The organism is Caballeronia sp. GAWG1-5s-s (assembly GCF_023631445.1).
In the GTDB taxonomy this organism is placed as follows: Bacteria; Pseudomonadota; Gammaproteobacteria; order Burkholderiales; family Burkholderiaceae; genus Caballeronia.
In genome coordinates this window covers 223412-281082 of sequence record NZ_JALQDC010000004.1, presented here as the reverse complement: position 1 = coordinate 281082, position 57671 = coordinate 223412, and the positions used below count along the sequence as shown (strand labels likewise).

46 protein-coding genes, 3 tRNA genes and 1 pseudogene (1 of these 50 cut by a window edge) are annotated in these 57671 nt (G+C 64.4%); 25 read left to right on the top strand and 25 right to left on the bottom strand.

What is annotated here, in order from left to right:
• Positions 1-72 precede the first annotated feature (72 nt).
• From NCR34_RS07185 to tig, 8 genes are all read right to left on the bottom strand, one after another.
• Entirely contained in the window at positions 73-1998 is a 1926-nt protein-coding gene (locus NCR34_RS07185) for a SurA N-terminal domain-containing protein (RefSeq protein ID WP_250499519.1), read from the bottom strand.
• Between the two features lie 243 nt (positions 1999-2241).
• A tRNA-Asp gene (locus NCR34_RS07180) sits at positions 2242-2318 on the bottom strand.
• 42 nt (positions 2319-2360) lie between these two features.
• A tRNA-Val gene (locus tag NCR34_RS07175) sits at positions 2361-2436 on the bottom strand.
• Between the two features lie 59 nt (positions 2437-2495).
• Positions 2496-2768: an HU family DNA-binding protein gene (locus NCR34_RS07170; protein WP_175940280.1), complete on the bottom strand. Its 273-nt coding sequence runs from the start codon at positions 2766-2768 to the stop codon at positions 2496-2498.
• A 225-nt stretch (positions 2769-2993) separates the two neighbouring features.
• Entirely contained in the window at positions 2994-5417 is a 2424-nt protein-coding gene (gene lon / locus NCR34_RS07165) for an endopeptidase La (RefSeq protein WP_175940279.1), read from the bottom strand.
• A gap of 187 nt (positions 5418-5604) precedes the next feature.
• A complete protein-coding gene (gene clpX / locus NCR34_RS07160; RefSeq protein ID WP_106855990.1) occupies positions 5605-6876 on the bottom strand; it encodes an ATP-dependent Clp protease ATP-binding subunit ClpX in 1272 nt (423 codons plus the stop codon).
• Between the two features lie 170 nt (positions 6877-7046).
• Positions 7047-7700 (bottom strand): ATP-dependent Clp endopeptidase proteolytic subunit ClpP, encoded by a 654-nt coding sequence (clpP, locus tag NCR34_RS07155; protein ID WP_014191278.1) that lies wholly within the window; start codon positions 7698-7700, stop codon positions 7047-7049.
• Positions 7701-7837: 137 nt separating this feature from the next.
• Positions 7838-9184, bottom strand: a complete 1347-nt coding sequence (gene tig / locus NCR34_RS07150; RefSeq protein ID WP_248322202.1) for a trigger factor — start codon at positions 9182-9184, stop codon at positions 7838-7840.
• 441 nt (positions 9185-9625) lie between these two features.
• Between tig and NCR34_RS07145 the strand changes: the two genes are divergently transcribed.
• Positions 9626-10777 (top strand): glycerate kinase, encoded by a 1152-nt coding sequence (locus NCR34_RS07145; RefSeq protein WP_250499462.1) that lies wholly within the window; start codon positions 9626-9628, stop codon positions 10775-10777.
• A 288-nt stretch (positions 10778-11065) separates the two neighbouring features.
• Here the strand turns inward: NCR34_RS07145 and NCR34_RS07140 are convergent, their stop codons facing one another.
• From NCR34_RS07140 to NCR34_RS07130, 3 genes are all read right to left on the bottom strand, one after another.
• Positions 11066-12481, bottom strand: a complete 1416-nt coding sequence (locus NCR34_RS07140) for a PepSY-associated TM helix domain-containing protein (protein WP_250499461.1) — start codon at positions 12479-12481, stop codon at positions 11066-11068.
• Between the two features lie 42 nt (positions 12482-12523).
• On the bottom strand, positions 12524-14866 hold the full coding sequence (locus tag NCR34_RS07135; RefSeq protein WP_250499460.1) for a TonB-dependent receptor: 2343 nt from the start codon (positions 14864-14866) through the stop codon (positions 12524-12526).
• A gap of 93 nt (positions 14867-14959) precedes the next feature.
• Positions 14960-15385 (bottom strand): DUF2946 domain-containing protein, encoded by a 426-nt coding sequence (locus NCR34_RS07130; RefSeq protein ID WP_250499459.1) that lies wholly within the window; start codon positions 15383-15385, stop codon positions 14960-14962.
• Between the two features lie 242 nt (positions 15386-15627).
• On the opposite strand from NCR34_RS07130, the gene NCR34_RS07125 reads away from it, so the two are divergent.
• Positions 15628-15714 (top strand) — tRNA-Leu (locus NCR34_RS07125).
• Positions 15715-15740: 26 nt separating this feature from the next.
• Here NCR34_RS07125 and NCR34_RS07120 read toward each other — a convergent pair.
• Entirely contained in the window at positions 15741-16127 is a 387-nt protein-coding gene (locus NCR34_RS07120; RefSeq protein ID WP_175940273.1) for a hypothetical protein, read from the bottom strand.
• A 218-nt stretch (positions 16128-16345) separates the two neighbouring features.
• Here NCR34_RS07120 and NCR34_RS07115 point away from each other — a divergent pair, with 218 nt between their 5' ends.
• Entirely contained in the window at positions 16346-17188 is an 843-nt protein-coding gene (locus tag NCR34_RS07115) for a squalene/phytoene synthase family protein (RefSeq protein WP_250499458.1), read from the top strand.
• Between the two features lie 149 nt (positions 17189-17337).
• Here the strand turns inward: NCR34_RS07115 and NCR34_RS07110 are convergent, their stop codons facing one another.
• Positions 17338-18288, bottom strand: coding sequence for a DUF1501 domain-containing protein (locus NCR34_RS07110; protein ID WP_250499457.1), 951 nt, complete (start codon positions 18286-18288; stop codon positions 17338-17340).
• A 20-nt stretch (positions 18289-18308) separates the two neighbouring features.
• Entirely contained in the window at positions 18309-18692 is a 384-nt protein-coding gene (locus NCR34_RS07105) for a hypothetical protein (RefSeq protein WP_250499456.1), read from the bottom strand.
• Positions 18693-18961: 269 nt separating this feature from the next.
• Here NCR34_RS07105 and ompR point away from each other — a divergent pair, with 269 nt between their 5' ends.
• The 4 genes from ompR to NCR34_RS07085 all read left to right on the top strand — a co-directional run bounded on the left by ompR (position 18962) and on the right by NCR34_RS07085 (position 22529).
• Positions 18962-19687, top strand: a complete 726-nt coding sequence (gene ompR, locus NCR34_RS07100; RefSeq protein ID WP_008349770.1) for an osmolarity response regulator transcription factor OmpR — start codon at positions 18962-18964, stop codon at positions 19685-19687.
• 84 nt (positions 19688-19771) lie between these two features.
• Positions 19772-21142: an ATP-binding protein gene (locus NCR34_RS07095; protein ID WP_175940270.1), complete on the top strand. Its 1371-nt coding sequence runs from the start codon at positions 19772-19774 to the stop codon at positions 21140-21142.
• Between the two features lie 215 nt (positions 21143-21357).
• Positions 21358-21906: a peroxiredoxin gene (locus NCR34_RS07090; RefSeq protein WP_175940269.1), complete on the top strand. Its 549-nt coding sequence runs from the start codon at positions 21358-21360 to the stop codon at positions 21904-21906.
• Between the two features lie 98 nt (positions 21907-22004).
• Positions 22005-22529 (top strand): carboxymuconolactone decarboxylase family protein, encoded by a 525-nt coding sequence (locus NCR34_RS07085; RefSeq protein WP_159836112.1) that lies wholly within the window; start codon positions 22005-22007, stop codon positions 22527-22529.
• A gap of 43 nt (positions 22530-22572) precedes the next feature.
• Here the strand turns inward: NCR34_RS07085 and ispF are convergent, their stop codons facing one another.
• Positions 22573-23064 carry a 2-C-methyl-D-erythritol 2,4-cyclodiphosphate synthase gene (ispF, locus tag NCR34_RS07080; RefSeq protein WP_206468103.1) on the bottom strand — a complete coding sequence of 164 codons (492 nt, stop codon included), beginning with the start codon at positions 23062-23064 and terminating at the stop codon, positions 22573-22575.
• A gap of 34 nt (positions 23065-23098) precedes the next feature.
• A complete protein-coding gene (ispD, locus tag NCR34_RS07075; RefSeq protein WP_250499455.1) occupies positions 23099-23758 on the bottom strand; it encodes a 2-C-methyl-D-erythritol 4-phosphate cytidylyltransferase in 660 nt (219 codons plus the stop codon).
• A 203-nt stretch (positions 23759-23961) separates the two neighbouring features.
• Here ispD and mfd point away from each other — a divergent pair, with 203 nt between their 5' ends.
• From mfd to NCR34_RS07060, 3 genes are all read left to right on the top strand, one after another.
• Positions 23962-27438 carry a transcription-repair coupling factor gene (gene mfd, locus NCR34_RS07070; protein ID WP_250499454.1) on the top strand — a complete coding sequence of 1159 codons (3477 nt, stop codon included), beginning with the start codon at positions 23962-23964 and terminating at the stop codon, positions 27436-27438.
• Positions 27439-27575: 137 nt separating this feature from the next.
• A complete protein-coding gene (gene argE, locus NCR34_RS07065; protein WP_175940264.1) occupies positions 27576-28817 on the top strand; it encodes an acetylornithine deacetylase in 1242 nt (413 codons plus the stop codon).
• Between the two features lie 29 nt (positions 28818-28846).
• A complete protein-coding gene (locus NCR34_RS07060; protein ID WP_250499453.1) occupies positions 28847-29851 on the top strand; it encodes a threonine ammonia-lyase in 1005 nt (334 codons plus the stop codon).
• A 52-nt stretch (positions 29852-29903) separates the two neighbouring features.
• Here the strand turns inward: NCR34_RS07060 and NCR34_RS07055 are convergent, their stop codons facing one another.
• The 4 genes from NCR34_RS07055 to NCR34_RS07040 all read right to left on the bottom strand — a co-directional run bounded on the left by NCR34_RS07055 (position 29904) and on the right by NCR34_RS07040 (position 33976).
• Complete coding sequence (locus NCR34_RS07055) at positions 29904-30722, bottom strand: ABC transporter permease subunit (protein WP_250499518.1); 819 nt, start codon at positions 30720-30722, stop codon at positions 29904-29906.
• Positions 30722-31630 (bottom strand): ABC transporter permease subunit, encoded by a 909-nt coding sequence (locus tag NCR34_RS07050; protein WP_250499452.1) that lies wholly within the window; start codon positions 31628-31630, stop codon positions 30722-30724. The genes NCR34_RS07055 and NCR34_RS07050 overlap by 1 nt, the downstream gene beginning before the upstream one ends.
• The gene (locus NCR34_RS07045) at positions 31627-32799 is read right to left on the bottom strand and encodes an ABC transporter ATP-binding protein (protein ID WP_250499451.1); all 1173 of its coding nucleotides are present in this window, start codon (positions 32797-32799) and stop codon (positions 31627-31629) included. The genes NCR34_RS07050 and NCR34_RS07045 overlap by 4 nt, the downstream gene beginning before the upstream one ends.
• A 121-nt stretch (positions 32800-32920) precedes the next feature.
• A complete protein-coding gene (locus NCR34_RS07040) occupies positions 32921-33976 on the bottom strand; it encodes a polyamine ABC transporter substrate-binding protein (protein WP_175940646.1) in 1056 nt (351 codons plus the stop codon).
• Between the two features lie 575 nt (positions 33977-34551).
• Between NCR34_RS07040 and NCR34_RS07035 the strand changes: the two genes are divergently transcribed.
• The 3 genes from NCR34_RS07035 (at position 34552) to NCR34_RS07025 (ending at position 37544) form a co-directional block, all read left to right on the top strand.
• Entirely contained in the window at positions 34552-35883 is a 1332-nt protein-coding gene (locus tag NCR34_RS07035; RefSeq protein ID WP_250499449.1) for an Nramp family divalent metal transporter, read from the top strand.
• Positions 35884-36106: 223 nt separating this feature from the next.
• Positions 36107-37318, top strand: a complete 1212-nt coding sequence (locus tag NCR34_RS07030) for a phospholipase A (protein WP_250499517.1) — start codon at positions 36107-36109, stop codon at positions 37316-37318.
• A 22-nt stretch (positions 37319-37340) separates the two neighbouring features.
• The gene (locus tag NCR34_RS07025) at positions 37341-37544 is read left to right on the top strand and encodes a DUF1289 domain-containing protein (RefSeq protein WP_159836099.1); all 204 of its coding nucleotides are present in this window, start codon (positions 37341-37343) and stop codon (positions 37542-37544) included.
• Positions 37545-37640: 96 nt separating this feature from the next.
• On the opposite strand, the gene NCR34_RS07020 is transcribed toward NCR34_RS07025, so the two are convergent.
• The 4 genes from NCR34_RS07020 to NCR34_RS07005 all read right to left on the bottom strand — a co-directional run bounded on the left by NCR34_RS07020 (position 37641) and on the right by NCR34_RS07005 (position 43498).
• Positions 37641-39233: an ABC-F family ATPase gene (locus NCR34_RS07020; RefSeq protein WP_206468099.1), complete on the bottom strand. Its 1593-nt coding sequence runs from the start codon at positions 39231-39233 to the stop codon at positions 37641-37643.
• 222 nt (positions 39234-39455) lie between these two features.
• Positions 39456-40901 (bottom strand): threonine synthase, encoded by a 1446-nt coding sequence (thrC, locus tag NCR34_RS07015; protein WP_250499447.1) that lies wholly within the window; start codon positions 40899-40901, stop codon positions 39456-39458.
• A gap of 15 nt (positions 40902-40916) precedes the next feature.
• Positions 40917-42233 (bottom strand): homoserine dehydrogenase, encoded by a 1317-nt coding sequence (locus tag NCR34_RS07010; protein ID WP_250499446.1) that lies wholly within the window; start codon positions 42231-42233, stop codon positions 40917-40919.
• A gap of 26 nt (positions 42234-42259) precedes the next feature.
• Positions 42260-43498 carry a pyridoxal phosphate-dependent aminotransferase gene (locus NCR34_RS07005; RefSeq protein WP_206468098.1) on the bottom strand — a complete coding sequence of 413 codons (1239 nt, stop codon included), beginning with the start codon at positions 43496-43498 and terminating at the stop codon, positions 42260-42262.
• Between the two features lie 492 nt (positions 43499-43990).
• Between NCR34_RS07005 and NCR34_RS07000 the strand changes: the two genes are divergently transcribed.
• From NCR34_RS07000 to NCR34_RS06945, 12 genes and pseudogenes are all read left to right on the top strand, one after another.
• On the top strand, positions 43991-44365 hold the full coding sequence (locus NCR34_RS07000) for an Mth938-like domain-containing protein (RefSeq protein ID WP_250499445.1): 375 nt from the start codon (positions 43991-43993) through the stop codon (positions 44363-44365).
• A 314-nt stretch (positions 44366-44679) separates the two neighbouring features.
• Complete coding sequence (locus tag NCR34_RS06995; RefSeq protein WP_250499443.1) at positions 44680-46353, top strand: glycosyltransferase family 39 protein; 1674 nt, start codon at positions 44680-44682, stop codon at positions 46351-46353.
• Between the two features lie 85 nt (positions 46354-46438).
• Positions 46439-46810: an SMR family transporter gene (locus NCR34_RS06990; RefSeq protein ID WP_175940252.1), complete on the top strand. Its 372-nt coding sequence runs from the start codon at positions 46439-46441 to the stop codon at positions 46808-46810.
• Between the two features lie 37 nt (positions 46811-46847).
• Entirely contained in the window at positions 46848-48005 is a 1158-nt protein-coding gene (locus NCR34_RS06985; RefSeq protein ID WP_250499442.1) for a DegT/DnrJ/EryC1/StrS family aminotransferase, read from the top strand.
• Between the two features lie 16 nt (positions 48006-48021).
• A complete protein-coding gene (locus NCR34_RS06980; protein ID WP_250499441.1) occupies positions 48022-49065 on the top strand; it encodes a glycosyltransferase in 1044 nt (347 codons plus the stop codon).
• Positions 49062-50048, top strand: coding sequence for a formyltransferase (locus NCR34_RS06975; RefSeq protein ID WP_250499439.1), 987 nt, complete (start codon positions 49062-49064; stop codon positions 50046-50048). Before NCR34_RS06980 ends, NCR34_RS06975 begins: the two co-directional genes overlap by 4 nt.
• Positions 50045-51091 carry a bifunctional UDP-4-keto-pentose/UDP-xylose synthase gene (locus NCR34_RS06970; RefSeq protein ID WP_175940248.1) on the top strand — a complete coding sequence of 349 codons (1047 nt, stop codon included), beginning with the start codon at positions 50045-50047 and terminating at the stop codon, positions 51089-51091. The genes NCR34_RS06975 and NCR34_RS06970 overlap by 4 nt, the downstream gene beginning before the upstream one ends.
• 9 nt (positions 51092-51100) lie before the next feature.
• Positions 51101-51997: a polysaccharide deacetylase family protein gene (locus NCR34_RS06965; RefSeq protein WP_250499437.1), complete on the top strand. Its 897-nt coding sequence runs from the start codon at positions 51101-51103 to the stop codon at positions 51995-51997.
• Positions 51998-52056: 59 nt separating this feature from the next.
• Positions 52057-52518, top strand: a complete 462-nt coding sequence (locus NCR34_RS06960; RefSeq protein WP_175940246.1) for a peroxiredoxin — start codon at positions 52057-52059, stop codon at positions 52516-52518.
• Between the two features lie 381 nt (positions 52519-52899).
• Positions 52900-54774 carry a PhoH family protein gene (locus NCR34_RS06955; protein WP_250499436.1) on the top strand — a complete coding sequence of 625 codons (1875 nt, stop codon included), beginning with the start codon at positions 52900-52902 and terminating at the stop codon, positions 54772-54774.
• A 189-nt stretch (positions 54775-54963) separates the two neighbouring features.
• Positions 54964-56025: pseudogene (locus NCR34_RS06950) on the top strand (C40 family peptidase); the annotation flags it as partial.
• Positions 56026-56790: 765 nt separating this feature from the next.
• Positions 56791-57597 (top strand): SDR family oxidoreductase, encoded by an 807-nt coding sequence (locus tag NCR34_RS06945; RefSeq protein WP_250499435.1) that lies wholly within the window; start codon positions 56791-56793, stop codon positions 57595-57597.
• Between the two features lie 48 nt (positions 57598-57645).
• On the opposite strand, the gene NCR34_RS06940 is transcribed toward NCR34_RS06945, so the two are convergent.
• Positions 57646-57671: the end of an inorganic phosphate transporter gene (locus tag NCR34_RS06940; RefSeq protein ID WP_175940243.1), read on the bottom strand. 985 nt of this gene lie beyond the right edge of the window; only the last 26 of its 1011 coding nucleotides appear in the window; the start codon falls outside the window, past its right edge; its stop codon occupies positions 57646-57648.

Below are 57671 nucleotides of genomic sequence, written 5' to 3'. Positions count from 1 at the left end.
GGATGACGGCCAAGACAAAGCCCCCGCTCCTTTCGGACGCGGGGGCTTTTTCGTGAGCGACGCTTGAGATGCTTACTCGTTCGCGGACGGCGCCGGCGCCGCGCTGAGCTTGACCTTCGAGCGCGCCTTCAGCGAGTCGATATAGGCTTCCATTTCGGCCTGCCCGTACACTTGCGCGATCTGCTGCTGCGCGCCCGCGAGTCGGTCCGCTGCGACCGGAGCGGCCTTCTCGATCCCGTTCACGCGATAAATGGCGTAGCCGTCCGCGCCCAGATCGACGCCCACATACGCCGGCAGCTTCGATGCGTCTGCCTTGAAGATCGCGGCGAGCGCGGCAGGCGGCAAGCCTTGCGCGTCGTTGCGCGAGACCGTGACGGCCGACGTGAAGCCGTCCGCCGACTTCGACTTCTGCAATTCAGCCAGCTTCGCCTCGCCTTCCTTGTGCGCGAGCGCCGCAGCCTGTTCCGCGACGACCTTGGTGCGCACGGCATCCTTGACGGCGTCGAACGCCGGCACCGTCGGCGCCTTATAGTCGGTCACGCGAGCCGCGATGAGCGTGTTGTTGCCCACGTCGATCGCCTGCGTGTTGTAGTGCTGCTTCACCGAATCCGGCGCGAATACGGCCGCGAGGAACTTCGCGTTATTGAGCGGATTGTCCGGCGGCAACTGGGGATTCGGCTTCGGTCCGACCGTGGCGGTCTGGATCGTCAGCTTGTACTTGTCGGCGGCGGGCTGAAGCGACTTCTCTTTCTCGTAGACGAGGTCCGTGAAGCCCTGCGCACTGTCGGCGAAGCCCTTCGAGCCCTGCTGCGCGGCGTAGTCCTTCGCGACGGCGTCCTTCACTTCGTCGAACGGCTTCGTCACGGCGGGCTTTACGTCCGTCGCCTGAATAATGTGATAGCCGAAGTCCGATTCGACGATGTTGCTGACCTCGCCCTTCTTCAGGCTGAACGCAGCGTCGTCGAATGCCTTGCCGCCTGCGATCTGGCCGGGCGCGAAGTAACCGAGATCGCCGCCCTTTTTGGCCGAGCCCTGGTCATCCGAATTCTTCTTGGCGATATCCGCGAACTGGTCCGGATGCGCCTTCACTTGCGCGAGCAGCGCTTCGGCCTTCTGCTTCGCCTTGGCCTTGTCGGCGGCGCTGGCGTCCTTCGGCGCATTGATCAGAATGTGGCTCGCGCGCACTTCGCCCTGCGTGCGGTAACGCTGAATGTTGTCGTCGTAGAACTTCTTGAGGTCGGCGTCGCTCGGCTTCGATGCCGCCGCGAGCGTGGCCGGTGACAGCACGAGATACTGGATCGTCGCGGTCTCGGGCGTCGCGAATGCGTTGCGATGCGCGTCGTAGTAAGCGTGCAGTTGCGCGTCGGTCGGCTGGGCCTTCGCGGTATAGTCCGCGCTGCGCAGCGACAGGCCCTGCACCGATCGGCGCTGCTCGGCCAGTTCCGTCAGGTTCTGCGCGAGCGACTTCGACGTGAACGCGCTCTGCTGAATGCTCGACGGAATCTGGTCGTTCGCAATCGTGTAGCGCATGCGTTCGTCGTATTGCGCGGGCGTCATGCCCTGCATCGCGAGAAGCTGCTTGTAGCGGTCGAGGTCGATGGTGCCGTCCGGCTTGCGCAGCGACGCAATGCCCGGATCGGACAGCAGCGCGCGGCGCACGGCGTCGTCCGAAGCCGTGAGATGCAGGCGCTGCGTTTCGTCGGCCATGACGCGTTGCTGCACGAGGCTGTTCACCATCGCGCTGCGCGTCTCGGGCGAATCGAACATTTTGGGATCGAACTGCGCGCCGAGCATGGCGCGGGCGCGGTCGACCTGCTGCCGGAAGGCGCTTTCATATTCGGCGCGCGTGATCTTGTGACCGTTCACGCTGGCGACGTAGGCGCTTTCGTCGAAGAAGTTGCTGAAGCCCTGAATCCCGACGATACCCAGTCCGGGCACGATGATGAGAATCAGCAGGGCCATCATCAGGCGCTGGTGGTTGCGGAAGAAGTCGAGCATGCGTTGCGCTGCGAGGTTAGACAAAACGCTCGATATTACAACAGCGGGAGGCGAAAAGGCGAAAGCCGGCGGCGTTTTGCGCTTTTTGATGCTGCGATCTTTCCTGCGCTCGACGCGCGATGTCTCATCCTCGCTCGAATCGTTGCGCGAACTGCAACTCCAGAATCCTTAGGACACTTAACCAAAGGTGTCGAAAATAAAAATCCCGCAAGCCGTGAAGCTTGCGGGATTTCCAGTCGTTCTTGGCGGAGCGGACGGGACTCGAACCCGCGACCCCCGGCGTGACAGGCCGGTATTCTAACCGACTGAACTACCGCTCCTGGGTGCTGCTACTGCATCGATGTACTGCGTGCCGCTGGAAGTGGTGGGTGCTGAGAGGCTCGAACTCCCGACCTACGCCTTGTAAGGGCGCCGCTCTACCAACTGAGCTAAGCACCCGGATTTCTGTTCGCCTGGAACAGAAGAACCGGTGAATTGCACCGTTCCCAGCGAGTCAGCTAGTTTAGCGCATCCTTCAGGGCTTTACCAGCGCGGAACTTGGGAATTTTTGCCGCTTCGATGGTGATCGCCGCGCCGGTGCGCGGATCGCGGCCAGTGCGGGCGACGCGCTCGCCTACCGCGAAGGTGCCGAAGCCGACGAGCGTCACTGAGTCGCCCTTCTCCAGCGTCGCGCGCACGCCGTCGATGACCGCTTCGAGCGCTCGCCCGGCCGTTGCCTTCGATATATCGGCTTGCTGCGCGATATGGTCGATCAGTTCCGTCTTGTTCATTGTTTCCCCAAATCTGTAATGGCACGTTGTAATCGATTTTTCGGCCCGCCGTCGTGAGCGGACCGCATCGCGCCTGAGCCGATGCGCGGCCATTAGACGCAGCCGAAACTGTCGTGTCAACGAGGGTTGCGCCCGATTGGAACGCGTGCTCGGGCGACTTAGAAGCGGCTGGCGAAAAAAAACCCGCGGACGAAGCCGCGGGTTTTGATCGATGCCTTGAGACGCTCAGTGTTTCACGACGTCGCCCGTAGCGGGTTGGTCTTTCTGCGCTTCCGCTGCCACCGGGGTCGCTTTCGCTTCCTCTTCCGGCAGCGGTTCGGGCAGACGCTCCAGCGCCAGTTCCAGCACGCGGTCGATCCAGCGAACCGGCACGATCTCGATGGCGTTCTTCACGTTGTCGGGAATGTCGGCCAGATCCTTCGTGTTCTCTTCCGGGATCAGCACGAGCTTGATGCCGCCGCGATGCGCCGCCAGCAGCTTCTCCTTCAACCCGCCGATCGGCAGCACTTCGCCGCGCAGCGTGATCTCGCCGGTCATCGCCACGTCCGCGCGCACCGGAATGCCGGTCAACACGGACACGAGCGCCGTCGTCATCGCGATACCGGCGGACGGACCGTCCTTCGGCGTCGCGCCTTCGGGCACGTGGATGTGGATGTCCTTCTTCTCGAACGACTCATCCGTGATGCCGAGACGCCGCGAGCGCGAGCGCACGACCGAGCGTGCCGCCTCGACGGATTCCTTCATCACGTCGCCGAGCGAACCGGTGCGGATCACGCCGCCCTTGCCAGGCATGACCGCCGCTTCGATCGTGAGCAGATCGCCGCCCACTTCCGTCCACGCGAGACCCGTCACCTGACCGATCTGGTTCTCCTTCGCGGCCAGACCGAAGTCGTACTTGCGCACGCCGAGGAACGTGTCGAGGTTCGAACCGTCCACCTTCACCGCGCCTTCCGCCTTCTTCAGGAGCAGCATCTTCACGACCTTGCGGCAGATCTTCGACACTTCGCGCTCGAGCGAACGCACGCCCGCTTCACGCGTGTAGTAGCGAATGATGTCGCGGATGGCTTGTTCCGCCACCTCGATCTCGCCTTCCTTCAGGCCGTTGTTGCGCTTTTGCTTCGGCAGCAGGTAACGCTGCGCGATGCTGACCTTCTCGTCCTCGGTGTAACCCGAGAGGCGAATCACTTCCATCCGGTCGAGCAGCGGCGGCGGAATGTTCAGCGAGTTCGACGTCGCGACGAACATCACGTCCGACAGGTCGAAGTCCACTTCGATGTAGTGGTCCGCGAACGTATGGTTCTGTTCCGGATCCAGCACTTCGAGCAGCGCGGAAGCCGGATCGCCGCGGAAATCCATGCCCATCTTGTCGACTTCGTCGAGCAGGAAAAGCGGATTGCGCACGCCGACCTTCGCCAGGCTTTGCAAGATCTTGCCCGGCATCGAGCCGATGTACGTGCGACGGTGGCCGCGAATCTCGGACTCGTCATGCACGCCGCCGAGCGCCATGCGCACGAACTTGCGATTCGTCGCGCGGGCGATGGACTGCCCGAGCGAAGTCTTGCCGACGCCCGGAGGCCCGACGAGGCACAGGATCGGCGCTTTCACCTTCTCGACACGTTGCTGAACCGCGAGATATTCGAGAATGCGTTCCTTGACCTTTTCGAGGCCGAAGTGGTCTTCGTCGAGCACGCGTTCGGCGTTCGAGAGGTCGTTGTTGACCTTGCTCTTCTTGCGCCAAGGCAGGCCGATCAGCGTGTCGATGTAGTTGCGCACGACGGTCGCTTCCGCGGACATCGGCGACATCAGCTTCAGCTTCTTGAGCTCGGCGTCGGCCTTCTTCTTGGCTTCCTTCGGCATGCGCGCGGCGGCGATGCGCTTCTCGAGTTCTTCGAGATCCGCGCCCTCTTCGCCTTCGCCCAGTTCCTTCTGGATGGCCTTGACCTGTTCGTTCAGGTAGTACTCGCGCTGGCTCTTTTCCATCTGACGCTTCACGCGCCCACGGATGCGCTTCTCGACCTGCAGAATGTCGATTTCCGCTTCGAGTTGCGCAAGCAGGTGCTCCAGCCGTTCGATGACCGGGAACATCTCGAGGATGTGCTGCTTCTGGTCGAGCTTGAGCGGCAGATGCGCGGCGATGGTGTCAGCGAGACGACCCGCCTCGTCGATACCCGACAGCGATGTTAGGATTTCCGGCGGAATCTTCTTGTTGAGCTTCACGTACTGATCGAACTGCGAGACGATCGCGCGGCGCAGGGCTTCAGTCTCGGCGCTGTCGGCGTGGTCCGGTTCGAGCGGCATCACGTCGCAGGAGAACTGCGTTTCCTGCTCTTCGATCGAGAGCGTTTTCGCGCGCTGCAAGCCTTCGACGAGCACTTTCACGGTGCCGTCCGGCAGCTTCAGCATTTGCAGGATGTTGGCGACACATCCCACTTCGTACATGTCTTTTTCGGTCGGCTCATCTTTCGCCGCCGTTTTCTGGGCGACGAGCATGATGTGCTTGCCGCCTTCCATCGCGGCTTCGAGTGCCTTGATCGACTTGGGCCGCCCAACGAAGAGCGGAATCACCATGTGCGGGAACACGACTACGTCGCGCAGCGGGAGCAGCGGCAACGTGATGCGTTCCTGCGGGAGGAGTTGGGTTCCTGACATTTCATTTCCCCATTAATGGAATCGGTTCGTTCGTAAGTAAGGCCGTTAAGAGCTATTGCAAGCCTTTATCGGAAGGGAAAAGTCGGTAGTCCAAGTTCGTCAGTAACGTCCACAAGATAAACCGAAAAATAAAAACAAAGGCCGTTCACGTCGCCATGAACGGCCTCTCGCCGACACACAGCCCGATTTAGTTCGACCCTGCTACTTTCGGTGCGTCTTCATAGATGAGCAACGGTTTGCCGTCGCCGTCGATGGTGTTGTCATCGACGATCACCTTCGACACGCCCTTCATCGTCGGCAGTTCGTACATCACGTCGAGCAACGCCTGTTCCAGAATCGAGCGCAGCCCGCGCGCGCCGGTCTTGCGGCGAATCGCCTTTTGCGCGATGGCCTGCAGCGCGGCCGGACGAATCTCCAGTTCCACGCGTTCCATGGCGAACAGCTTGTGATACTGCTTCACCAGCGCGTTCTTCGGCTCGATCAGAATCTTCACGAGCGCGGCTTCGTCCAGCTTGCCGAGCGTCGCCACGACGGGCAGACGGCCGATCAGCTCCGGAATCAAACCGAACTTGATCAGATCTTCCGGCTCGACTTCGCGCAGCACTTCGCCGGCGTCGCGATCCTGCTTGCTCTTCACGCTCGCGCCGAAACCGATGCCGGTCTTTTCCGTGCGGTCCGTGATGACCTTCTCCAGACCGTCGAACGCGCCGCCGCAGATGAACAGGATGTTCGTCGTATCGACCTGGATGAAGTCCTGATTCGGGTGCTTGCGCCCGCCTTGCGGCGGCACCGATGCCATGGTGCCTTCGACCAGCTTCAGCAGCGCCTGCTGCACGCCCTCGCCCGACACGTCGCGCGTGATGGACGGGTTGTCCGACTTGCGGCTGATCTTGTCGATTTCATCGATATAGACGATGCCGCGCTGCGCCTTGTCGACTTCGTAGTTGCAGTTCTGCAGCAGCTTCTGAATGATGTTCTCGACGTCTTCGCCGACGTAACCCGCTTCGGTGAGCGTGGTGGCGTCGGCGATCACGAACGGCACGTTCAGCATGCGCGCGAGCGTCTGCGCGAGCAGCGTCTTGCCGGAGCCGGTCGGCCCGATCAGCAGGATGTTGCTCTTCGACAACTCGATGTCGTCCTTCTTGTCGAGGTGCTTGAGCCGCTTGTAATGGTTGTACACGGCCACCGCGAGAATCTTCTTCGCGCGTTCCTGGCCGATCACGTACTGATTCAGGATGTCGCTGATTTCCTGCGGGCTCGGCAGGTCGGACTTGGTCAGCCCGGCCTCTTCCGCCGCGCCGGCCGCTTCATCGCGAATGATCTCGTTGCACAGGTCGATACATTCATCGCAGATGAACACCGACGGGCCGGCAATGAGCTTCTTCACCTCATGCTGGCTCTTTCCGCAGAACGAGCAGTACAGCAGCTTTTCGCTGCTGGAACCTTTTTTGTCCGCCATAAATGTGTAAGCCTCCGGACACTCTTGTTACATGATACGCCCTTCGCTCCGGCCACGCAGATTCGACTCCGCGCGCCTGCCACGAAGGGCGTTTTGGCGTTGCGCCGCATGCGCCATCCGCATTGCCCGGCCCTGTTTAGGGGGCCGGCGCGGCGCCGCTCCGGACGCCTTCAGGGACGCTTGTGCAGCACCTGGTCGACGATGCCGTAGGCTTGCGCGTCGTCGCCGGACATGAAGTTGTCGCGATCCGTGTCGCGCGCGATGCGCTCGACCGGCTGACCCGTGTGATGCGACAGCAACTGGTTCAGACGTTCCTTCAGGTACAGGATTTCCCGCGCCTGAATTTCGATGTCCGACGCCTGGCCGCGTGCGCCGCCGAGCGGCTGGTGAATCATCACGCGTGCGTTGGGCAGCGCGACGCGCTTACCCTTCGCGCCCGACGCCAGCAGGAACGCGCCCATGCTGGCAGCAAGCCCCATGCACAGCGTGGAGACGTCCGGCTTCACGAACTGCATGGTGTCGTAGATCGCCATGCCGGCCGACACCGAGCCGCCCGGGCTGTTGATGTACAGGCTGATGTCCTTGTCGGGATTCTCGCTTTCCAGGAACAGCAACTGGGCGACGACGAGATTCGCCGACTGGTCGTTGACCTCGCCGACGAGGAACACCACGCGCTCCTTCAGGAGCCGGGAATAGATGTCATAGGCACGTTCGCCACGGCCGCTCGTTTCCACGACCATCGGGACGAGGCCGAGCGCCTGGGCTTCGAAGTCCCGCGGAGCGTGGGACGCCAACGTATCGAGCAATTCAGCGCGAAAGGTCATGCAATTTCCTTGTTCGGAATAGGGATACTGATCGACGAAGGAACATCAAAAGAACGGCACGTGCATGCACAACTTTAATGCAAAAAAGGCGTGCGGGCCGCCCTCCGACGACCCCGCACGCCCCTTGGCTTTCCGCGTCAGGCTTGCGCCGTTGCGCTGGCCAGTTCCTCGAAGCTGACTTCCTTGTCGGTCACCTTGGCCTTGCCGAGCACGAATTCGACGACGTTGCTTTCCACGACGTACGCTTCCATTTCGGCGAGGCGCTGCTGGTTCGAATAATACCAGCGGACGACTTCCTTCGGGTCTTCGTAGCTTTTCGCGAATTCGTCCACTTCAGCGCGGATCTGTTCGGGCTTCGCCTGCAGGTCGTTCGCCTTCACCAGCTCGGCCAGCACGAGGCCCAGCTTGACGCGGCGCTCGGCTTGCTCGGCGAACATTTCCGCCGGAATCGGCGCGTCCGCTGCGTTCGGCACGCCGCGCTGCTGCAGGTCCTGACGGGCCATTTCCACCAGGCGCTGCTGATCCTGCTCGATCAGCGCCTTCGGCACGTCCAGCTCCGAAATCTTCAGGAGCGCGTCCATGACCTGGTTCTTCACGATCTGCTGCGTGCGGCGCTTGGCTTCGCGTTCCAGGTTGTCCTTGATCTCGGCGCGCATCTTCGTGAGATCGCCGTCTTCGATGCCCAGCGACTTCGCGAATTCCGCGTCCACTGCCGGCATATGGGGCCATTCGACCTTTTTCACAGTGATCGTGAATTGCGCCGTCTTGCCCGCCACTTCCTTTCCGTGGTAGTCCTCGGGGAACTTCAGGTCGAATTCGCGCGTTTCGCCGACCTTCAGGCCGGTCGCGGCTTGTTCGAACTCCGGCAGCATGCGGCCTTCGCCGAGCACGAACGCGAAATCCTGCGCGCTGCCGCCTTCGAATTCCACGCCGTCGAGCTTGCCGACGAAGTCGAGCGTCACGCGATCGCCGTTCTGCGCCGCGGTGTCCGCGCCGCCGTCGCCGTGCTCGCCGCCTTCGCCGCGCGGGTGGAAATGCACGCGCTGCTTGCGCAGGATTTCGAGCGTGCGGTCGACTTCGGCTTCCGAAATGGTGGTGACGGTGCGCTCGATTTCAGCGGTGGCGACATCGCCCAGCTTCACTTCCGGATAGACCTCGAAGGTCGCGTCGAACGCGTACGCGTCGGCGGCCGGCTCGGCCTTCGGCGCGAAGCTCGGCTGGCCCGCGACGCGCAGGTTTTCCGCGCGCGTGACATCGAAGAACTCCTTGCCGACCTTGTCGCTCAGCACTTCGGCCTCGACCTGGCCGCCGTACTGCTGCGTCACCATCTTGAGCGGCACCTTGCCCGGGCGGAAGCCCGGCATGCGCACGTTCTTGGCCAACTGACGGATGCGCGAATCCACTTCCTTCTGCACCGAGTCTTTCGGCAGGGAAATGGTCAGGCGGCGTTCGAGCTTGCCGAGGTTTTCAACTACGTTAGCCATGGCTTCAATCGTCCTAGAGTAATTCGGTGTTCGTTCGGTGGTCGGTTCTTCCGCGGTTCTAAAGGCGCGGGTCCGGTGAGCTTGCCGGCGCTCGCCACTTCGACGCCCGATTCGCGAAAGCGCGCGTCATGCGCGTTTCGAAGACGCCCGGACCGTCGCCGAGCGAGTCAGCCAACAGAGCCCAGCATTTTAGCAAACAAATCAGGCCGGCCTGCTTGCGTGAACGCGCGTGAAGCGTTTCTCGGGCGTTTTTGGCGGATTTAGGGCGCGGATACGGCGTAAATCCCCGTTTTCCGGACGGTCGCGGCCGCGCACAATTCCCGCTATCGCAGCCGCGCTATTTTGCCGGACACGGCGCGCTGCTAAGCTTGCCGCGCGTCGTTGACCCAATCTGCGCGCAGTTGTCCGACGCCGCGCTTCAAACAGAACATTCGAGACACCATGCCTACTACGTCCGCCACGCCCGCTCCCGTTGTCGTCATCGCGCCCGATTCGTTCAAGGGATCGCTCTCTGCGCAAGGCGTCGCGGACGCGATCGCGGAAGGCTTCAGGCGGGCGCGGCCCGACGCGGAAATCCGCATTCGCCCGATGGCCGATGGCGGCGAAGGCACCCTCGACGCGATGCTCGCGGCCGGCGGCGAGCGCCGCATGCTCAACGTGCGCGGCGCGGCGGCGGCACGTCGCGACGCCGCGACGGGACTGCTCGCCGACGGCAGCGCGATGATTGAGACGGCGGAAGTCGTCGGCATCACGGACCCGGACGGCATGGCCGTGCCCGTCACGGAACGCAGCACGCTCGGCATGGGCGAGGCGATTCGCGCGCTGTTCGACTCCGGCGCGCGCCGGTTCTTCGTCGCGCTCGGCGGCAGCAGCACGAACGACGGCGGCGCCGGGCTGCTCGTCGGCCTCGGCGTGAAGCTCTTCGACGCCGACGGCAACGAACTCGCGCCGGTGCCGTCGTCGCTCAGCAAGATCGCGCGGGTCGACGCATCGGGGCTCGATCCGCGCGTGAAGGAAGCGGAGTTCGTCGGCATGTCGGATGTCGATAATCCGCTCACCGGCGAGCACGGCGCGACCGCCGTCTTCGGGCCGCAAAAAGGCGTGACGCCCGAGCAGATCGCCACCATCGACGCCGCCCTCGCCCATTTCGCGGACCGGCTCGAACCGGCGATGGGTCTCGTGAAACGAAACGAGCCGGGCGCGGGCGCGGCGGGCGGTCTCGGCTTCGCGCTTCACATGCTGGGCGCGCGCTTCGAGACCGGCGCGGAAGTCGTCGCGCGCGAGATCGGTCTGGACGCGGCGCTGGAAGGCGCGAACTGGCTGATCACGGGCGAAGGCCGCTCCGACGTGCAGACGCTGCACGGCAAGGCGCCCTTCATCGCGTGCAAGCATGCGCGGGCGTCGGGCGTGCCGGCGTCGCTGCTCTCCGGCGCGATCGATCCGGCCGCGCTGCCGCGCCTCTCGGAATTTTTCAGCGGATGCTTCTCGCCCGCGCCCGGCCCGATCACGCTGGATGTCGCGATTCGCGACGCCGCGCGTCTGCTCGCCAACGAAGCGGAGCAATTGACGCGCTTTAAGTTCGGCGTCGCATAAGAGAAGGCCGCCATCAGGTTTGCGCTGACCCCGCCCCGACTCTCGTTCGATGTCGCCATTCGCGACGCCGCGCGCCTGTTCGCCAACGAAGCGGTGCAACTGACGCGCTTGAGATTCGGCGTCGCATGAGGAAGAGGCGGCGCTAGATTCGCGCCTGTGCCCGCGCCCCGATTCTCGCCCGCGCCGGGCTCCATCACGCTCGACGTCGCGATTCGCGACGCCGCGCGTCTGCTCGCCAAACGAAGCGGAGCAACTGACGCGCTTGAAGTTCGGTGCCGCGCAATAGCGTCAGCCTTGCGCTCGTGCCCGCGCGCCGAACGCGAGGCGGTCGAGGCACCAGACCGCTAGCATCGTCAGCCCCATCAACGGGAAAACCGCGCCGACGAGCGCGAGGCCGGCGCGCCACGCGCGCATCGGCGGGCGTGTTGCGGGCCGCGACGGCGCGCCGAGCGTGCGCGACGGACGGCGCTTGAACCACATCACGAAGCCGGTCACCGAAAGCGCGGCCAGCCCGAGCGAGATCGCCGAACACGCGATCTGATTCGCGAGGCCGAAATAGCGCCCCATGTGCAAGGACGTGCCATACGAGATGAAGCGCGCGACCGTGCCGTAGGTGCCGTACGAGATGTCGGAGAGCACGCGGCCGCTGTACTGGTCGATGTGCAGCGTGCGTTCCGAGCGGGGATCGGCGGGGAAATACGACACCGTGTAGACGCCCTTCCGCGACGTGGGCAGCGCGATCCCGTAGTCGCTCGTCACGCCCTGTTTCGCGGCGAGCGCAATCACATCGTCGAGCGAAAGCCTCGCCGCCGCCGACGCCTTCGCGGTCTGCGGCACGTCCGTCGCGCCGACGGCCCACGGCGTCTGATGCAGCGGGAGATCGTCCATTTTCATCGGCATGGCGTGCATCGCGTGATCGGCCGGCACGCTCGAATGGACGTGCGCCTCGCCCCACGCCCCTTTCGGATAGCCGAGCGATGCGGACGTCGCCAGCGCCTTGAACTGCTTGCCCCACGATCCGGACCACGGCAGTCCGCTCAACACGAAGAAAAGCGCGCCGATAGCGAGCCACACGCCGCCTACCGCGTGCAGATCGCGCCACCACGCGCGGCCTTCGAGCGTAAGACGCGGCAGCCACACGCCGCCCGCGCGACGGCCCGCGCCGCTCCACGGCCACCATAGCGCGACGCCCGTGCCGATCATCACGAGCGTCCAACATCCCGCGAGTTCCATTGCGAGTTCGCCGGTCTTGCCGAGCATGAGCCCGCGATGCAGATTGCGGATCTGCTTCATCAGCCGATGCTCGACGGAGAGCGTGCCGAGCACCGCGCCGTCGTACGGATTCACGTACACGCTCTCGCTCTCGCCCGACGGCAGGCGGAACACGAATTCGGCGCTGCGCGTGCGACGCGTGTCGATCTGGGCGAGCGTCGGCACCGCGCCGCGCGGCTCGTGAGCGACGGCTTTGGCGAGCAGCGCATCGGTGGAAAGACGCGGACCGTGCGTATCGGCGACAACCATGCGGTCGCGGTACAGCATCGGCTCGATCTGCGGCTGAAAGCAATACAGCGTGCCCGTGATGGCGAGCACGACGAGAAGCGGCATCACGAAGAGGCCGGCATAGAAGTGCCAGCGCCACAGCGTGCGGCGCTCGGCAATGGCGTCGCCCTGCGTCGAAGCGGGCGTGAAGGGTTGTGCTTGCATGACGTGTCCTTTTGGAATCGAACGAATGCGAATGAATGAAGATCAGATGCCGATGCGTCCTTCGACATAGAACGTGCGTCCCGCATACGGGTGGAACACGTAGTAGCGGCGATCGAACAGGTTGTCGACGCCGATGCCCAGTTCCGTGCGCTTGGTCGGCTTGTAGGAGAACTTGGCATCGACGACGGCGTAGGTGCTCGTGCCGCCATACGTGTCCGGATTGACGTCCGTGTTGGTGAGCGTGTTGTACTGGCGTCCCGAATAACGCACCGCGAGCGTCGCGGCGGTTTTCGCGTTCGCGCGATAGGTCGCCACCGCGTTCGCCCGCCACAGCGGAATGCGATAGAAGTACTTGCCCACGGACGCCGGATTGCCGCTGTTCGCGAGAATCTTCGACTGCGTGTACGCGACGTTGGCGGCGAGATCGAGTCCGCGCAACCACACGTCCTGCCCTTCGTAGCTCGCTTCGGCGCCGCGCGAACGCACCTTGTCGATGTTCTGAAAGTTGGTGACGTTCGGGATGACGGTCGTGTTCGTCTGACTCAGGATGGTGTTCTTTACGTCGTCCTGAAAGAGCGTGAAGCGGTACATACCGTTGCCGTGCGCCCATTCCGCGGTCAGTTCTTTCGAAAGATCGTCTTCGGGCTGCACGTTCGGATTGCTGTTGACGATCGACACGCCGTTGATTTGCCCCTGGAACAGCTCGCCGACAGTCGGAAAGCGGTACGCCCGCCCGATGGATGCCCGCAACGTCAAATCGTTGGTGGCGTCGAAAGAAAGCGACGCCTTCGGCGACCAGTGGCTCTGGCTCGCATTGCCGTAATCGAGCGATGTCGCGCCGACGGCCCGCGTGCCGTCATAGGCGTTCCAGTCCTCGTAACGCACGCCGTAGGTGAACGCCCAGCGCGGCAGGAAGCGAAACGCGTCCTGCGCATAGACCGCTTGCGTGCGCGTGCGCCCGCCGAACGCGTTGGCGAACGAGATGCCCGCGCCATCGCGCCATGCGGCCGTGTTCGAGCTCACGTTGTCGAGAAAGTAGTTGTCGTAGTGATAGCCGAAAGACAGCGCATGCGCGGCCATTCCCGAGCGCACGGTCGGCGTCCAGCTCGTGCGCAAGTCCAGCGATTTCCAACCCGATCCGGAGCCGTCCGTGAGCGTGCCGGGGCCGTCGCCGGGCACGCCGGAACTCGCCGTACGCGCGATGCTCTGCGTGATGTCGAAGTACGACGCGATTGCTTCCGCGTTCCAGCCGGTGTCGTGGTGCGTGCGCAGCGTGAGGCCGTAGAGAAAGTTTTCGCTCGATCCCATGCTCGGCGCGAACGTCGCGGCGGGAATCGTGTATTCGAACCCGCCGATGTTCACGCGCCCGCTATACACCGGGTTGCCGGCCGCGTCGCGCAGGAAGGTCGTCGTATCGCTGTTGTATTTCTGATGCCAGTAACCGAGCGTGAAGCCGGCTTGCAGCGTGTTCGTGATGTCGTAGGCGAGCTTCACGCGCAACTGGTCCTGAAACGTGCGCTCGATGCCTTCCGACGACGTGCCGAGCACCGCCGTGCGCGCGCCGTTCTGATCGGTGTAGAACGTCGCGCCGGTCACGGGCCGGTCGGCGGCGGTGGCGGGCGTCTTCGACTGCGCGAGCGTCGCGAATTGCAGCGGCTGCCCGGTGTTTTCCAGATGATCGACGCCGATCAGAAACGACAGCTTGCCGATGCGGTCGCCGACGGTCGCGGTCGTGTTCGTGCCGTTGAAGCTGCGGTTGATGCCGAAGAGGTCGAAGTGCTGCGTGAAGGCCTGCACTTTCGCGTCGGCTTCGAACTGCGTCGGCATGCGCGTCGTGATCGCGACGGTAGCGCCGATCGAGTTGCCCGGATAGAGCGCCGAGTAAGGACCGTAGACGACGTCCGTGCGCGCGATGTCGTCGGCGAAGACCATCGACCAGCGCGGCGCGAACGTGAACGTGTTACCGAGGAAATTGCTGAGCAGAAGGCCGTCGGCATACACGAGGCCGCGCGCCGTTTGCGCGTTGCTCGTGCCGCGCACGGCGATCGGCGCGTTCACGTCGCCGATGAAGCGCTTGCGCACGGCCATGTCCGGCGCGTACTTGAGCACGTCTTCTGGCGTGACGACGTTCCAGTACTGTGACTCGTCTGCCGTGACGGTCGCGACGCTCGCGGGCAGGTTCGGATCGAGCGGCGATTTCAGGGACGCTGACTGCGCGGTCACCATTACCGGCGCGAGCGTGGTCTCGGTATCGGAAGCGGCCGGGGCTGCCGGCGTGGCCGGCCATGCAGCATGAGCGAAGAAGGATAGCGGCAATGCGGCGTGCAAGGACGCGACGGCGCGACGGCGCGCGTGTCGGCGCGCTCGCGGGAGGAGCGTGAACATAGGGAGTTCCTGAATGAGCTGACGAGCGAGCGCGCGCGTCGCCGGGCGCTCAGGCGCCTGACGAACAACGAAGCGATCGAACGGAGAACGGCTTCAGGAAACGACGGGCGGCGCGCGCGCAGACGCGGCGTTGAACGACTTCGAGCGGGCGGCGTCGACCGCCGCGACGGGCGCCGCGCGCGTGACGCGCTCGACAGGCGTGACTGCATCCGCCGCCGCCGAAGCGACCGGCAGATGATGCGCGAGCAGCCCGCAATACGCGCAGGCGTCGAAGTGGCTTGCGGCGTCGTGATGGCCGGCGTGCTCGTCGGCGTCTACATGCGCGGCATGGTGATCAGCGTGCTCGCCGCCTTGCGCGAAGAAGCTCGCTAGCGTACTGACGGTACAGAGCGGCGCCTCGGGATCGAGTGCCGCGTTGCGCGCGGCGATGCTCTGACTGATGACCGGCGCGACAATGGCGAGCCACATGGCGGCGATGCCGAGCCATGCGACGAAGCGATTGCGCGCGTTGCGGGTCATTGGGAGCGAGAAAGCGAAACGGAAAGATTGAGCGAGATTCTAGGCAGACGCCTGCCTCGCCGCAATGCTGAAGCCCCTATCGCCACCATGGCGCGGCGACCCATGCAGTCGTCACGCAAATTCCCAGACATCGCCTGACGAATGCGTTAGAATGCCCGGCTTGGCACAGTGGACCGGTGCCGGACACGGGGGGTGTCAAGTGCGGCAGGATTCAATCCGCTGCCTCGCACAGCCCCCGTGCTGCGAGGATGGCGAAATTGGTAGACGCACCAGGTTTAGGTCCTGACGCCCGCAAGGGTGTGGGGGTTCGAGTCCCCCTCCTCGCACCACTCCCCTCACCGCTCGTTCAGAGCGGCTACAGCGCGATGTCGCTCAGTTCGACCATCATCACTTCGCCCTTCTCTTGCGATCGTCCCGCGAAGTCCACGCCCGTCTGATTCATCAGCTTCCTGATTTCTTCCGGCACGCGCTCGCTGGCACGCGCGGCGGCAATCGGCCGGTCCAGGTTCGATAGAAACTGGCGCACGCTCGACGGCGGCAAGTACACGAAAACGTTGAGCGGATACGACGCTTTCGCGTCCGCCCGACGCGCCGCCGTGATATGCAGCCCGGGCGTCGGCGAGACGCTCATCTGACGCGGGCATACCCGAAAATCGAAGCCGAGGCCCGTGGCCACGCTCCTCACGATGAGCGGCAGGCACTTGTCGCCGAATTGTTTGGTTTCCGTTTTGCTGAGCGGCATGGCGGCTGTCTCCGTTGGTCTCGCGCGTGTGCGTGTTTCGCGCAGTGTTGCGCGGGCCGTTCGGCGCGTCGGTGGGTCGGCGCACACGCGCAGGCAGCGCGGCGCGGGCGGCTGCGAAAGCCGCGCCGGGATAAAATGAGCGCCCGTCTCGCTCGACGCGCGGCGAACCGCGAGCCCAGAACAACCTATTCGCCTTCCCCACCACAAGCTTCCCGTCCGTGAATTTCGACGACTATTGCCAGCAAAAGGCCGCTCCCGAAGGCTCAGGCACGTACTACGCGCTGCGCCGGGCTCCGGCCGCGCGTCAGCCGCTTCTCACCGCCCTCTATGCGCTGTATCGCGAACTGGAGGAAACGGTGAAGGAGACGAGCGATCCGACCATCGGCCGCACCAAGCACGTGTGGTGGCAGAGCGAACTCGAGCGCCTCTATCTCGGCGAGCCGACGCATCCGGTCACGAAGGCGCTGCAGGCTCACGCCGACGGAAGCGGCCTGCTCGACGAAGAAGGCCGCGCGTCGCTGTCGATGCTCGTCGACGGCTTCTCGATGGACCTCGACCAGGCGCGCTATCTGGACTGGCCCGGCCTGCGGCGCTATCTGGACCAGACGGGCGGCGCGTTCGCGACCGCCGTCGCGTGTGCCACCGCGAGTCCGCCCGCGCGCGGGGACGTGTCGTCGTGGGCCGCGCCGGTCGGCTCGGCGCTGCTGCTCGCCGAACGCGTGCAGGAAATCGGCGACGATGCGCGCAACGGCCGCGTCTACGTGCCCATCGACGAATTGCAGCGGTTCAATGTCACGGCGGCGGATATCATCAACCGCAAGTACAGCGACGCTTTCACAGAACTCATGCGCTTTCAGACCGAGCGCGCGCGCCGCTCGCTCGACGAAGCGGTTGCCGCCATTCCGCCCGCCGAGCGTGCCTCGCAGCGCGTGTTGCGGGCACAGGCGGCGTTGTCGCTGGCCCGCTTCGATGAAATCGAGCGCGAAGGCTTCAAGGTGTTGCACCAGCGCATTACGCTCACGCCGATCCGCAAGCTCTGGATCACGTGGCGCACGCGGTAAGCGCGAGGCTCATGCGCGCGTGATCGGCAACTGCACCGACAGCCGCCCGACAACCATGGCGCACATAGTGAGCATGGATCTAACACGCGGATAATCGGCAGCGGCGCGAACAGCCGCTCAAAAACTAGCGCACGCGCTAAGCCCGAACCTCACGCGCGCATGACCGGCAGCGGCGCGAACGGCCGCCCGAGCACATCGGCGGCGTTCGCGTTCCAGCATGCATCGAGCGCGGTGGCGCACAGCCGTCTGAAGTCGACAGCGGCCGTCAGCCCGCCGTCCGCGTCGAGAGCGTCGAGTCGCGGCGCTTCGCCGAAAACCCCGCCGCGCACGGCGCCGCCCAGCACGAACTGCGGCGCGGCCGCGCCATGATCGGTGCCGCGCGTGTCGTTCTCGCGCGCCGATCGTCCGAACTCCGAACGAGTCATCACGAGCGTGTTGCGCCAGTCGCCTGTCGCGAGCAACGCGGCCCGCAGCGAAGCGACGCCGTCCGCGAACTGCGCGAGCAGCGCCGCATGTCGCGCCGCCTGATGCTGGTGCGTGTCGAAGCCATCGAGCGTGAGTCGGATCAGGGTGACGCAGCTCTGCGCGCGATTCGCCGCGATGACGCGCGCAGCCGCCTCGCAGGATGTGGTGAAGGATTGCGGATCGAACGGCGCGCTTGCCGGATGAACCATCGCGGTTTGCGGCGCTTGCACGCGCGCGAGCCACGCATCGCGGCGATATTCGTCCGCCTCGGATGCCGTGTGCCAGATCTGCTGCGCGCGATAGTGCGAGCGGTTCGGCCGCGCATAACCGACACCCTGCACGATGGCGCATTCGCCCGCATGCCACGCGGGCATCAGAGCACGCAGCGACGGATGCAGACCGGTGCGCTCGTCGATGCGCAACGCGTGATCCCGCGAAATGGCGAGCGTCGGCCGCAGCGCGTAGTAGCGCGGATCGGCGATCGGAATGACCGTGTTGAGTCCGTCGTTGCCGCCGTTGAAGTCGACGACAACGAGCGCTCTCGTCAACGAGCGACGCGCTTCGGATGCGCGGCAGAGCGCGACCGGTTGTACTGCGGCGACGCTTGCGATCGACAGGAACTCACGTCGGTTCATCGCGTTCGTCCCTGTGTGAATCAGCGTTTGTACAGATCCCGCACGGCCTCTTCGATGTGCTGACGCAAGAGGCGCCGCTCGTCGGCCGTCATGACGGTGTGGCGCGGCGGCCGCGCGGGCGGAGTGTCTTCGACTTGCTGCACGGGTTGCAGCGCGGCGGGCTTGCCGTCGCGCTCGCGCTTGTTCGAGCCTTTGCCGGTGCGATCCTGGGCGCGGATCATGCGGCCGTCGTAGCGACCGGCGGGCATGTGCACGGAGCGGTCGAACTCGTTCGAGGATTGCGAGGGAGACGAAGACGACGACGCAGCGAAGCGGGAAGATTGCGCATAGGCATGCTGTGCGCTCAGTACAGCGTACAGCGCACTAGCCACTAACGTCTTTCTGAAAATGCGCTCGGTGCGCACAGGTCCGCGCCGCCGCGCTCCCTTCATGTTGTTCCCTTCGTTGCTCGACAACCGGACAGCCTCATTCTTTTCATGCGTCTCACGCGGCCTGGTCGCGCCGCACGGGGCCGCTGGTCTAATGGAGTATCTACCGAATGGCGGGCTTAGGTAAAGCAGTGTACGCAGAGAAGTCAGGGGCCGTGCCACAGGTCCCGTAAATTTTGTAACTAACTGTTACACTCGCTTTTGTTACAAACTCGGCGTTTGAACAAACGCGCTAAGATGCCGCCATGGAAACCAAAAATCCTTCGAAAATTCTGGTAGTCGATGACGATCCGCGCCTGCGTGATCTGCTTCGGCGTTATCTCGGCGAGCAGGGCTTCAACGTGTATGTCGCGGAAAACGCCCCGTCGATGAATAAGCTATGGGTGCGCGAGCGTTTCGACCTGCTCGTGCTGGACCTCATGCTGCCCGGCGAAGACGGCCTTTCCATCTGCCGCCGTCTGCGCGGCAGCAACGACCGCACGCCCATCATCATGCTCACGGCGAAGGGCGAAGACGTGGACCGCATCGTCGGTCTGGAAATGGGCGCGGACGACTATCTGCCGAAGCCCTTCAATCCGCGTGAACTCGTCGCGCGCATTCATGCCGTACTGCGGCGTCAGACGCCCTCGGAGTTGCCCGGCGCGCCGTCCGAGACGACGGAAGTATTCGAGTTCGGCGAATTCGCGCTGAATCTTGCCACGCGCACGCTGACCAAGAACGGCCAGGAAATTCCGCTGACCACCGGCGAATTCTCAGTGCTCAAGGTATTCGCGCGTCATCCGCGCCAGCCGCTGTCGCGCGAAAAGCTGATGGAACTCGCGCGCGGCCGTGAATACGAAGTGTTCGATCGCAGCCTCGACGTGCAGATTTCGCGTCTGCGCAAGCTGATCGAGCCGGATCCGAGCAGCCCGCGCTTCATTCAGACGGTGTGGGGTCTCGGCTACGTCTTCATTCCTGACGGCGCAGCCTAAAGCACGTCGCGCCGCCTAGTCCCACGCACTTCAAGCGAGTCCGATACGCTTTATCCCCTTCACCGAGCGGAACCCGATAGACCCATGCGCATCGACAGGCGGCTACTGGCGCTTGCGTTCGGCGGCCTGTTCTGGCGAACTTTCGCGCTGATCGCGCTGCTCATCGCGGTCAGCCTCACCGCCTGGTTTCAGAGCTTTCGCGTGATCGAACGCGAGCCGCGCGCGCAGCGCGTGGCGCTTCAGCTCGTCGCTGTCGTGAAGCTCACGCGCACCGCCCTTCTCTATTCCGATCCCGATCTGCGCCGCGCGCTGCTGCAGGACCTGGAAAGCAACGAAGGCGTGCGCGTGTATCCGCGCGAGACCACGGACAAGTACAAGCTCCAGCCGGACGAATCGCTCAACCGGCTGATCGAGCGCGACGTGCGCGGGCGGCTCGGCAACGACACCATCATCGCGCAGTCGGTCAACGACATTCCGGGCGTCTGGATCAGCTTCAAGATCGACGACGACGACTACTGGGTGGCGCTCGACCGCGATCAACTCGACACCGTGACGGGCCTGCAATGGGCCGGCTGGGGCGTGTTCGCGCTCGCGCTGTCGCTCTTCGGCGCGGCGTTCATCACGAGTCTCGTGAACCGGCCGTTCGCGCGGCTCGCGCTCGCGGCGCGCAAGGTCGGTTCCGGACAGTCGCCCGAGCCGTTGCCGGAACGCGGCATGGGCGTCGCGGCCGAGACCAACCGCAGCTTCAACCAGATGGTGCAGGACCTCGAACAGCTCGAAGCGGACCGCGCGCTGATGCTCGCCGGCATCTCGCACGACCTGCGCACGCCGCTCGCGCGCCTGCGGCTCGAAACGGAAATGAGTCCGTCGGACGAAGCGACCAAGCTCGCGATGATCGACGACATCGAGCAGATGGACATGATCATCGGGCGCTTCCTGGACTACGCGCGGCCGATGCAGCGCATGCCCGAAGCCGTCGATCTCTCGATGATCGCGAGCGAACTCGCCGCGCGCTTCCAGGCGGACGAAGGCGTCGTGATGCGCACGGACCTCGCGCCGGGCGCGGTCATCGAGGGCGATCCGACGGATGCGCGGCGCGTCGTCGGCAATCTGCTCGAAAACGCGCGGAAGTATGGCCGCAGCGAACGCGACGATATTGCGCGCATCACGCTGCAAACGCGCGTGGCGCACGGGCGCGTCGAGCTGTCCGTGATGGACGAAGGTCTCGGCATCCCCGACGATCAGGTGGCGCTCATCACGCGGCCCTTCTATCGCGTCGATGCGGCGCGCACGCAGGCCAACGGCACGGGCCTCGGCATGGCGATCGTGCAGCGGCTCGTCACGCGCCAGCGCGGCGCGCTCAGGCTGCGCAATCGCACGCCGCTGCCGGGCTTTGAAGTGACCATCGACTTTCCGCAGATGAAGGGCGCGCGCTTCGACGGCCCGCGCGACTAGCCCACGTATTCACCTGCGCGTTCAACCCCGCGACTCGCTCGCACGTTCGAAAAAAGCTATCTGCGTCATTGGGCAAACCTTTTGAAGCGGTTCTGCCGTGGGGTTATGATGATCCGGTTCGACGCGCGGCATTCGTGGCCATGCTGTCATGCGCGCGTTACCGCTTTCCGGTAGTTTGGCTTGAGTTGTCCTTTCAACGAACACAGGAGCGTTGCATGAAGACCGTTGGCGATAAAGTCGAAGCATTCACCGTCACCGCTGCAAAACCCGGCTTCAACAACCACGAGGAAAACGGCCAGTCCGCCTTCGAGGAAATCACCGAGCAGTCGTTTCCGGGCAAGTGGAAGATCATCTACTTCTATCCGAAGGACTTCACGTTCGTGTGCCCGACCGAAATCGTCGAGTTCGGCAAGCTCGCGAAGGACTTCGAAGACCGCGACGCCGTGCTGATGGGCGGCAGCGTCGACAACGAATTCGTCAAGCTCGCATGGCGCCGCGAGCACAAGGACCTGAACAAGCTGAACCACTACTCGTTCGGCGACGTAAAGGGCGAACTGATCGATCAGCTCGGCGTGCGCGACAAGGAAGCGGGCGTCGCGTTGCGCGCCACGTTCATCGTCGATCCGGACAACGTCATTCAGCACGTGTCGGTCAATAACCTGAACGTGGGCCGCAATCCGGAAGAAGTGCTACGCATTCTGGACGGCCTGCAAACCGACGAGCTCTGTCCGTGCAACCGCGCGGTCGGCGGCGCGACGCTCTGACCCTGCTGGCGCTCGAGCGCATGCGTGAGCCCGCCTTCTTTCGAGTGCAAGCTCGGGAGCCGGCGGGCTTTTTCAACGCCATCGAATAGGAGAAATCAATGGAATTCCTGTCGTCGATCAAGGAGCTGGTTCCCGATTATGCGAAAGACATTCGCCTGAACGTCGACGGCACGATCGCCCGTTCGTCGCTGGAAGGCAATGACGCGGTGGGCGTCGCGCTCGCTGCGGCCTACGCGGCCAAGGCGACGAAGCTCGTATCGATCATCCGCAATGCCGGCGTGCTCTCGCCCGAAGAGACGAATGCGGCCCTCACCGCCGCGGCGCTGATGGGCATGAACAACGTCTGGTATCCGTATCTGGAGATGGCCGACAACGCCGACCTGAAGACGCAGCCCGCCGGGCTACGCATGAACGCGTACGCGTCGCACGGCGGCGTGGACAAGCGGCGCTTCGAGATGTACGCGCTTGCGGCGTCGATCATCGGCAAGTGCCACTTCTGCGTGAAGTCGCACTACGAGAACCTCGTGACCGAGGGCATGTCGACGACGCAACTGCGCGATGTCGGCCGCATCGCCGCAGTGATCGGCGCGGTGGCGCTTACGATCGAAGCCGAGGGAAAGTAACGCGCTGAGAGACGCCACGTCGTTCGAACGTGGCGTCGCTCGCTCAATGATCGATCGACGTGCGCCGCAGCAGCACGGCCGCCTGCGCCTCGATGCCTTCCTTGCGGCCGAGATAGCCGAGCTTCTCGTTGGTCTTCGCCTTCACGTTGACGCGATCGACCGGAAGATCGAGGTCGGCGGCGATGTTCTCGCGCATCGCCTCGATATGCGGACTCAGCTTCGGCGCTTGAGCGATCACCGTGCTGTCCACGTTCGCAATCGCGAAGCCCGCCTCCGACACGCGCTTGGCCGCCTCGCGCAGCAGCACGCGGCTGTTCGCGCCGGCAAATTCGGTGGCCGTATCCGGAAAATGCCGGCCGATATCGCCGAGCGCCGCTGCGCCGAACAACGCGTCGGTGATCGCGTGCAGCAGCACGTCGGCATCCGAATGGCCGAGCAGCCCGCGTTCATACGGGATCGTCACGCCGCCGATGATGAGCTCGCGCCCTTCGACGAGCTGATGCACGTCGTACCCCTGTCCGATTCTGAAATCCATCGATGCCACCTAGCAGTAGAGAGTGAGCGGTCCGTCAGGCGCGCGCCGAGAGGATCGCGCTGGCGAGACCGAAGTCTTCCGGATAAGTCACCTTGAAGTTGCGCAGGCTGCCCTGCACGAGCTTCGGCGAGTGGCCGAGCCATTCGATGGCGCTGGCTTCGTCCGTCAGATCGTGGCCGTCGCGGCGCGCACGATCGATCGCTTCGCGCAACATGCCGAGCCGGAACATCTGCGGCGTCTGCGCCTGCCACAAGCCGTCGCGCGACTCGGTCCGCGCGATGCGCGCGCCGCCTGCCGGCGCATCGGGCATGGTCGGTGCGACGCGCTTCAACGTATCCGCGACCGGCAGCGCGAGAATGCCGCCGACGGGATCGTCGCGCACTTCGGTGACGAGCTTGCGAATCAGCTCGGGCGTGATGCCGGGGCGCGCGGCGTCGTGCACGAGCACCCAGTCGTCGTCGCGCGCGCCGAAATCCGCGAGCGCGACGAGGCCGTTATAAACGGACGCCTGCCGCGACGCCCCGCCCCGCCGCTGCACCACGAAGCGCAGGCCGGCGAAGCGGCGCGCGTCGAAATGATGATCGTCCGGTGCGAGCACGACGAGTGTCTGCGAGAATTCGGGGCACGCGTCGAATGCGGCGAGCGTGTAGCCGAGCATCGGCCGTCCCGCGACCGTCTGGTATTGCTTGGGCATCGGCGCGCCGGAGCGGCTGCCGGTTCCGGCGCAGGGAATGAGCGCGAAAAGACGCGCAGTGGTAGACAGGGCGGCGGGCGAAGTCACGAGAAAATCATGTGGCCAAGTCAAAGTGAAGCCCGGATTTTATAATAGGTCCTCCGCGACCACGTCCGGCGCGCGCCTTTTAAGTGGCAGCGCGCGGGCGGTTCAATGCACACCTTATGTCTTCGAAAGCCGTCAACGCGCAGTCCACTTCCCCCATCGCGCTCGTCAAGGCAGGTCAGCGTTTCGTCTTCGACGGCGCTTCCGGCTCCGCCGATGCGCTCGCCATCGCGCGTTACCTCGCGGCGCATCGCGAGGCGGTGCCGCTTCTGACGGTGGTCTGCGCGAGCGCCGTCGACGCCCAGCGCCTCGCGGCCGAGTTGCCCTACTTCGCGCCGGACGCCCGCGTGCGCCTGTTACCCGACTGGGAAACGCTGCCCTACGACACCTTCTCGCCGCATCAGGACCTCGTCTCCGAGCGGCTCGCGACGCTGCACGATCTCGGCGAAGGACGCTGCGACATTCTCATCGTGCCGGCGACGACGGCGCTGTATCGCATGCCGCCCGCGTCCTTTCTCGCGGCCTACACGTTCTCGTTCACGCAAGGCGAGCGTCTCGACGAGGCCAAGCTCAAGGCGCAATTGACGCTCGCGGGCTACGAGCACGTGAGCCAGGTCGTGCGGCCGGGCGAATACTGCGTGCGCGGCTCGCTGATCGACCTGTATCCGATGGGCTCGCCGCTGCCGTATCGCATCGACCTGTTCGACGATCAAGTGGACTCGATTCGCGCGTTCGATCCCGACACGCAGCGCAGTCTTTATCCGGTGCGCGACGTGCGCCTCTTGCCGGGCCGCGAGTTTCCGTTCGACGAAGCCGCGCGCACCGCGTTTCGCAGCCGCTGGCGCGAAGTGTTCGAGGGCGATCCGAGCCGCTCGCAGATCTACAAGGACATCGGCAACGGCGTGCCGTCGGCGGGCATCGAATACTATCTGCCGCTCTTCTTCGATGACACCGCGACGCTCTTTCACTATCTGCCGCAGGGCTCGCAACTCGCGTTCATCGGGGATCTCGACGCCGCGATCAAGCGCTTCACGCACGACACGAAGCAGCGTTACGAATTCCTCTCGCACGACCGCGAGCGTCCGCTCTTGGAGCCGCGCCGACTCTTTCTCACGGACGACGACTTCTTCACGTTCGCCAAACCGTTCGCGCAACTGAAGTTTCCGTCAACGCCCGAAGGCGGCTGGGCCGTGCCGCTGCCGGGCCTTGCCATCGACCGTCACGCGGACGAGCCGCTGCTCGCGCTGCGTCACTATCTGGAGCAGACACCCAACCGCGTGATGCTCGTCGCGGAATCGGCGGGCCGGCGCGAGACCATTCAGCAATTGCTCGCGGACAACGGCTTGCGCGGCGAGTTGCACGACACCTTCCAGGAATGGCTCACGAGCGACGCGAAGTTCACGCTCGGCATCGCGCCGCTCGCGAACGGTTTTGCGCTGCCAGCCGAAGAGCTCGCGATCATCACGGAGACCGAACTGTACGGGCCGCTCGCGCGCCGCGCCGGGCGGCGGCGTCAGGAACAAGCGAGCAACGTCGATTCGATGGTGCGCGACCTCGCCGAGCTCAAAGTGGGCGATCCGGTCGTGCACGCGCAGCATGGCATCGGCCGATACATGGGGCTCGTGTCGATGGACCTCGGCGAAGGCGAGACCGAGTTTCTGCACCTCGAATACCAGAACGAATCGAAGCTGTACGTGCCGGTCGCGCAGTTGCATGTGATCTCGCGCTACAGCGGCGCGGACCCGGAAAGCGCGCCGCTTCACACGCTCGGCTCCGGCCAGTGGGAGAAGGCCAAGCGCAAAGCCGCGCAGCAGATTCGCGATACCGCCGCCGAGTTGCTGAACCTGTACGCCCGCCGCGCCGCGCGCGAAGGCTTCGCGTTCAAGCTCGATCCGCGCGACTATACGAAGTTCGCGGAGAGCTTCGGCTTCGAGGAAACGCCCGATCAGGCGGCGGCGATCGCATCGGTGATCGCGGACATGACGAGCGGCAAGCCGATGGACCGCCTCGTGTGCGGCGACGTCGGCTTCGGCAAGACGGAAGTCGCGCTGCGCGCCGCGTTCATCGCGGTGATGGCGGGCAAGCAGGTGGCGATTCTTTCGCCGACGACGCTGCTCGCCGAACAGCACACGCAGACCTTCACGGACCGCTTCGCGGACTGGCCGGTGCGCATCGCGGAGCTGTCGCGCTTCAAGAGCACGAAGGAAGTGTCGCAGTCGGTGCAGCAGATCAACGAAGGCTCGGTCGATATCGTGATCGGCACGCACAAGCTCCTGTCGAGCGATGTGAAGTTCAAGCGGCTCGGGCTCGTCATCATCGACGAGGAACACCGCTTCGGCGTGCGACAAAAAGAGGCGCTCAAGGCGCTGCGCGCCGAAGTCGACGTGCTCACGCTGACTGCCACGCCGATTCCGCGCACGCTCGGCATGGCGCTCGAAGGCCTGCGCGATTTTTCGGTGATCGCGACCGCGCCGCAGAAGCGTCTCGCGATCAAGACCTTCGTGCGTCGCGAGGAAGACGGCGTGATCCGCGAGGCGATGTTGCGCGAACTCAAGCGCGGCGGCCAGGTGTACTTCCTGCACAACGAAGTGGAGACGATCGAAAACCGCCGCGCGATGCTGGAGGCGCTCGTGCCCGAAGCGCGCATCGCGGTTGCGCACGGGCAGATGCACGAGCGCGAGCTCGAACGCGTGATGCGCGATTTCGTCGGCCAGCGCGCGAACGTGTTGCTGTGCACGACGATCATCGAAACGGGCATCGACGTGCCGAGCGCGAACACGATCATCATGCATCGCGCGGACAAGTTCGGGCTTGCGCAGTTGCATCAGTTGCGCGGGCGCGTCGGGCGCTCGCATCATCAGGCGTATGCGTATTTGCTCGTGCATGATCCGCAGTCGCTGACGAAGCAGGCGCAGCGCCGGCTCGAAGCCATCCAGCAGATGGAGGAACTCGGCTCCGGCTTCTATCTCGCGATGCACGACCTCGAAATTCGCGGTACCGGCGAAGTGCTCGGCGACAAGCAATCGGGCGAGATTCACGAGATCGGCTTCCAGCTTTACACCGACATGCTCAACGACGCGGTGCGCGCGCTGAAGGACGGTCGCGAGCCGGACCTCAACGCGCCGCTCGCCGCGACGACCGAGATCAATCTGCACGCGCCGGCCATTCTGCCCGCCGATTACTGCGGCGACGTGCAGGAGCGTTTGTCGCTCTACAAGCGGCTTGCAAACTGCGAATCGAGCGATGCGATCGACGGCATTCTCGAAGAACTCGTCGACCGATTCGGCAAGCTGCCGCCGCAGGCGCATGCGCTTGTCGAGACGCATCGGCTGCGATTGGCCGCGAAGCCGCTCGGTATTTCGAAGATCGATGCGGCGGAGCTTTCCATCGCGTTGCAGTTCGTGCCGAATCCGCCCGTCGATGCGATGAAGATCATCGAGATGGTGCAGAAGAACAAGCACATCAAGCTTGCGGGGCAGGACAAGCTGCGTATCGAGACGCGTAGTCCGGATCTGGCGGTGCGGATTGCTACGGTGAAGGAGACGTTGCGGGCGTTGGGTGGGCCGGTGAGGAAGCCTGTTGCGGCGGTGCGGTAAAGGCTTCGCGGGTTTTTGAACGCCTGCGGGAAGGCGGCTATCCGAGGTATGATCGAAGCCTACCCGCCGCATCCCAACTGCATGCGATCAGAGCAAAGACGCTCTGCGTCCGCACACTGGTCGACAGGAGTCGAAAAATGTCATACGTCGCTGATCCGGCGCATTCCGAAGCTTCTTCACCGTCCAGCAAGGGGCAAGCGTCGTCGCCCCAATCCCTGCCGTGGATCGAACGGCTCATTTCCTTCGACACGGTAAGCCGCAACCCGAACCTCGGCCTGATCGAAACCGTCCGCGACGACCTACGCAAATCGGGCATCGAAGCCGTCATCACGACCGACCCGCGCGGCCAGTGGGCGAATCTCTTCGCGACCGTGCCCGCGCACGACGGCGAGACCAACGGCGGCATCGTGCTGTCGGGTCATACCGATGTCGTGCCGGTCGACGGCCAGGACTGGACAAGCGATCCGTTCAAGCCGGAAGTCCGCGACGGCCTGCTCTACGGCCGCGGCGCGTGCGACATGAAAGGCTTCATCGGCGCCGCGCTCGCAATGCTGCCAGTCATGCAGTCGACCAAGCTCGCCAAGCCCATCCACTTCGCGCTTTCCTATGACGAAGAAATCGGCTGCGCAGGCGCGCCGCTGATGATCGAAGACCTCAAGAAGCGCGGCGTGCGTCCGGACGGCTGCATCGTCGGCGAACCGACGTCCATGCGCCCGATCATCGCGCACAAGGGCATCAACGCGTTCCGCTGCTGCGTGCGCGGCGCGGCGGCGCATTCGTCGCTGACGCCGAAGGGCCTCAACGCCATCGAATATGCGGCGCGCCTGATCTGCTTCATCCGCGATGTCGCCGACGAATTCCGCGCGAAAGGCCCGTTCGACGAACTGTACGACGTGCCCTTCACCACCGCGCAGACGAGCACCATCAAGGGCGGCAACGCGCTGAACACCGTGCCCGCCGAATGCAGCTTCGACTTCGAATTCCGCAATCTCCCGACGATGGACCCGGAAGCGATCTTCGCGCGCATCGAGTCGTACACGCGCGAGACGCTCGTGCCGAAGATGCAGAAGGAGCACGCGAACGGCGCGATCGAGTTCTCGAAGATCGCGTCGGCGCCGGGGCTCGATGCCACTGAACAGGCCGCCATCACGCAACTCGTGCGCGCGCTCACCGGCAACCAGGAGAAGCGCAAGGTCGCGTACGGCACCGAGGCGGGACTCTTCGCGCTCGCGGGCGTGCCGAGCATCGTGTGCGGGCCGGGCAACATCGAGCAGGCGCACAAGGCGAACGAGTACGTGTCGCTCGAACAACTCGCCGCTTGCGAAGCGTTCCTCGGCAAGTTCATTCACAGCATGTCGGTCGACGCGCAGGCGCGCTGATCGGTCCATCGGAAAACGCATTGCACGCCATGTCCAGCGCGATACAGCCTACCGACAACACGATCGACGGCACGCCGATCCCGACGCTCGACGAGATCGCCGAACAGCATATGGCGCTCGCGCCGTGGGTCGCACGCACGCCGGTTTTCGAGCGGCACGACTTTCCGACGCTGGAAGGCACGCCCGTCACGTTCAAGTTCGAGCTGTTGCAGGCAAGCGGCACGTTCAAGGCGCGCGGCGCGTTCTCGAACATCCTCGCGCTGACCGAGAGCGAGCGTGCCGCGGGCGTCACCTGCGTGTCGGCGGGCAATCACGCGGTTGCGGTCGCGTACGCGGCGCAGCGCATGGGCGTCGGCGCGAAGGTCGTGATCATCAAGACGGCGAACCCGGCGCGCGTCGAGTTGTGCCGGCGCTTCGGCGCGGAGATCGTGTTCGCGGAGAACGTCGCTGAAGCATTCGATGTCGTGCGGCGCGTCGAAGCGGAAGAAGGACGCGTGTTCATCCATCCGTTCAACGGCTATCGCACGGTGCTCGGCACGGCGACGCTCGGCTATGAATGGACGTCGCAAGCGCCCGATCTGGATGCGGTCATCGTGCCGATCGGCGGCGGCGGGCTCGCGGCGGGCGTCTCGACCGCGATGCGCCTCGCGAATCCCGCGCTGCACGTGTACGGCGTGGAGCCGGAAGGATCGGATGCGATGAGCCGCAGTTTCGCGGCCAACCATACGGTGAAGATGGGCGCGATGCACAGCATCGCCGATTCGCTGATGGCCCCGCATACCGAGCAGTACAGCTACGAGCTGTGTCGCCGTCATATAGACGCCGTCGTGACCGTGTCGGACAGCGAGTTGCGCAACGGTATGCGGCAGTTGTTCAGCGAACTGAAGCTGGCGGTCGAGCCGGCGTGCGCGGCGTCCACCGCCGCCCTGCTCGGACCGTTGCGCGAGACGTTGCAAGGCAAGCGCGTCGGCCTGCTGCTCTGCGGGACCAACACCGACGCCGACACGTTCGCGAAGCATATCGCCACGCCCTGATGTGCAAACGGCCCCTTCCGGGGCCGTTTTTACGCTTGCAGGCGTGAACGCGTCAACTCACCGCCGCGAGCCGCCGCCGCTCGCTGCGCTGCATGAAGACATTCGCCGCGATCACCCCCACCGTTACCAGCGCGATAAAGAGCGTCGCCAACGCATTCATCTCCGGATTCAGGCCGAGACGCACGCGCGAAAACACGACGAGCGGCAGCGTCGTCGATCCCGGTCCGGACAGGAACGCCGACAGCACGAGGTCGTCGATGGACAGCGTGAACGACAGCAGCCAGCCCGCGACGAGCGCCTGCGAGATGAGCGGCAACGTGATCGCGAAGAACACGCGCAGCGGCGTCGCGCCGAGATCGAGCGCGGCTTCCTCGAGCGACGGATTCAGTTCCCGCACGCGCGATTCCACGATGATCGCGACATACGAGATGCACAGCATCACATGCCCGATCCAGATGGTGAAGATTCCGCGCCCCGCCGGCCAGCCGATCAGCTTCGCCATTTCGACGAACAGCAGCAGCAGCGAGATGCCCTGAATCACTTCGGGAATCACGAGCGGCGCGTTGATCATGCCGGTGTACAGCGTGAAGCCGCGAAAGCGCCCCATGCGCGCGAGCACGAAGCCCGCCCATGTGCCGATGACGACGGACGCGCACGCCGTCAGAAACGCGATGCGCAGCGACAGCCATGCGGCGTTGATGAGTTCGTCGTCGGACCACAACGCGCGATACCACTTCAGCGAGAACTCGGTCCACACGGTGACGAGCGGCGAGTCGTTGAACGAGTACACGACGAGACTGATGATCGGGATATACAGAAACGCGAACCCGATTCCCAACGCCGCGATTTGCAGCGAACGGTTCGGCTTGATCATCGGTTTTCCTCCAGTTGCTTCGCCTGGAAGTGCTGGAAAAGCGCCATCGGCACGAGCAGCAGCAGGACCATCGCGCAGGTGACGGCCGAAGCCATCGGCCAGTCGGCGTTATCGAAGAACTCGTTCCACATGACGCGGCCGATCATCAGCGTATCCGCGCCGCCGAGCAGCTCCGGAATCACGTACTCGCCCACCGCCGGAATGAACACGAGCAGGCATCCCGCGATGATGCCGTTCTTCGACAGCGGCAGCGTGATCTGCACGAACGCCTTCCACGGCTTTGCGCCCAGGTCGTAGGCGGCTTCGAGCAAGGTCAGGTCCATCTTCACGAGATGCGCGTAGAGCGGCATCACGAGAAACGGCAGATACGAATACACCATGCCGATATAGACGGCGATATTCGTGTGGTACAGCTCGATCGGCGTATGAATGAGGCCGATCGACATCAGGAAATTATTCAGGAGTCCGTTGTTCTTGAGAATGCCGATCCACGCGTACACGCGAATCAGGAACGAGGTCCAGAATGGCAGCATCACGGCCATCATCAGCACGTTGCGCGTGGCCGGATTCGAACGCGCGATGTAATACGCCATCGGATAGCCGATCAGGAGACACAGCACCGTCGACACCGCCGCGACCAGCAGCGAATTCATGTAGGTCGCGAAGTACAGGCTGTCCGTCAACAGGAACGCGTAGTGCGAGAAATCCAGCGCGATGTTCATCACGCCGTCTTTTATCGCGACGAGTTGCGTGTACGGCGGAATGCCGAGTTCGCTGTCCGCGAAGCTGATCTTCACGACCAGCAGGAACGGCACGAAGAACAGCAGCAGAAGCCACAGATACGGCCCGGCGATGACCGCGGTGCGCCCGCTCACGCCGATGCGCTTGAGCACGTTCATCATCATGACGTCAGCACCACGCCCGCCGACGCGCTCCAGCGCACGTAGACTTCGTCGTCGAAAGTCGGCGATTCGATTTCGCCGATCGCGAGGCTCGACAGATTCGCGACCACGGTTTTGCCGCTTTCCAGCGTCACGTGATAGAGCGTGTAGCCGCCCATGTACGCGATGTTGCTGATCTTGCCGCGGCCCCAGTTGAACGCGCCTTCGGGCGGCTTGCGCGTGAGCGCGATGCGCTCGGGGCGCACGGAAATGGTCACGGGCATGCCGAGCGGCCCGGTGATGCCGTGGCTCACGTACAGGCGCACCGGCAGTTCCGCCGATTCGACGAAAATGTGGTCCGGCTCGTCTTCGACCACCGTGCCGTCGAAGAGATTCGTCGAGCCGATGAACTGCGCCGAGAAACGCGTGTTCGGATACTCGTAGACATCATGCGGCGTGCCGAGCTGCACGATGCGGCCTTCGCTCATCACGGCGAGGCGGTTCGCCATGGTCATCGCTTCTTCCTGGTCGTGCGTGACCATGATGCAGGTGACGCCGACCTTGTCGAGAATGTTCACGAGCTCCATCTGCGTGCGCTGGCGAATCTGCTTGTCGAGCGCGGACATCGGCTCGTCGAGCAGCAGCAGCTTCGGACGCTTGACGAGACTGCGCGCGAGCGCCACGCGCTGCTGCTGCCCGCCGGAAAGCTGATGCGGCTTGCGCTTCGCGAATTGGGCCATCTGCACGAGTTGCAGCGCGTTTTCCACGCGGTCCTTCAGCTCGCCGCCCTTCACGCCTTCCTGCTTCAGCCCGAACGCGACGTTCGACTCCACGCTCATGTGCGGAAAAAGCGCGTAGGACTGGAACATCATGTTGACCGGCCGGCGGTACGGCGGCATCTTGGCGAGGTCTTCGCCGTCGATCAGAATCTGCCCTTCCGTCACGGATTCGAGGCCCGCCAGCATGCGCAGCAGCGTCGACTTTCCGCATCCGGAACTGCCGAGCAGCGCGAACAGCTCGCCTTTCTTCACCGACAGATCGACGCCCCGAACGGCCACCGTCTCGCCGAATTTCTTGACGACGTTCACGACCTGCACGAAGTTGTCGTCCGTGCCCGGACCGGATGCCGCACTGCCCGGCTGCGGCCGGCCCGATTGTGGCGCTGCCTTCAACGCGCTCGACTGCTCACTCATGATTGCCTGTTCGACTCCTGCGTCTGTGGTTCGCCGCTTTCACTTTCGCCGACGAATCACGAACAAAGCCCCCGGAGGTCCGAGGGCTTCGTCATTTCAATGAATAACCGGTTCTCTCGACTTAGCGGCCGGACTTGAATTCCGTCCAGAGCCGCGTCTGCAGACGCTGGATCTCGGGCGGCAGCGGCTTCAGCAGGAACAGGGTCTTGATGACGTCCTGCGGCGGATACACCGCCGGGTCGTTCGCCACGTCCTTGTCCACGTACTTGCGCGCTTCCAGATTCGCGCTCGGGTAGTACACCGCGTTCGTGATCGCGGCATGGACCTGCGGCGTCTCGATGTAGTTGATCCACTCGTGCGCGGCTTCCTTGTTCTTCGCGTCCTTCGGAATCGCCATCACGTCGAACCAGATCGGCGCGCCGCCCTTCGGAATGTAGTAATCGATCTTGAACGGCTTCTTCGCCTCGATGGCGCGGTGCTTGGCGATCACCACGTCGCCCGACCAGCCGTACGTGAAGCAGATATCGCCGCCCACCATGTCGTTGATATAGCCCGACGAATTGAACTGCGTGATGTAGGGGCGAATCTTCTTCAGCATCGCGAGTGCTTCGCGATAGTCGGCGGGATTCGTGCTCATCGGATCCTTGCCGATGTAGTGCAGCGCGGCCGCGAACATCTGGTCCGGCGCGTCGAGCACGGACACGCCGCACGCCTTCAGCTTGGAGATGTTCTCCGGCTTGAAGAGGATGTCCCAGTTGTTCAGTTCGGCGTTCGGGCCGAGGATCTGCTTCGCCTTGTCGACGTTATAGCCGAGGCCGGTCGTGCCGTACGCCCAAGGCACCGCGAATTTGTTGCCGGGGTCCGCGCCCGCGACGAGTTGCATCAACGTGGGATCGAGATACTTCAGGTTCGGCAGCTTCGACTTGTCGAGCGGCGAGAAGATGTTCGCGGCAATCTGCTTGCCGGCGTAATTGCTCGTCGGCACGACGATGTCGTAGCCCGAGTTGCCCGTGAGCAGCTTGGCCTGCAGCGTGTCGTCGCTGTCGTAGTTGTCGTACTTCACCTTGATGCCCGTCTGCTTGGTGAAGTTCGGGATCGTGTCCTTGGCGATGTAGTCCGACCAGTTGTACACGTTGAGTTGCGTATCTTTCGCCGATGCCCCGAGCGGAAGCAGCATCGCCGCGCACCCGAGCGCGCCCGCGAGCTTCGCCAGTTTGTTGTTCATCTCGATTCTCCCTTGTTCCGACTTCTCGATGGCATCGCGCACGCGGTCCGCCTCTTCTGGTCGAGCGGCCCGCGACAGCCTGTAAAACCCCGAAAACTACCACTAAACCGAAGTGCGACAAAAAATAATGCGCCGCTTGTCGCGCAAAGCACACGGGCGACGGCGCCAACGCCCTTCGCCCGCAAAAGTGCGCGCATTTTAGCCCCTAATCGCCCCGCGCGACACCGGATAAAACCACGCGCTTCGGTTCGGCCGCGCCGAAAGGCGGCAGTAATGTCATCACATGTGACGTTCGCCCGTCCGCCGGTCGCGTGCCCTTCTCGATCCGCCGCGAAAGGTAGTGCGCGGCGCTTTCGGACCTCGAGTAACGATCAGCGGAACAGTCGTTGCTTAACCAACCGGCGTGCGTCGCGGGAAAGCGTCGCCGTCGTGGCATCCGTCACGCTTATCCGTCACGCACGCTGCCACGGCGGCCTCGGGAACCGCCCGAGCGCGCCGTCGCACCGCACCTCGAGGCCACCGTCTGCATGAACACCAACCCGTCCGCGCTTGCTCAACTCTCCGCCTCGAAGTCCGGCGCACCGTCCCGCCCCGGCACGCGCGATCTTCCGCCCCGGCGGCCGCGCGGCCGCTGGTATTCGTTCGCCGGAGCCGGCGCGCTCGTCGCCGTCGGCTACATGGACCCGGGCAACTGGGCGACGGCGCTTTCCAGCGGCGCGCGTTACGGCTATCAGCTGCTCTTCGTCGTGCTGCTCGCGAGCCTGATGGGCATGCTGCTCCAGTGGGTCGCCTCGCGCGTCGGCGTCGTGACCGGCCGCGATCTCGCGCAGCTTTGCCGCGAGCGCTACAGCCGCCGTACGACCATCGTGCTGTGGCTCGCGTGCGAAGTCGCGATCATCGCGTGCGACGTCGCCGAAGTGGTCGGCAGCGCCGTCGCGTTGCAGATGCTGCTCGGCGTCTCGCTCACGGTGGGCGTGCTGATGTCGGCGGTCGGCACGTTCGCGATGCTCGCGCTGCAAAGCCGCGGCAAGCGGCCGTTGCAGCGCGCCGTGACCGCGCTGATCCTGTTCGTGAGCTTCTGCTTCGTGATCCAGCTTGCGCTCGCACATCCGGCGTGGCATGAGGCGCTGGCAGGCTTCGCGCCGCCGCGCGCCCTGATCCGCGACGCCGGCATGCTCTGGCTCGCGGCCGGCGTGCTCGGCGCGACCGTCATGCCGCACAACCTCTATCTGCACTCGTCGCTCGTGCGGGACCATGCGGCGGACCGCGACGACGAAGCCATCGGCGACGCGCTCAAGGGCGTGAACATCGACACGTTCGCGTCGCTTGCGATTGCGTTCATCGTCAACGCGTCGCTGCTGATCGTGGCCGCCGCCGTCTTCCACGCGGGCGGCCACGCCGAAGTCGACGATCTCGCGGACGCGCATCGGCTGATCGCGCCGCTCGTCGGCAGTCACTGGGCGGGCATTGCGTTCGCGTCGGCGCTCCTCGCGTGCGGACTCAACGCGACGGTGACCGGCACGCTCGCCGGCCAGGCCGTGATGGAAGGCTTTCTGAACCTGACGGTGGCGCGCTGGGCGCGGGCGCTGCTCACGCGCGGCCTCGCGATCGGCCCCGCGCTCGCGGCGGTCTCGATCTTCGGTCCGCACGGGTCGAACTCGCTGCTCGTCGCGACGCAGGTCGTGTTGAGCGTGCAGTTGCCGCTCGCGGTGATCCCGCTCGTGCGCTTCGCGTCGGATGCCGGGCTCATGGGCCGCTGGCGCATCGCGCGGCTGCCGCTCGTGCTGTCGTGGGGCTGCGCGGGCGTGATCGTCGCGCTCAATGCCGCGATGCTCTGGCAAGCGGCGACGGGCCACTGAACGTTCGACATCGCGGACGAGACAGCGCCGGCGTCTGGGCAAGGTCGGCGTCATCCGGTTAGGATCGAAAGTTCGTGCTCTTCGTCGGACGCAATGAGACCGCAGTGACACCGCAGTCCGACGATCTCCCCTTTGCCAACAGGATGCCGACTACATGGCCTCAGGCCCCCGTTTGCTTGCGTTTCCGTTCCTCGACCTCCGAACCCGCCGCGCGCTGCGGTGCATGTTCCTTGTGTTCGGTCTCTCGACCGGCACCGCCGCGCACGCGACCGTCGCCATGCTGCAACCGGCGCGCGAAGCGGCCGCCACGCAGCCGCTCGAACTGACGCTGCTCTACACCGACGACGACAAGAAGCCGCTCACCGTTGACGTGCCGAAGCAGCTCTCCGTGCGTCTGACCAACGGCGATCTGCCGCCCGCGCCGCTCGTCCTCGCGCGCGATCCGAAGACGCCCGATCGACTGCGACTCGCGCCGGGACAGTATCGGCGCGTGCGTTATTCAGCGCCGTGGCCGGACTCGGCGCGCGGCACCATCAAGATCGATCCGGTGGGCTTCGATGCCTCGCCGATGCTCGTCACGCTGAATCGAGGCGAGGATCAGATGCAGGTAGTCGCCGCGGAGAAGCGCGAGACGCAAGCCGCGACACCGACGCAACTTGCCAGCGCGGCGGCCGTTGCGAACACGTCCGACGTGCCGACCACGACGACCGACACCATGCTCTCCGGCCGCTTCTCGACCTTCGAGCCGATCTACTTCGCCGACGGCCGCAACGGCGACAATCTCGCCAAGTTCCAGTTCAGCTTCAAATACCGGCTGCATCTGCCCGACGATCCGCGCTCGCGCGGCTTTCTGGACAACCTGTATTTCGCGTACACGCAGACGTCGATCTGGAATCTGTCGGCGCCGTCCGCGCCCTTTCGCGACACGAGCTATCAGCCGCAGCTTTTCTACTACGTGCAGGACACCGGCTGGAAGAGCCCGCTATTCACGCGCATGGGCGTCGCGGCGGGTATCGGGCATGAGTCGAACGGGCGAAGCGGCCCCGAGTCGCGCGCGATCAACATCGCGTTCGTGCGACCGACCTGGGACTTCGGCGACCTCAACAGCAATCACCTGACGCTATCGCCCAAGTTCTACTACTACCTGTCGAAGAGCGGCAACGAAGATATCGAGGATTATCGCGGCTATGTCGATTTCCTCGTGAAATACGGCAGCCCGGATAGCTGGCAACTCGCGACCACGCTGCGCAAGGGCACGAAGCACTGGTACGGAAGCGTCGAATCGCAACTGACCTATCCGCTCGCGAAGCTGATCGGCAGCGCGTGGGGCGGCTATCTGTTCGCGAGCTATTTCAACGGCTACGGCGAGGACATTCTCGACTACAACCAGCGGCATCACTGGATCGCGCGGATAGGCTACAGTATTGCCCGCTGATTCATTCCGGACGATCCCGCTCATGTCTTCGATTCTCCACGACCTTCCCGACAGCCCTTGCATCGGCGTGTGCTCCACGCTCTTCGACGAAGTCTGCAAAGGCTGCGGCCGCACGGCGGGCGAAGTCTCCAACTGGGTGTTTCTGAGCGACGAGGAAAAGCGCGCGATCTGGGAGCGGATCACGCGCGAGGGAACGGCCATGCGGTTTCGCAACGACAAGCTGTGAGCGTTGGGCGGTCGCCCGACACAGCAAACCGGCGTCTAAAAACGAAAAAAGCCGCGAAACGCGGCTTTTTTCTCTTCTGCGGCCGAACTTGCCGACTTACTGAATCCCCTGGCTCGCCAGGAAATCCTCGTAATTGCCGCCGAAGTCGCGCAGCGTGCCGTCCGTCTTCACCTCGATGATCCGGTTCGCCAGCCCGCTCACGAATTCACGGTCGTGCGACACGAAGATGAGCGTGCCTTCGTACTTGTCCAGCGCGATCTGCAGCGACTCGATCGACTCCATGTCCATGTGATTGGTCGGCTCGTCCATCAGCAGCACGTTGTGGCGGCCGAGCATCAGCTTGCCCCAGATCATGCGGCCCTTCTCGCCGCCCGACAGCACCTTCACGTTCTTCTTGATGTCGTCGGCGTTGAAGAGCAGCCGGCCGAGCGTGCCGCGCACCATCTGGTCGTCGTCGCCTTCCTGACGGTACTGGTCGACCCACTCGGTCAGCGTCTCGTCCTTCGGAAACTCTTCGTACGTGTCCTGCGGCATGTAGCCGACGTTCGCGTTTTCCGCCCACTTGACCGTGCCGCCGTCGAGTTCCAGGGCGCCCTTCAGCGCCTTGAGCAGCGTGGTCTTGCCCGCGCCGTTCTCGCCGATGATCGCGATGCGTTCGCCAGGCTGCACGCTCAAGTTGAAGTTCTGGAAGATCGTGCGGTCGTACTTCTTCGTGATGCTGTCGGCCACCACCGCGATGTTATGCAGCTTCTTCTCGAAGTCGAAGCGGATAAACGGGTTCTGCCGCGACGACGGCTTGAATTCCTCGATCTTGATCTTGTCGATCATCTTCAGGCGGCTGGTGGCCTGGCGCGCCTTCGACTTGTTGGCCGAGAAGCGGCGCACGAAGTCCTGCAGGTCGGCCACGCGCTCCTTCGCCTTGGCGTTCGCGGCCTGCTGACGCTCGCGCGCCTGCGTGCTCGCGAGCATGTAGTCGTCGTAGTTGCCCGGCCAGATTTTCAGCGTGCCGTAGTCCATGTCCGCCATGTGCGTGCAGACCTGGTTCAGGAAGTGTCGATCGTGCGAGATGATGATCATCGTCGAGTTGTACTGGTTGAGCACGTCTTCCAGCCAACGGATCGAGTTGATGTCCAGGTTGTTGGTCGGCTCGTCGAGCAGCAGCACGTCAGGCTTCGAGAACAGCGCCTGCGCGAGCAGCACGCGCAGCTTCCAGCCCGGCGCGATGTTGCTCATCGGGCCGTTGTGATCGGCAATGTTGATGCCGATGCCGAGCAGCAGTTCGCCCGCGCGCGCTTCCGCCGTGTAGCCGTCGTACTCCGCGAACTTCGCTTCGAGTTCGGCGGCGCGCATGTAGTCGTCGTCGGTGGCGTCCGGGTTCGCGTAGATCGCGTCGCGCTCGGTCATCGCGGCCCACATTTCGGTGTGACCCATCATGACGACGTCGAGCACGCGCATGTCTTCATACGCGAACTGGTCCTGACGCAGTTTGCCGAGACGCACGTTCGGCTCCAGCATGACGTTGCCGGAAGTGGGTTCGAGATCGCCGCCCAGAATCTTCATGAACGTCGACTTGCCGCAGCCGTTCGCCCCGATCAGGCCATAGCGATTGCCTTCGCCGAACTTGACCGAGATGTTCTCGAAGAGGGGCTTGGGCCCGAATTGCATGGTGATATTGGCGGTAGACAGCACGGCGCGTCCTTTCGAATGGAGTACGGCGAAAAACCTGAGATTTTAGCAGCTTTTGACGGCTTTTTCGCCGTCTGAAGCCGTTATGCGGGCGGTTGTCCGGCGCGGCATCCGGCAAAAATGCCCGCGATGATGCGTCATGGGCGGGGTGCGCGCGCTGAAAGCACCGCGGGGGCGCGGCCCTCGCTCAGGCCGCGCCCCCGCGCGTCGTGTGACTCCCGAAACTCAGGTCCGCTCGGCGATGTATGCCTTCACGACAGCCGCATCGGCAGAAACGATATCGAACCTTTGTGGCAGTTTTTCAAGTCCCACGAACGCAGCAGGCCGTTCGGGCTCGCGATCGAGCGCCTCGCGGATGGTTTCGCCGAATTTGATCGGCTGCGCCGTTTCCAGCACGATCATCGGCACGCCGGGCTTCAGATTTTCGCGCGCCACCTTCACGCCGTCCGCCGTGTGCGTGTCGATCATCGTGTCGTAACGCTCGAAGACGTCGCGGATGGTCCGCACGCGGTCGTCGTGGCCGCTCTTGCCCGACACGAAGCCGAACTGCTTCACGCGGGCGTAATCGCCGCTCGCCGCGAGATCGAAACCGCCCTTCTCCTCGACATCGCGGAAAAGCTGCACGACGCGCGCCGGGTCGCGGCCGAGCAGGTCGTACACGAAACGCTCGAAGTTCGACGCCTTCGAGATGTCCATGCTCGGCGATGTGGTGTGATACGTCTCGGCGGCGCCGCGCACGCGATACACGCCTGTTCTGAAGAACTCGTCGAGCACGTCGTTTTCGTTCGTCGCGACGACGAGCTGGTCGATCGGCAGGCCCATCATGCGCGCGATATGTCCCGCGCACACATTGCCGAAGTTGCCGGACGGCACGGTGAACGACACGCGCTCGTCGTTGCTCTTCGTCGCGGCGAAATAGCCCTTGAAGTAGTAGACGACCTGCGCCACGACGCGCGCCCAGTTGATCGAATTGACCGTGCCGATCTTGTGCTTGGCCTTGAACGCGTGATCGTTCGACACGGCCTTTACGATGTCCTGGCAGTGGTCGAAGTTGCCTTCCACGGCCAGATTGAAAATGTTGGGGTCCTGCAACGAGAACATCTGTGCGGTCTGGAACGCGCTCATCTTCCTGTGCGGCGACAGCATGAAGACGCGCACGCCGGTCTTGCCGCGCATCGCGTATTCGGCGGCGCTGCCCGTATCGCCCGACGTCGCGCCGAGGATGTTCAGTTGCTCGCCGTGCTTGGCCAATGCGTACTCGAACAGATTGCCGAGCAGTTGCATGGCCATGTCTTTGAACGCGAGCGTCGGACCGTTCGACAGTTCCAGCAGCGAAAGCGGCGCGCCGTTTTCCACGCCGAGCGTCTTGAGCGGCGTGATCTGCGACGCGCTTTCCTCGTGGCGCACGTTGCTGTAGACCTGCGCCGTGTACGTCTTGCGCGTGAGCGAGCGCAGGTCGTCGGCGGGAATGTCGTCGCTGAACTTCGAGAGCACTTCGAATGCGAGATCCGCGTACGACAGCGTGCGCCAGCGCGCGAGTTCATCGGCCGATACGCGCGGATACTCCGCCGGCAAGTACAAGCCGCCGTCCTTCGCGAGACCGCCGAGCAGGATGTCGGAAAACGTGTGGCGCTCGCCGGTGCCGGCGCCGCGCGTCGAAATGTAGTTCATGTCGCTTTCCTGCGCTTAATTGAGGGCTGCGATGCGCAGCTTCGTCACCTTCGAGACCACCGTCGCGAGCGCTTCGATCTCGGCGATCGCCGCGTTCGCGTTCTTCTCCACGGTCTCGTGCGTGATGAGGATGATGTCCGTTTCGCCCTCGTGGGCGCCATCGACCTGTTGCGATTCCTTTTGCAAGAGCGCGTCGATGGAAATGCCCTTGTCCGCCAGAATGCGCGTAATGTCGGCGAGCACGCCCGTGACGTCCGCCACGCGCAGCCGCAGGTAATAGCCGCTCGTGATTTCTTCGATGGGCAGAATCGGCGTGTTCGAAAGACTGTCGGGCTGGAAAGCCAGATGCGGCACGCGATGCTCCGGGTCGGCGGTATGCAGCCGCGTGACATCCACGAGATCGGCGACCACGGCGGAAGCCGTCGGCTCCGCGCCCGCGCCCTTGCCGTAGTAGAGCGTCATGCCGACCGCGTCGCCGTGCACGACGACCGCGTTCATCGCGCCTTCGACGTTCGCGAGCAGGCGCTTTTCCGGCACGAGCGTCGGATGCGTGCGCAACTCGATGCCCTTCTCCGTGCGCCGCGCGATGCCGAGCAGCTTGATGCGATATCCGAGGTCTTCCGCATAGCGAATGTCGATGGCCGCGAGCTTGCTGATGCCTTCCACGTACGCGCGGTCGAACTGCACCGGCACGCCGAACGCAATCGCGCTCATGATCGTGATCTTGTGCGCGGCGTCGACGCCTTCGATGTCGAAGGTCGGATCGGCTTCCGCGTAGCCCAGCTCCTGCGCGGCCGAAAGCGCCGTCGCGAAGTCGATGCCGCGGTCGCGCATCTCCGAAAGAATGTAGTTCGTCGTGCCGTTGATGATGCCCGCGATGGCCTCGATACGGTTCGCGGTCAGCCCCTCGCGCAGCGCCTTGATGATCGGAATGCCGCCCGCCACCGCCGCCTCGAACGCGACCATCACGCCTTTCGCGCGAGCCGCTTCGAAAATCTCCGTGCCGTGGACCGCGAGCAGCGCCTTGTTCGCGGTCACGACGTGCTTGCCGTTGGCGATCGCGCGCAGCACCAGCTCCCGCGCGAAGCCCGTTCCGCCGATCATTTCGCACACGATATCGATGGCAGGATCGTCGACGACCGCGTGGAAGTCGTCGGTAATCGCGACGCCCTCCGCAGCCTTCGCCTTGGCCGGCGTGCGCACCGCGATGCGCGCGATCTCGATGCCGCGGCCCGCGCGTCGTTTGATTTCTTCCTGATTGCGCCGCAGCACCGTGAAGGTGCCGCTGCCCACCGTGCCGAAGCCCAAGAGTCCTACTTTGATCGGTTCCATACTGCGCGAGTCTTATAAAGGGAGATTTAAGCGGAGTGCCGTTTGCGATAGCCGTCGAGGAAGCGCGCGATGCGGTTGATCGAATCGGCCAGATCGTCGATGTTCGGCAGAAAGACCACGCGGAAATGGTCCGGCGTCGGCCAGTTGAAGCCGGTGCCTTGCACGAGCAGCACCCGTTCTTCGAGCAGCAGGTCCGTGATGAACTGCTGGTCGTCGGCGATCGGGTACATCTTCGGATCGAGCTTCGGGAACATGTAGAGCGCGGCCTGCGGCTTCACGCAGCTCACGCCGGGAATGGCCGTGAGCATGTCGTAGGCGAGATCGCGCTGCTTGAAAAGCCGCCCGCCCGGCACGATCAGGTCGTTGATGCTCTGATAGCCGCCGAGCGCCGTCTGAATGGCGTACTGGCCGGGAACGTTCGGGCACAGGCGCATCGACGCGAGAATGCCGAGCCCTTCCAGATAGTCCTTCGCGCGGCGACGGTTCTCTTCGATCAGCCCGGAAATCGCCATCCAGCCCGCGCGGTAGCCGCACGAGCGATAGCTCTTCGAGAGGCTATTGAACGTGACCGTGATGACGTCTTCGGAGAGCGCGGCCATCGACGTATGCGTCTTGCCGTCGTAGACGATCTTGTCGTAGACCTCGTCCGCGAAAATGATGAGACCGTGCTCGCGCGCAATGCCGATCAGTTCCAGCAGCAGTTCGTCCGAATACAGCGCGCCCGTCGGGTTGTTCGGATTGATGACGACGAGCGCCTTCGTGTTCGGCGTGATTTTCGCGCGGATATCGTCGAGATCGGGCATCCAGCCGTTGCCTTCCTCGCACATGTAATGGCGCGGCGTGCCCGCCGAAAGGCTCACGGCCGCGGTCCACAGCGGATAGTCGGGCGCGGGCAGCAGCACTTCGTCGCCGTCGTTCAGCAGCGCCTGCATGGCCATCACGATCAGCTCGGACGCGCCATTGCCGATGAAAATGTCGTCCAGTTCGACGCCCGCCACGCCCTTTTGCTGCGTGTAGTGCATGATCGCCTTGCGCGCCGCGAACACGCCCTTCGAGTCCGAATAGCCCGACGAGCCGGGCAGATTGCGGATCATGTCCTGAATGATCTCGTCCGGCGCCTCGAAGCCGAACGGCGCCAGATTCCCGATGTTCAGCTTGATGATGCGATGCCCTTCTTCTTCGAGGCGCTTCGCGTGTTCGAGCACGGGACCGCGGATGTCGTAGCAGACGTTTTGCAGCTTATTGGATTTAAGGATCGGTTTCACGGCTAGCGGCTCTTTTGTTGAACGGGCTGTCGGGTTCGCTTGTTGTGCGGCTGCTGAAGCGAGCGATTTCGGCGGCCGCCGCGCCGTCCGGACGCGCGGCGCCGCTCGAAGTATCGCCGAAGTGTCGACGAGTATCGACGAAACAGCGCCGGACAGGCAAAGCGGGATGTTACGGAGTTGTGCGGCCGACCCAGCCGTTTGACTCTGCGCAATGGCCGGCGCCGCGATTGACGCCGGGCCGGATAGGGCAAGGGCGCTGCCGGCCGGATTGCGTGTCGATGGCGGCTTGTGGCGGCACGCGAGCGCAACGGGCGCCGCAAGCGAACCCGGCGGCCGGAAAGTTATAATTTACTGATTATGGCTCAGTTCCGCAATGCACCATTCGCGGGAGTGTTTCGCCCCGGGAAAGCGCCGCCCCGCGCCGCGCCGGATCGGGCGCCGCGCGTCAGCCGGAACCGGGCCCGCCCCCTCTTTCCTTGCCGGATCATCGTTTTGAAACTTCATCAGGAATCCAGCGGCGCGCTCAACACCATTACGAGCTACGGCGAAGGCTTCGTGGCCGTCAACCTCCAGCGCCACGAAGGCAGCGTGATCATCGTGCCGGACGCGCCCGTGCAGGACTGGCCCGTCACCGCGTTCGACGCCCTCACCCCCGCCGACTTCGATGCGCTCATCGAAGCCGCGCCCGAAGTCGTGATCTTCGGCAGCGGCGCGAAGCTGCGCTTTCCGCATCCGCGCCTCGTCGCGAATCTGGCGAAGCATCACATCGGCGTCGAGACAATGGACTTCGGCGCGGCCTGCCGCACCTACAACATTCTGATGTCCGAGGGACGGCGCGTCGCCGCTGCGCTTCTGATCGAAGGGTGATGTCACCCCGAGCTTCAATAAGCGTCCGATAAGCCGGGGTCAGGCACACTTGCGGGTCGCGGGCTGCGCGTGCCCTATCCGCGTGCGCCAAATTGACGAATCGCGGCCGCCCGTGCGATACACTCCCGCCCGGCGCGCACGCCACCGCGTCCCGCACGTCATGGCCGTTGCGAGCGAACTTCGGCGGCGCATGCGTGCCTCAGGATGCGCGAGCGCGCCGGAAGCACTGGGCGCATGAACGCGCCGGCATCTCGCCTCGCCAAGCCATTTCGAATCACTAGCGCCGCAATTGCGGCATCGGACAGGTCGACTTCATGAACGATACGCCTTCGCGGCTACCGCTCACACGTCTTTCGCTCATTCTTCTCGTACTCGCGCTCGCGATCGTCTGGTTCGCGCCGCTCGGCCTGCGTCATCTGGTGCCGAGCGACGAAGGCCGCTACGCCGAAATGGCCCGCGAGATGTTCGTGACCGGCGACTGGATCACGCCGCGCTACAACGGCTACAAGTATTTCGAGAAACCGCCGCTGCAAACCTGGGCCAACGCGCTGACGTTCGCGTGGTTCGGCATCGGCGAATGGCAGGCGCGGCTCTATACCGCGCTCACCGGCTTCGCGGGCGTGCTGCTCGTCGGCTACACCGGCACGCGCGTGTTCAACGCGATGACCGGTTTCGCCGCCGCCGTCATCCTCGCGACGTGCCCGTACTGGAACCTGATGGGCCACTTCAACACGCTCGACATGGGCCTGTCGTTCTGGATGGAGGTGACGCTCTGCGCGCTGCTGCTCGCGCAGCGCCCCGGCCTGCCCACGCGGCAGGTGCGCCTGTGGATGTGGCTCTGCTGGGCCGCGATGGCCGCCGCCGTGCTCTCGAAGGGTCTGGTCGGGCTGATTCTGCCGGGCGCGGTGCTCGTGCTCTATTCGCTGGTTTCGCGCGACCGGGCGCTGTGGAAGCGGCTCTATATCGGCAGCGGGTTGATCGTGTTTCTCCTCGTCGCCGCGCCGTGGTTCGTGCTCGTGCAGATGAAGAATCCCGAGTTCTTCGATTTCTTCTTCATCGTCCAGCAGTTCAAGCGGTATCTGACGCCCGAGCAGAACCGCCCCGGCGCGTTCTATTACTTCGTGCCGGTGCTGATCGTCGGGTTCCTGCCGTGGCTGTCCATCGCGTTTCAGAGCGTGCGCCACGGCATCAAGACGCCGCGCCAGCCGAACGGCTTCGCGCCGGTGACGATGCTGCTCATCTGGTCCGCGTTCATCTTCCTGTTCTTCAGCGCGTCGCATTCGAAGCTGATTTCGTACGTGCTGCCTATCGCGCCGGCCATCGCGCTCGTGTTGGGGCTCTATTTGCCGTCGCTCACGCGCAGCCAGTACCGCAGGCACCTGATCGGCTATGCGGTGTTCCTGATCGCTGCGGCGTTCGGCGCGATTTTCATCGGCCGGGCGGGCAGCGCGAACACGCCGAACGCGCTGTATCGCGAGTTCCAGGTGTGGGTCTACGCGGCACTCGCGGTGGCCTTCGTCGTGACGATCGTCGCGCTGTGGCTTAACCGTCGCAGCGTGCTCGCGGGCGCGGCGGGACTCGGCGCGGCGTGGCTGCTGCTCGGGACCATCGCGGGCACGGGCCACGATGTGTTCGGCACCGACAGCTCCGGCGTGAAGCTCGTGCCCGCCGTGAAGGCCGCGATGGCGAAGCTGCCGCCCGACACGCCGTTCTATTCGGTGGCGAAGCTCGATCACACGATGCCCTTCTACCTCGGCCATACGATGATCATGGTGCAGGAAGCCGACGAGCTGAACTTCGGCGTGCATGCCGAGCCGCAGAAGTGGCTGCCGACGCTCGACGACTGGGTGAAACAATGGGACGCCGACCGCTACGCGCTTGCGCTGCTGCCGCCGTCGCGTTATGACGAAATGCTCGCGCGCCATGTGCCGATGCAGGTCATCGCCCGGGACGCGCGCCGCGTGATCGTCGAAAAGCCGCAGCCCTGATGGCGCGGCGCCGCCCCGCCGAAGTGCCGCCAGCGCACGAGCGTTCGGCATCCGGCGGCGAACCGAGTATCCTTATTCTTCATCGATGAACCCGATTTCCTTCACTTGCATCGTCATCGGCGTATTGTTGAACGCGTGCGCCCAACTGTTGCTCAAAGCAGGCGTGAATGCCGTCGGCCATTTCGACATGACGCCGGCGAACATTCTGCCGGTCGGCTTCAAGATCGCGACGCAGTGGCCTATCATCGGCGGCCTCGCGTGCTACGTCGTGAGCGTGGTCGTGTGGATCGTCGGGCTGTCGCGCGTGGACGTGTCGCTCGCCTACCCGATGCTCTCGCTCGGCTACGTCGTCAACGCGTTCGCGGCATGGTATTTGTTCGGCGAAGTGCTGTCGGTGCAGCGGCTCGTCGGCATCGGCATCATTCTCGTCGGCGTGGCCGTGCTCGCGCGCGGCTGACCCCGGATTCTCTCCACACTCTTTAAGCACACACTCCATGACTCAGACCTCGCGGCCGTTCCTGCCCTTCGTCAAGCCCGAGATCGACGAAGAGACCATCCAGGGCGTCGTCGACGTGCTGCGCTCCGGCTGGATCACCACCGGCCCGCAGAATCAGCAGTTCGAAGCGGAGTTGTCGGCGTACTTCGGCGGCCGTCCGGTGCGCGCGTTCAATTCCGGCACCTGCACGATGGAAATCGCGCTGCGGATCGCGGGCGTCGGCGCGGGCGACGAAGTCATCACCACGCCGATGACCTGGGTCTCGACCGCGAACGTCATTCTGGAAGTGGGCGCCACGCCGGTTTTCGTCGATATCGACCCGGTCACGCGCAACATGGACCTGAACTTGCTGGAACGCGCGATCACGCCGCGCACGAAGGCGCTGATGCCGGTGTATCTCGCGGGCTTGCCCGTCGACATGGATCGGCTCTACGAGATCGCGCGCGCCCACAAGCTGCGCGTGATCGAAGACGCCGCGCAGGCGGTCGGTGCGAGCTGGCGCGGCAAGCGCATCGGTTCGTTCGGCGATCTCGTGTCGATCAGCTTTCACGCGAACAAGAACGTGACGTCGATAGAAGGCGGCGCGCTCGTGATGAACAACGAGGACGAAGCGGAACTCGCGCGCAAGTACCGGCTGCAGGGCATCACGCGCACGGGCTTCGACGGCATGGACTGCGACGTGCTGGGCGGCAAATACAATCTCACGGATGTCGCGGCCCGCGTCGGTCTGGGTTCGCTGCGCCGGATTGAGTCGATCACGGAACGCCGCCGCGAACTGGCGCGTCTCTACTTCGACGCGTTCGAAGGCGGCGCGGCGGCGCGGCTCGGCGTCGGGCTGCCGGTGAAGAACTTCGCCGACAGCAACTGGCATATGTTCCAGATCGCGCTGCCGCTGGAAAACCTGCGCCTCACGCGAGCGGAGTTCATGGCGCAACTGAAGGAGCGCCACGTCGGCAGCGGCGTGCACTATCCGGCGCTGCATCTGTTCACGCTGTACCGTGAGCGCGGGTTCAAGGAAGGCATGTTCCCGCACGCGGAGCGCTTCGGCGCGAGCACCGTGACCTTGCCGCTCTTTCCCGGCATGAGCGCGGACGATGTCGCGCATGTCGTGAAGTCCGTCGACGAAATCTGCGACCAGTATGGACACAATCGTTAAGGAAACGCACAGCCACATGAGTCATACCGATTTTCCGGCGAGTTCGCCCGAGGTCTCGGTCATCATTCCGGTGTACAACGAGGAGGACGGTCTCGCCGCCCTCTTCGATCGTCTGTACCCGGCACTGGATGCGCTCGGCGCGTCGTATGAAGTCATCTTCATCAACGACGGCAGCCGCGACAAATCGGCCGCGCTTCTCGCGCAGCAGTTCCACGCACGCCCGGACACCACGCGCGTCATTCTGCTCAACGGCAACTACGGCCAGCACATGGCGATTCTCGCGGGCTTCGAGCAGTCGCGCGGCGAGATCGTCGTGACGCTCGACGCCGATCTGCAGAATCCGCCGGAAGAAATCGGCAAGCTCGTCGCGAAAATGCGCGAGGGCTACGACTACGTCGGCACCATCCGCCAGCAGCGGCAGGACAGCCTGTGGCGCAAGAAGGCTTCGCGCGCGATGAACCGCCTGCGCGAGCGCATCACGAAGATTCGCATGACCGACCAGGGTTGCATGCTGCGCGCGTACAGCCGGCACATCATCGACACGATCAATCGCTGTGGTGAGATCAACACGTTCATTCCGGCGCTCGCGTACACCTTCGCGCAGAATCCGATCGAAGTGGACGTCGCGCACGAGGAACGCTTCGCGGGCGAATCGAAGTACTCGCTGTATAGCCTGATCCGCCTGAACTTCGACCTCGTCACCGGCTTTTCGGTGGTGCCGCTGCAATGGCTGTCGTTCATCGGCGTGATTCTGTCAGTCGGCTCCGCGGGCCTCTTCGTGCTGCTCTTGATTCGCCGCTTCATGTTCGGCGCGGAAGTTCAGGGTGTGTTCACGCTCTTCGCCATCACGTTCTTCATGCTCGGCGTGATCATCTTCGCGCTCGGGCTGCTCGGCGAATACATCGGCCGCATCTATCAGCAGGTGCGCGCGCGTCCGCGTTATCTCGTGCAGACCATTCTTGAACAACGCGACGGACTCTCCATCGCAAGCAAGCCGATGCAGGAACCCGTGCAGCCGGTCGCCGCTGCCGTGATCGGCCGCGAGGAACCGGGCCGATGAAGCCGCGCGCCGTCGTCTTCGCGTATCACAACGTCGGCGTGCGTTGTCTGCAAGTGCTGCTCGCGCGCGGCGTGGACGTCGCGCTCGTCGTCACGCACGAGGACAGCGCGAGCGAGAACATCTGGTTCGGCAGCGTCGCGCAGGTCGCGGCGGAACGCGGCATCGAAGTCATCACGCCCGCCGATCCCAAAGCCCTGGAAGTGCACGAAGCCGTGGCGAAAGCCGCGCCCGATTTCATCTTTTCCTTTTATTTCCGGCACATGCTGCCAGTCGCGCTGCTCGCGCTTGCGAAGCGCGGCGCGTACAACATGCACGGCTCGCTCTTGCCGAAGTATCGCGGCCGCGTGCCGACGAACTGGGCGGTGCTCAACGGCGAGACCGAAACCGGCGCGACGCTGCACGAAATGGCCGAAAAGCCCGACGCCGGCGCGATCCTCGCCCAAACGCCCGTGCCGATCTTGCCGGACGACACCGCCGCCCAGGTCTTCGATAAGACCGTGGTCGCCGCCGAGCAGACGCTCTGGCGCGTGCTGCCCGCCCTGCTCGCCGGCGAAGCGCCGCATCTGCCGAACGATCTCGCCGCCGGCAGCTACTACGGCGGGCGCAAGCCGGAAGACGGCCGCATCGACTGGACGCAGCCGGGAGAGCGCGTCTACAACCTGATTCGCGCGGTCGCGCCGCCTTATCCGGGCGCCTTCACCGATATCGGCGAGCATCGCTTCATCGTCGCGCGCGCGCGGCTCGTGCCCCCGACCGGCGCGCCCGGCATGCCGCCCGCGCGCCTCGCGGCCATGGCCAGTTTGCCGCCGGGCCTGACGGTGACGGATAATGCGCTGTTTGGCGTCTGCGGCGATGGCCGCGTGATCGCCGTGTACGAGCTGCGTCACCGGCTGCTCGATAGCGCGTCGCAACCTTTGGGCGAAGAACGCGCCGTCGATTCCGCCGAATTCGGCCGACTCATTCAATCCTCTCGTCATTCATGAAAAAAGTTCTCATCCTGGGCGTCAACGGCTTCATCGGCCATCACCTGTCCAAGCGCATCCTCGAAACCACCGACTGGGAAGTCTTCGGGATGGACATGCAAACCGATCGTCTGGGCGACCTCGCGAATCACGAGCGGATGCATTTCTTCGAAGGCGACATCACCATCAACAAGGAGTGGGTCGAGTATCACGTGAAAAAGTGCGACGTGATCCTGCCGCTGGTTGCCATCGCCACGCCCGCGACCTACGTGAAGCAGCCGCTGCGCGTGTTCGAACTGGACTTCGAGGCGAACCTGCCGATCGTGCGTTCGGCCGTGAAGTACGGCAAGCATCTGGTGTTTCCGTCGACGTCCGAGGTGTACGGCATGTGCACCGACGAGCAGTTCGACCCGGAAAACTCCGTGCTCTCGTACGGTCCCATCAACAAGCCGCGCTGGATCTACGCGTGCTCGAAGCAGCTGATGGACCGCGTGATTTGGGGCTACGGCATGGAGGGGCTCAACTTCACCCTCTTCCGCCCGTTCAACTGGATCGGCCCGGGCCTCGACTCCATCTACACGCCGAAGGAAGGTTCGTCGCGCGTGGTGACGCAGTTCCTCGGCCATATCGTGCGCGGCGAGAACATCAGCCTCGTGGATGGCGGCGCGCAGAAGCGCGCGTTCACGGATATCGACGACGGCATCGGCGCGCTGATGAAGATCATCGAGAACAAGGGCGGCGTGGCGACGGGCAAGATCTATAACATCGGCAATCCGAAGAACAACTTCTCGGTGCGCGAACTCGCGAACAAGATGCTCGCGCTCGCGGGCGAGTTCCCGGAATACGCGGACACGGCCAAGCAAGTGCAATTGGTCGAGACCTCGTCGGGCGCGTACTACGGCACGGGCTATCAGGACGTGCAGAACCGCGTGCCAAAGATCGACAACACCATGCAGGAACTCGGCTGGGCGCCGCAAGCCACGATGGACGACGCGCTGCGCAAGATTTTCGAGGCGTATCGCGGACACGTGGGCGAAGCCCGCAAGCTCGTCGAACAGGCGTAAGAAAGCAGCGTGGCCCGCATCGTCCTCAAGATCGACGTCGATACGCTGCGCGGCACGCGCGAAGGCGTGCCGAACCTCGGGCGCCTGCTCGACAAGTACAACGCCCGCGCGACGTTCCTCTTCAGCCTCGGCCCGGATCACACGGGCTGGGCGCTGCGCCGCGTGTTCCGGCCCGGCTTTCTGCAAAAGGTGTCGCGCACGTCGGTGGTCGAGCACTACGGCATCAAAACGCTGATGTACGGCGTGCTGCTGCCGGGGCCGGATATCGGCCGGCGCGCGGTGTCGGAGATGCGCGCGATCCACGAAGCCGGCTTCGAGTGCGGCATCCATACGTGGGATCACGTCTACTGGCAGGACAACGTGCGCTCGCGCGACCGCGCATGGACCGTCGCGCAGATGCAGCAAAGTCACGCGCGCTTCGTCGAGATTTTCGGCGCGCCGCCCGTCACGCATGGCGCGGCCGGCTGGCAGATGAACGGCTACGCGTTCGAGCAGATCGACGCCTGGGGCATGCGCTATGCCTCCGACGGCCGTGGACACACGCCGTACATTCCGGTGCTCGATGGCCGCACGCTCGCGCACGTCCAGATGCCGACCACGCTGCCCACGCTCGACGAAGTGCTGGGCGTGAACGGCGTCGACGAGAGCAACGTCGCGGCGCACGTCTTGCGGCATACCGCGAATAATCCGCACGATCAGGTGTTCACGCTGCACGCCGAACTCGAAGGCCAGAAGCTCGCGCCGGTATTCGAGCAACTGCTCGCGGGCTGGCGCACGCAGGGACACAGCTTCGCCACGATGGGCGACTATCATGCGACGCTCGACCGCGCGAGCTTGCCGTCTTATCCCGTGACGTGGGGCGAGATCCCGGGCCGCGCGGGCGAGCTGATCGTGCAGCCCGGCTGAGACGCCGTTTTGCCTCGGCGATACACAGCGAACACAAGACAACAACAGGAGAAACCTTCGTGCCAGTCGCAGTCGACCAGCCCGTTCCCGACTTCACCGCGCCCGCCACGGGCGGCGAGTTCACGCTTTCGAGCCTGCGCGGCCAGAAAGTCGTGCTCTTCTTCTATCCGAAGGACAACACGCCGGGCTGCACCACGGAGAGTCTGCAATTTCGCGACCACTACGACCAGTTCAAGGCGGCGGGCGCGGAAATCGTCGGCATCTCGCGTGACAGCGTGAAGTCGCACGACAACTTCAAGGCCAAGCTGGAACTGCCCTACACGCTCGTCTCCGACGCCGACGAAGCCATTTGCTCGCTGTTCGACGTCATCAAGATGAAGAAGATGTACGGCAAGGAAGTGCGCGGCATCGAGCGTTCGACGTTTCTGCTCGACGCCCAGGGCGTGCTGCGGCGCGAGTTTCGCGGCATCAAGGTGCCAGGGCACGTAGAGGCCATCGTCGAGGCTGTACAAGCCATTTGAGGCACGCTATATTGATTCGCAATGAGCGCCTGTCCACCCCATTCCTCAAGCCTTTGCGCGAGCCGCCGCATGCCGTTTGGCGCGGTCGGCATGGACCCGGGCTATGTGGAACGGGCACGGCGCAGGCGCTCTGAGAGAGAAGTCAGCCGCTGGTTCCGGTAGCCGGAACGGCGGCTTTTTTATTGGTGTCGCGCGCTTCCTCGCTTTTGTCGTGGGCGCGACGCAACCTCAAGGAGCAGATCGAAACCTAGGCGAACCGGCGTTTTCGACAACGAAGCGCGCCACCGGGCGCAAACTGCGGCACACGTAGCTTACGGGCGGACGAGCAGGATGCGACAGGCGGCGCACGATACACGACCCGATTCCTTTCGAGGGAACACCATGCCTTTGCCTACCGCCCCGGCCAAGCTCGGCCATCTCCTTCCGGCCGAAGAGTACAAGGCCAAAGCCCGGCCTTCGAAGCAGCCGAAAAAACAGGCTGCGGCGAGCGACGACGACGCCATCGGCTCGGTCGAGACCGTCGCCGCCGAGCGTCCCGCCGCTGCGAATGCGGCCACCACGCTGCGCTCCATCGCCAGTGACGTGCTCGCGCAGGCGCCGCAAGACGCATCCGCCGAGACGCCCGCCGCTGCCGCGCCGGTTGCACCCGCCGCGCGCGGCCGTCGCACGAAGCAGACTGCCGCTCTCTTGCAACCGGTGCCCGCTGCGCGTCAGAAAGAGGAAGAGACGAGCGAGGAAGCCCGTCCCGTCAAGCGCGAGGCCCGCGCGGACGCGCCCGCCGCGACGCCGGCTCCGAGCGCCGCGCCCGCCAAGGATCCGCGCACGCAGAACAAGCGCCGCCAGCGCGGCGCGGTCGAGGAAGAACTGCGCAAGCTCTTCGTGCTCGACACCAACGTGCTGATGCACGACCCGAGCTCGCTTTTCCGCTTCGAGGAACACGACGTCTATCTGCCGATGATGACGTTGGAAGAGCTCGACAATCACAAGAAGGGTATGTCGGAAGTGGCGCGCAATGCCCGTCAGGTGAGCCGCACGCTCGACGCGCTCGTCGCGCACGCGGGCCAGATGTCGGAGGGCATTCCGCTTGCCGCGCAAGGCAACCGCGACGCGCTCGGCCGCCTGTATTTCCAGACGACGCTGACCGAGATCGAGCCGGTCGAAGGCCTGCCTATCGGCAAGGCGGACAACCAGATTCTCGGCGTCGTGCGCGCGCTTCAGAAGGAGCGGCCGGATCGGCAGGTCGTGCTGGTGTCGAAAGACATCAACATGCGCATCAAGGCCCACGCGCTCGGCCTGCCCGCCGAGGACTACTTCAACGATCAGGTGCTGGAAGACAAGGACCTGCTTTATTCCGGCGTGCGCGCGCTGCCCCAGGATTTCTGGACCAAGCACGCGAAGGGCATGGAAAGCTGGCAGGACACCAAGACCGGCACCACGTATTACCGCGTGACCGGGCCGCTTTGCCCGTCCATGCTCGTCAATGAGTTCGTCTATCTCGAGCCGCAGAACGGCGAGCCGTCGTTCCACGCGGTCGTGCGCGAACTCAACGGCAAGACGGCGCTGCTTCAGACGCTGCGCGACTACGGGCATCACAAGAACAACGTGTGGGGCATCACGGCGCGCAATCGCGAGCAGAACTTCGCGCTGAATCTGTTGATGAATCCGGAAGTCGATTTCGTCACGCTGCTCGGTCAGGCGGGCACCGGCAAAACGCTGATGGCGCTCGCCGCCGGCCTTGCGCAAGTGCTCGACGACAAGCGCTACAACGAGATCATCGTCACGCGCGCGACGGTGCCGGTCGGCGAGGACATCGGCTTCTTGCCGGGCACCGAGGAAGAGAAGATGCAGCCGTGGATGGGCGCCTTCGACGACAACCTCGAAGTCCTCCAGAAAACCGACGATGCCGCCGGCGAATGGGGCCGCGCAGCCACGCAGGAATTGATCCGCTCGCGGCTCAAGGTGAAGAGCATGAACTTCATGCGCGGGCGGACGTTCGTCGATAAATACGTGATCATCGACGAGGCGCAGAACCTGACGCCCAAGCAGATGAAAACGCTCGTCACGCGCGCCGGTCCGGGTACGAAGATCGTGTGCCTCGGCAACATCGCGCAGATCGACACGCCGTATTTGACCGAAGGGAGTTCGGGGCTGACTTACGTCGTCGACCGCTTCAAGGGCTGGACGCACAGCGGCCATGTGACGCTGGCGCGCGGCGAGCGTTCGCGGCTCGCGGATTACGCTTCGGACATTCTGTAAGACGCACGGTTCGATGCAAAGGCCCGGCGGAGCGATCCGCCGGGCTTTTCTTTGTCCGCGCGTTCCGCTCTCGCAACACTTATCGCACAAAGTTAAAGTGGAACCTCACGATGTCTTGCCGCACGGCCGTGCGGCGGGCTAGTATCGGCGGACTGTCTTCTCTTCGGCGAGCGCGCTCGCTCGGCTCCAATGCGTCGAATCTGGCTACCGCTTTTCGTGTCCGTCCTGCTTGCCGCGTGCGGAAGCGCGCCGCAACAGGCGGGGCGCAAGCCCGCGGTATCGGCCAGCACGACGCCGCGCGCGTATAAGCCGCCGTCGGGCTTCCCGAACTTCGTCGATCACAGCGTCGGGCGCGAGGAGATCTCCATTCAGGCGATGTCGCTCGTCGGCGTGCCGTACCGCTGGGGCGGCAATACGCCGGAGGCGGGCTTCGATTGCAGCGGGCTCGTGCGCTATGTCGTCGATCGTGCCGCGTCGGTGAATCTGCCGCGCACGACCGCCGAGATGAGCGGGCGCGGAGAATCCATCGAGCCGGACGAAGTCGCGCCCGGCGATCTGATTTTCTTCAACACGACCGGGCGACCGCATTCGCACGTCGGCATTTATGTCGGCAAGCTGCGTTTCGTGAATGCGCCGTCGACGGGCGGCACCGTGCGGCTCGATTACCTGACGAACCCCTACTGGGCGAAGCGGTTCGACGGCATTCGCCGCGTCGCGCCGCCGAAGACGGCGCCGACGCCGTTCGATGCGCCGACGTATGTGGCGTCGCGCGGGGCGGATTCTGGGGAGCCGGCGTATGCGCGTCAGCCGATGCCGGCAACGGCCAGCGTCGCTGCCGTCGAGCGACCGTCGACGTCGATCGGCGCGGCGCAGCTGCAAACGTCTACGGCTTCGGCTTATGCGAGTCGGGCGCCAGTCTCAGCGACGACGGCCGGGGCTTCGGTCGCCTCGGCCTATGCCCGCCAGAAGCCGGCCGCAACCACCGGCGCGGACCCCTTCGAGCCGCCGCCGGCGTCGGTGAACGCTGCGCAGCGACAGTCGTCTGCTGGGGCTTCGGCTTATGCGCGTCAAACGCGTACCGCAGCCGCCAGCGCGGACGCGTTCGAACCGCCGCCCGCAACGTTGAGCGCTGCACAGCGGCAGTCGTCTAATGCGGCTTCCGCTTACGCGCGTCAAGCGCCTGCACCAGCCGCCAGCGCGGACGCGTTCGAACCGCCGCCCGCAACGTTGAGCGCTGCGCAGCGGCAGTCGTCTACTGCGGCTTCCGCTTACGCGCGTCAAGCGCCTGCACCAGCCGTCAGCGCGGACCCCTTCGAGCCGCCGCCGGCGTCGGTGAACGCTGCGCAGCGGCAGTCGTCGGCTGGGGCTTCGGCTTATGCACGTCAAACGCCCGCAGCGACCGCAAGCGCCGATGCTTTCGAACCACCGCCCGCATCGCTGACCGCGGCGCAGCGGCAATCGTCTGCTGCGGCTTCGGCTTACGCGCGTCGAACGCCTGCAGCATCAGCCAATGCCGATGCCTTCGAACCGCCGCCCGCTTCGTCGAGCGCCGCGCAGCGGCAATCGTCTGCAGCGGCTTCGGCCTACCCCCGTCAAACACCTGCCGCCGGCGCTGACGCATACGAACCACCGCCCGCATCGTTGACCGCCGCACAGCGTCAGGCGCAGACAGCCAGCAGAAGAACAATCGCGTCCGCGAGCCAGGCACCCGATCCGATCCAGGCCGCCGCCGATGCCTACGAGCCTCCGCCGCCACTCTCACGCGCCGCCCGCCAGCAAGCGCAAGCGGCCATGGCGTCGCAGCCCGCCGAACCGCCCGTGCGCGCGATGCGGGCGTCGACGGGCTCGCTAACTCCACCGCGCACCGCATCGAACGACGACCCCATCGCCCGATTCGCAACAGGGGCCGACTGACGCGACGCAAGCCGCGCAATGCGACACCCTGCGCCCTGCTCTGCTATCGTGTTCGATACTTCCTCGACAGCGACATCAAAGAACCGATAGGAGCGCAAGATCATGGATCTGGGACTGGCCGGCAAGGTCGTGTTGATCACGGGTGGCAGCAAGGGAATCGGCTTTGCGTGCGCGAAGGCGTTTGCGAGCGAAGGCGCGAAAGTCGCCATCGTCTCGCGCGATGCCGCGAATCTCGCCCGTGCGCGCGAACAACTGGCGGCCGACGGTCATCACGTCCACCTCGCGCGCGCCGATCTTCACGAGGCGCATAGCGCGGAAGACGTGGTCGAAGAAGCAAGCGCCGCGCTGGGTCCCATCGATATTCTGATCAACAGCGCAGGCGCTGCCCGCCGCTACGACCCCGATACGCTCGACGCCGCCGCCTACAAGGCCGCGATGGACGCGAAGTACTTCTCGTACGTCTATCCGCAACAAGTCGTGCTCAAGCGCATGGCCGAGCGCCTGCGCAGCGAGCCCGGCGCGGAACCGGGTGCGATCGTCAACATCGTGGGCATGGGCGGCAAGATCGCGACGGACATTCATATCGCGGGCGGCGCGGCCAACGCGGCGCTGATGCTCAACACGGTCGGACTCGCGCATCACTACGCGAAGCTCGGCATTCGCATCAACGCGATCAATCCGGGCGCGACGCTCACCGAGCGCGTCGAGGAAGCGCTGCAACTGGAGGCGCAACGACAAGGCGTCACCCGCGATCAGGTGCTCGCCGAAAGTCAGGCCAAGGTGCCGCTCGGGCGTTACGCGAAACCGGAGGAAATCGCCGACGTCGCCCTCTTTCTGGCGAGCCGCCGCGCGAGTTATGTGTCGGGCGCGATCATCCCGATGGACGGCGTGTCGTCGCCGATCATCTGATGCGCCGCGGCCCGCTTTCTGACGCGGGCCGCGGGCCAAACTGACTGCTTACAGGAAGCGGTGCCCGAGCCACC

Bases quoted from the DNA above. Each gene is read 5' to 3' on its own strand.
- NCR34_RS07185 (WP_250499519.1), bottom strand. From the start codon at position 1,998: ATGCTCGACTTCTTCCGCAACCACCAGCGCCTGATGATGGCCCTGCTG.
- NCR34_RS07170 (WP_175940280.1), bottom strand. From the start codon at position 2,768: ATGAACAAGACGGAACTGATCGACCATATCGCGCAGCAAGCCGATATA.
- lon (WP_175940279.1), bottom strand. From the start codon at position 5,417: ATGTCAGGAACCCAACTCCTCCCGCAGGAACGCATCACGTTGCCGCTG.
- clpX (WP_106855990.1), bottom strand. From the start codon at position 6,876: ATGGCGGACAAAAAAGGTTCCAGCAGCGAAAAGCTGCTGTACTGCTCG.
- clpP (WP_014191278.1), bottom strand. From the start codon at position 7,700: ATGACCTTTCGCGCTGAATTGCTCGATACGTTGGCGTCCCACGCTCCG.
- tig (WP_248322202.1), bottom strand. From the start codon at position 9,184: ATGGCTAACGTAGTTGAAAACCTCGGCAAGCTCGAACGCCGCCTGACC.
- NCR34_RS07145 (WP_250499462.1), top strand. From the start codon at position 9,626: ATGCCTACTACGTCCGCCACGCCCGCTCCCGTTGTCGTCATCGCGCCC.
- NCR34_RS07140 (WP_250499461.1), bottom strand. From the start codon at position 12,481: ATGCAAGCACAACCCTTCACGCCCGCTTCGACGCAGGGCGACGCCATT.
- NCR34_RS07135 (WP_250499460.1), bottom strand. From the start codon at position 14,866: ATGTTCACGCTCCTCCCGCGAGCGCGCCGACACGCGCGCCGTCGCGCC.
- NCR34_RS07130 (WP_250499459.1), bottom strand. From the start codon at position 15,385: ATGACCCGCAACGCGCGCAATCGCTTCGTCGCATGGCTCGGCATCGCC.
- NCR34_RS07120 (WP_175940273.1), bottom strand. From the start codon at position 16,127: ATGCCGCTCAGCAAAACGGAAACCAAACAATTCGGCGACAAGTGCCTG.
- NCR34_RS07110 (WP_250499457.1), bottom strand. From the start codon at position 18,288: ATGAACCGACGTGAGTTCCTGTCGATCGCAAGCGTCGCCGCAGTACAA.
- ompR (WP_008349770.1), top strand. From the start codon at position 18,962: ATGGAAACCAAAAATCCTTCGAAAATTCTGGTAGTCGATGACGATCCG.
- NCR34_RS07095 (WP_175940270.1), top strand. From the start codon at position 19,772: ATGCGCATCGACAGGCGGCTACTGGCGCTTGCGTTCGGCGGCCTGTTC.
- NCR34_RS07090 (WP_175940269.1), top strand. From the start codon at position 21,358: ATGAAGACCGTTGGCGATAAAGTCGAAGCATTCACCGTCACCGCTGCA.
- NCR34_RS07085 (WP_159836112.1), top strand. From the start codon at position 22,005: ATGGAATTCCTGTCGTCGATCAAGGAGCTGGTTCCCGATTATGCGAAA.
- ispF (WP_206468103.1), bottom strand. From the start codon at position 23,064: ATGGATTTCAGAATCGGACAGGGGTACGACGTGCATCAGCTCGTCGAA.
- ispD (WP_250499455.1), bottom strand. From the start codon at position 23,758: ATGCCCAAGCAATACCAGACGGTCGCGGGACGGCCGATGCTCGGCTAC.
- mfd (WP_250499454.1), top strand. From the start codon at position 23,962: ATGTCTTCGAAAGCCGTCAACGCGCAGTCCACTTCCCCCATCGCGCTC.
- argE (WP_175940264.1), top strand. From the start codon at position 27,576: ATGTCATACGTCGCTGATCCGGCGCATTCCGAAGCTTCTTCACCGTCC.
- NCR34_RS07060 (WP_250499453.1), top strand. From the start codon at position 28,847: ATGTCCAGCGCGATACAGCCTACCGACAACACGATCGACGGCACGCCG.
- NCR34_RS07050 (WP_250499452.1), bottom strand. From the start codon at position 31,630: ATGATGATGAACGTGCTCAAGCGCATCGGCGTGAGCGGGCGCACCGCG.
- NCR34_RS07045 (WP_250499451.1), bottom strand. From the start codon at position 32,799: ATGAGTGAGCAGTCGAGCGCGTTGAAGGCAGCGCCACAATCGGGCCGG.
- NCR34_RS07040 (WP_175940646.1), bottom strand. From the start codon at position 33,976: ATGCTGCTTCCGCTCGGGGCATCGGCGAAAGATACGCAACTCAACGTG.
- NCR34_RS07035 (WP_250499449.1), top strand. From the start codon at position 34,552: ATGAACACCAACCCGTCCGCGCTTGCTCAACTCTCCGCCTCGAAGTCC.
- NCR34_RS07030 (WP_250499517.1), top strand. From the start codon at position 36,107: ATGTTCCTTGTGTTCGGTCTCTCGACCGGCACCGCCGCGCACGCGACC.
- NCR34_RS07025 (WP_159836099.1), top strand. From the start codon at position 37,341: ATGTCTTCGATTCTCCACGACCTTCCCGACAGCCCTTGCATCGGCGTG.
- thrC (WP_250499447.1), bottom strand. From the start codon at position 40,901: ATGAACTACATTTCGACGCGCGGCGCCGGCACCGGCGAGCGCCACACG.
- NCR34_RS07010 (WP_250499446.1), bottom strand. From the start codon at position 42,233: ATGGAACCGATCAAAGTAGGACTCTTGGGCTTCGGCACGGTGGGCAGC.
- NCR34_RS06995 (WP_250499443.1), top strand. From the start codon at position 44,680: ATGAACGATACGCCTTCGCGGCTACCGCTCACACGTCTTTCGCTCATT.
- NCR34_RS06990 (WP_175940252.1), top strand. From the start codon at position 46,439: ATGAACCCGATTTCCTTCACTTGCATCGTCATCGGCGTATTGTTGAAC.
- NCR34_RS06985 (WP_250499442.1), top strand. From the start codon at position 46,848: ATGACTCAGACCTCGCGGCCGTTCCTGCCCTTCGTCAAGCCCGAGATC.
- NCR34_RS06980 (WP_250499441.1), top strand. From the start codon at position 48,022: ATGAGTCATACCGATTTTCCGGCGAGTTCGCCCGAGGTCTCGGTCATC.
- NCR34_RS06975 (WP_250499439.1), top strand. From the start codon at position 49,062: ATGAAGCCGCGCGCCGTCGTCTTCGCGTATCACAACGTCGGCGTGCGT.
- NCR34_RS06970 (WP_175940248.1), top strand. From the start codon at position 50,045: ATGAAAAAAGTTCTCATCCTGGGCGTCAACGGCTTCATCGGCCATCAC.
- NCR34_RS06955 (WP_250499436.1), top strand. From the start codon at position 52,900: ATGCCTTTGCCTACCGCCCCGGCCAAGCTCGGCCATCTCCTTCCGGCC.
- NCR34_RS06945 (WP_250499435.1), top strand. From the start codon at position 56,791: ATGGATCTGGGACTGGCCGGCAAGGTCGTGTTGATCACGGGTGGCAGC.